Source organism: Streptomyces xanthophaeus, assembly GCF_000725805.1.
In the GTDB taxonomy this organism is placed as follows: Bacteria; Actinomycetota; Actinomycetes; order Streptomycetales; family Streptomycetaceae; genus Streptomyces; species Streptomyces xanthophaeus.
Genome location: NZ_JOFT01000037.1, coordinates 1 through 57,132 on the forward strand (window position 1 = coordinate 1; position 57,132 = coordinate 57,132).

The 57,132-nt window shown below is 73.6% G+C and carries 49 protein-coding genes and 1 pseudogene (1 of these 50 only partly in view); 35 read left to right on the forward strand and 15 right to left on the reverse strand.

The annotated features are described in order from the left end of the window. A partial coding sequence (locus IO30_RS0122900; protein WP_031145625.1) for a glycosyltransferase occupies positions 1-770 on the reverse strand: 770 nt, incomplete at its 3' end. A 307-nt stretch (positions 771-1,077) separates the two neighbouring features. Between IO30_RS0122900 and IO30_RS45540 the strand changes: the two genes are divergently transcribed. The 4 genes from IO30_RS45540 (at position 1,078) to IO30_RS0122920 (ending at position 3,925) form a co-directional block, all read left to right on the forward strand. Continuing rightward, on the forward strand, positions 1,078-1,218 hold the full coding sequence (locus IO30_RS45540; RefSeq protein ID WP_157853360.1) for a hypothetical protein: 141 nt from the start codon (positions 1,078-1,080) through the stop codon (positions 1,216-1,218). A 70-nt stretch (positions 1,219-1,288) separates the two neighbouring features. Further along, complete coding sequence (locus IO30_RS0122910) at positions 1,289-1,957, forward strand: flavoprotein (RefSeq protein ID WP_051859545.1); 669 nt, start codon at positions 1,289-1,291, stop codon at positions 1,955-1,957. Further along, positions 1,938-3,146 (forward strand): macrolide family glycosyltransferase, encoded by a 1,209-nt coding sequence (locus tag IO30_RS0122915; protein ID WP_051902525.1) that lies wholly within the window; start codon positions 1,938-1,940, stop codon positions 3,144-3,146. The genes IO30_RS0122910 and IO30_RS0122915 overlap by 20 nt, the downstream gene beginning before the upstream one ends. Beyond that, on the forward strand, positions 3,143-3,925 hold the full coding sequence (locus IO30_RS0122920; protein WP_037894895.1) for an NAD-dependent epimerase/dehydratase family protein: 783 nt from the start codon (positions 3,143-3,145) through the stop codon (positions 3,923-3,925). The genes IO30_RS0122915 and IO30_RS0122920 overlap by 4 nt, the downstream gene beginning before the upstream one ends. Before the next feature lie 99 nt (positions 3,926-4,024). Here IO30_RS0122920 and IO30_RS42120 read toward each other — a convergent pair whose 3' ends face one another. After that, positions 4,025-5,152 (reverse strand): hypothetical protein, encoded by a 1,128-nt coding sequence (locus IO30_RS42120; protein WP_051902527.1) that lies wholly within the window; start codon positions 5,150-5,152, stop codon positions 4,025-4,027. Positions 5,153-5,445: 293 nt separating this feature from the next. Here IO30_RS42120 and IO30_RS45545 point away from each other — a divergent pair, with 293 nt between their 5' ends. Beyond that, positions 5,446-5,601 (forward strand): hypothetical protein, encoded by a 156-nt coding sequence (locus IO30_RS45545; protein WP_157853361.1) that lies wholly within the window; start codon positions 5,446-5,448, stop codon positions 5,599-5,601. 50 nt (positions 5,602-5,651) lie between these two features. On the opposite strand, the gene IO30_RS0122935 is transcribed toward IO30_RS45545, so the two are convergent. Then, a complete protein-coding gene (locus IO30_RS0122935) occupies positions 5,652-6,107 on the reverse strand; it encodes an Lrp/AsnC family transcriptional regulator (protein ID WP_031145634.1) in 456 nt (151 codons plus the stop codon). A gap of 139 nt (positions 6,108-6,246) precedes the next feature. On the opposite strand from IO30_RS0122935, the gene IO30_RS0122940 reads away from it, so the two are divergent. Next, positions 6,247-7,248, forward strand: a complete 1,002-nt coding sequence (locus IO30_RS0122940; protein ID WP_031145636.1) for an asparaginase — start codon at positions 6,247-6,249, stop codon at positions 7,246-7,248. Positions 7,249-7,318: 70 nt separating this feature from the next. Continuing rightward, positions 7,319-10,573, forward strand: coding sequence for an NACHT domain-containing protein (locus IO30_RS0122945; protein WP_031145637.1), 3,255 nt, complete (start codon positions 7,319-7,321; stop codon positions 10,571-10,573). Between the two features lie 96 nt (positions 10,574-10,669). Here IO30_RS0122945 and meaB read toward each other — a convergent pair whose 3' ends face one another. The 4 genes from meaB to IO30_RS0122965 all read right to left on the reverse strand — a co-directional run bounded on the left by meaB (position 10,670) and on the right by IO30_RS0122965 (position 16,969). Next, complete coding sequence (gene meaB / locus IO30_RS0122950) at positions 10,670-11,656, reverse strand: methylmalonyl Co-A mutase-associated GTPase MeaB (protein WP_031145639.1); 987 nt, start codon at positions 11,654-11,656, stop codon at positions 10,670-10,672. A gap of 12 nt (positions 11,657-11,668) precedes the next feature. Next, positions 11,669-13,861 (reverse strand): methylmalonyl-CoA mutase, encoded by a 2,193-nt coding sequence (scpA, locus tag IO30_RS0122955; protein WP_031145640.1) that lies wholly within the window; start codon positions 13,859-13,861, stop codon positions 11,669-11,671. Positions 13,862-13,868: 7 nt separating this feature from the next. Beyond that, entirely contained in the window at positions 13,869-15,734 is a 1,866-nt protein-coding gene (locus IO30_RS0122960) for a methylmalonyl-CoA mutase family protein (protein WP_031145642.1), read from the reverse strand. Positions 15,735-15,796: 62 nt separating this feature from the next. After that, positions 15,797-16,969, reverse strand: coding sequence for an ROK family transcriptional regulator (locus tag IO30_RS0122965; RefSeq protein WP_031145644.1), 1,173 nt, complete (start codon positions 16,967-16,969; stop codon positions 15,797-15,799). 1,294 nt (positions 16,970-18,263) lie between these two features. Between IO30_RS0122965 and IO30_RS0122970 the strand changes: the two genes are divergently transcribed. The 8 genes from IO30_RS0122970 to IO30_RS0123005 all read left to right on the forward strand — a co-directional run bounded on the left by IO30_RS0122970 (position 18,264) and on the right by IO30_RS0123005 (position 26,226). Then, a complete protein-coding gene (locus IO30_RS0122970) occupies positions 18,264-19,238 on the forward strand; it encodes a TauD/TfdA dioxygenase family protein (protein WP_051902530.1) in 975 nt (324 codons plus the stop codon). Between the two features lie 141 nt (positions 19,239-19,379). After that, on the forward strand, positions 19,380-19,940 hold the full coding sequence (gene ssuE / locus IO30_RS0122975) for an NADPH-dependent FMN reductase (RefSeq protein WP_031145648.1): 561 nt from the start codon (positions 19,380-19,382) through the stop codon (positions 19,938-19,940). Positions 19,941-19,981: 41 nt separating this feature from the next. Beyond that, positions 19,982-21,016: an ABC transporter substrate-binding protein gene (locus tag IO30_RS0122980; RefSeq protein ID WP_031145650.1), complete on the forward strand. Its 1,035-nt coding sequence runs from the start codon at positions 19,982-19,984 to the stop codon at positions 21,014-21,016. 8 nt (positions 21,017-21,024) lie between these two features. Next, positions 21,025-21,846, forward strand: coding sequence for an ABC transporter ATP-binding protein (locus IO30_RS0122985; protein ID WP_031145652.1), 822 nt, complete (start codon positions 21,025-21,027; stop codon positions 21,844-21,846). After that, positions 21,843-22,898 (forward strand): ABC transporter permease, encoded by a 1,056-nt coding sequence (locus IO30_RS0122990; RefSeq protein WP_308443092.1) that lies wholly within the window; start codon positions 21,843-21,845, stop codon positions 22,896-22,898. Before IO30_RS0122985 ends, IO30_RS0122990 begins: the two co-directional genes overlap by 4 nt. 69 nt (positions 22,899-22,967) lie before the next feature. Further along, positions 22,968-24,308, forward strand: coding sequence for an LLM class flavin-dependent oxidoreductase (locus IO30_RS0122995; RefSeq protein ID WP_031145656.1), 1,341 nt, complete (start codon positions 22,968-22,970; stop codon positions 24,306-24,308). Further along, entirely contained in the window at positions 24,305-25,876 is a 1,572-nt protein-coding gene (locus tag IO30_RS47670) for an FAD-dependent oxidoreductase (protein WP_031145658.1), read from the forward strand. Before IO30_RS0122995 ends, IO30_RS47670 begins: the two co-directional genes overlap by 4 nt. Next, positions 25,873-26,226: a 4Fe-4S dicluster domain-containing protein gene (locus tag IO30_RS0123005; protein WP_031145659.1), complete on the forward strand. Its 354-nt coding sequence runs from the start codon at positions 25,873-25,875 to the stop codon at positions 26,224-26,226. The genes IO30_RS47670 and IO30_RS0123005 overlap by 4 nt, the downstream gene beginning before the upstream one ends. 59 nt (positions 26,227-26,285) lie before the next feature. On the opposite strand, the gene IO30_RS0123010 is transcribed toward IO30_RS0123005, so the two are convergent. Together IO30_RS0123010 and IO30_RS0123015 are read right to left on the reverse strand one after the other, a co-directional pair. Then, complete coding sequence (locus IO30_RS0123010) at positions 26,286-27,206, reverse strand: NADP-dependent oxidoreductase (RefSeq protein WP_031145661.1); 921 nt, start codon at positions 27,204-27,206, stop codon at positions 26,286-26,288. 53 nt (positions 27,207-27,259) lie between these two features. After that, complete coding sequence (locus tag IO30_RS0123015; protein WP_031145663.1) at positions 27,260-28,000, reverse strand: DUF2470 domain-containing protein; 741 nt, start codon at positions 27,998-28,000, stop codon at positions 27,260-27,262. Between the two features lie 159 nt (positions 28,001-28,159). Between IO30_RS0123015 and IO30_RS0123020 the strand changes: the two genes are divergently transcribed. The 4 genes and pseudogenes from IO30_RS0123020 (at position 28,160) to IO30_RS0123035 (ending at position 30,897) form a co-directional block, all read left to right on the forward strand. After that, on the forward strand, positions 28,160-28,555 hold the full coding sequence (locus tag IO30_RS0123020; protein WP_031145665.1) for a cell division protein SepF: 396 nt from the start codon (positions 28,160-28,162) through the stop codon (positions 28,553-28,555). Between the two features lie 256 nt (positions 28,556-28,811). Beyond that, positions 28,812-29,996 carry an AAA family ATPase gene (locus tag IO30_RS0123025; protein WP_373316461.1) on the forward strand — a complete coding sequence of 395 codons (1,185 nt, stop codon included), beginning with the start codon at positions 28,812-28,814 and terminating at the stop codon, positions 29,994-29,996. 79 nt (positions 29,997-30,075) lie between these two features. Next, a pseudogene (locus tag IO30_RS0123030) lies at positions 30,076-30,288 on the forward strand (nucleoside triphosphate pyrophosphohydrolase family protein); the annotation flags it as partial. 123 nt (positions 30,289-30,411) lie between these two features. Beyond that, complete coding sequence (locus tag IO30_RS0123035; protein ID WP_031145671.1) at positions 30,412-30,897, forward strand: DUF6099 family protein; 486 nt, start codon at positions 30,412-30,414, stop codon at positions 30,895-30,897. 139 nt (positions 30,898-31,036) lie between these two features. Here the strand turns inward: IO30_RS0123035 and IO30_RS0123040 are convergent, their stop codons facing one another. Beyond that, complete coding sequence (locus IO30_RS0123040; protein ID WP_107065173.1) at positions 31,037-31,315, reverse strand: hypothetical protein; 279 nt, start codon at positions 31,313-31,315, stop codon at positions 31,037-31,039. 204 nt (positions 31,316-31,519) lie between these two features. On the opposite strand from IO30_RS0123040, the gene IO30_RS0123045 reads away from it, so the two are divergent. The 7 genes from IO30_RS0123045 to argF all read left to right on the forward strand — a co-directional run bounded on the left by IO30_RS0123045 (position 31,520) and on the right by argF (position 40,581). Further along, on the forward strand, positions 31,520-32,443 hold the full coding sequence (locus tag IO30_RS0123045) for an LLM class F420-dependent oxidoreductase (protein WP_031145674.1): 924 nt from the start codon (positions 31,520-31,522) through the stop codon (positions 32,441-32,443). Positions 32,444-32,456: 13 nt separating this feature from the next. After that, positions 32,457-33,380 carry a homocysteine S-methyltransferase gene (gene mmuM, locus IO30_RS0123050; RefSeq protein WP_031145676.1) on the forward strand — a complete coding sequence of 308 codons (924 nt, stop codon included), beginning with the start codon at positions 32,457-32,459 and terminating at the stop codon, positions 33,378-33,380. 38 nt (positions 33,381-33,418) lie between these two features. Continuing rightward, complete coding sequence (locus IO30_RS0123055; protein WP_031145678.1) at positions 33,419-34,894, forward strand: 3' terminal RNA ribose 2'-O-methyltransferase Hen1; 1,476 nt, start codon at positions 33,419-33,421, stop codon at positions 34,892-34,894. Then, the gene (locus tag IO30_RS0123060; RefSeq protein WP_078904797.1) at positions 34,891-37,509 is read left to right on the forward strand and encodes a polynucleotide kinase-phosphatase; all 2,619 of its coding nucleotides are present in this window, start codon (positions 34,891-34,893) and stop codon (positions 37,507-37,509) included. Before IO30_RS0123055 ends, IO30_RS0123060 begins: the two co-directional genes overlap by 4 nt. Positions 37,510-37,661: 152 nt before the next feature. Further along, positions 37,662-38,168 (forward strand): hypothetical protein, encoded by a 507-nt coding sequence (locus tag IO30_RS0123065; RefSeq protein ID WP_234321795.1) that lies wholly within the window; start codon positions 37,662-37,664, stop codon positions 38,166-38,168. Positions 38,169-38,214: 46 nt separating this feature from the next. Then, complete coding sequence (locus tag IO30_RS0123070) at positions 38,215-39,441, forward strand: arginine deiminase (RefSeq protein ID WP_031145684.1); 1,227 nt, start codon at positions 38,215-38,217, stop codon at positions 39,439-39,441. A 129-nt stretch (positions 39,442-39,570) separates the two neighbouring features. Beyond that, complete coding sequence (gene argF / locus IO30_RS0123075; protein ID WP_031145686.1) at positions 39,571-40,581, forward strand: ornithine carbamoyltransferase; 1,011 nt, start codon at positions 39,571-39,573, stop codon at positions 40,579-40,581. Between the two features lie 29 nt (positions 40,582-40,610). Here argF and IO30_RS0123080 read toward each other — a convergent pair whose 3' ends face one another. After that, positions 40,611-41,099: an ATP-binding protein gene (locus IO30_RS0123080; protein ID WP_051859550.1), complete on the reverse strand. Its 489-nt coding sequence runs from the start codon at positions 41,097-41,099 to the stop codon at positions 40,611-40,613. 155 nt (positions 41,100-41,254) lie between these two features. On the opposite strand from IO30_RS0123080, the gene IO30_RS0123085 reads away from it, so the two are divergent. Both IO30_RS0123085 and IO30_RS0123090 read left to right on the forward strand, forming a co-directional pair. After that, entirely contained in the window at positions 41,255-42,082 is an 828-nt protein-coding gene (locus IO30_RS0123085) for an enoyl-CoA hydratase family protein (protein ID WP_031145690.1), read from the forward strand. After that, positions 42,067-44,346: a bifunctional salicylyl-CoA 5-hydroxylase/oxidoreductase gene (locus tag IO30_RS0123090; protein WP_373316460.1), complete on the forward strand. Its 2,280-nt coding sequence runs from the start codon at positions 42,067-42,069 to the stop codon at positions 44,344-44,346. The genes IO30_RS0123085 and IO30_RS0123090 overlap by 16 nt, the downstream gene beginning before the upstream one ends. A gap of 10 nt (positions 44,347-44,356) precedes the next feature. Here IO30_RS0123090 and IO30_RS0123095 read toward each other — a convergent pair whose 3' ends face one another. From IO30_RS0123095 to IO30_RS0123105, 3 genes are read right to left on the reverse strand one after another with little or no spacing between them, the layout of a single operon-like run. Beyond that, positions 44,357-45,196 (reverse strand): GNAT family N-acetyltransferase, encoded by an 840-nt coding sequence (locus IO30_RS0123095; RefSeq protein ID WP_031145693.1) that lies wholly within the window; start codon positions 45,194-45,196, stop codon positions 44,357-44,359. 45 nt (positions 45,197-45,241) lie between these two features. Next, positions 45,242-46,042 carry a PaaX family transcriptional regulator gene (locus tag IO30_RS0123100; RefSeq protein WP_031145694.1) on the reverse strand — a complete coding sequence of 267 codons (801 nt, stop codon included), beginning with the start codon at positions 46,040-46,042 and terminating at the stop codon, positions 45,242-45,244. Between the two features lie 9 nt (positions 46,043-46,051). After that, positions 46,052-47,680, reverse strand: a complete 1,629-nt coding sequence (locus IO30_RS0123105; protein WP_031145696.1) for an AMP-binding protein — start codon at positions 47,678-47,680, stop codon at positions 46,052-46,054. Between the two features lie 120 nt (positions 47,681-47,800). Here IO30_RS0123105 and IO30_RS0123110 point away from each other — a divergent pair, with 120 nt between their 5' ends. Together IO30_RS0123110 and IO30_RS0123115 are read left to right on the forward strand one after the other, a co-directional pair. Then, positions 47,801-48,928: an acyl-CoA dehydrogenase family protein gene (locus tag IO30_RS0123110; RefSeq protein WP_031145698.1), complete on the forward strand. Its 1,128-nt coding sequence runs from the start codon at positions 47,801-47,803 to the stop codon at positions 48,926-48,928. Beyond that, positions 48,925-49,323, forward strand: coding sequence for a RidA family protein (locus IO30_RS0123115; RefSeq protein ID WP_031145700.1), 399 nt, complete (start codon positions 48,925-48,927; stop codon positions 49,321-49,323). The genes IO30_RS0123110 and IO30_RS0123115 overlap by 4 nt, the downstream gene beginning before the upstream one ends. 151 nt (positions 49,324-49,474) lie before the next feature. Here IO30_RS0123115 and IO30_RS0123120 read toward each other — a convergent pair whose 3' ends face one another. Then, positions 49,475-50,848: an aminopeptidase P family protein gene (locus tag IO30_RS0123120; protein ID WP_031145702.1), complete on the reverse strand. Its 1,374-nt coding sequence runs from the start codon at positions 50,846-50,848 to the stop codon at positions 49,475-49,477. 216 nt (positions 50,849-51,064) lie between these two features. On the opposite strand from IO30_RS0123120, the gene IO30_RS0123125 reads away from it, so the two are divergent. The 5 genes from IO30_RS0123125 to IO30_RS0123145 form a co-directional block, all read left to right on the forward strand. After that, positions 51,065-53,464: a collagenase gene (locus IO30_RS0123125; protein ID WP_031145704.1), complete on the forward strand. Its 2,400-nt coding sequence runs from the start codon at positions 51,065-51,067 to the stop codon at positions 53,462-53,464. Positions 53,465-53,543: 79 nt separating this feature from the next. Further along, positions 53,544-54,704, forward strand: a complete 1,161-nt coding sequence (locus IO30_RS0123130; RefSeq protein ID WP_031145706.1) for an NAD(P)/FAD-dependent oxidoreductase — start codon at positions 53,544-53,546, stop codon at positions 54,702-54,704. Next, positions 54,701-55,030 (forward strand): (2Fe-2S)-binding protein, encoded by a 330-nt coding sequence (locus IO30_RS0123135; protein ID WP_031145708.1) that lies wholly within the window; start codon positions 54,701-54,703, stop codon positions 55,028-55,030. The genes IO30_RS0123130 and IO30_RS0123135 overlap by 4 nt, the downstream gene beginning before the upstream one ends. Next, the gene (locus IO30_RS0123140; RefSeq protein WP_031145709.1) at positions 55,011-56,429 is read left to right on the forward strand and encodes an FAD/NAD(P)-dependent oxidoreductase; all 1,419 of its coding nucleotides are present in this window, start codon (positions 55,011-55,013) and stop codon (positions 56,427-56,429) included. The genes IO30_RS0123135 and IO30_RS0123140 overlap by 20 nt, the downstream gene beginning before the upstream one ends. Positions 56,430-56,504: 75 nt before the next feature. Next, on the forward strand, positions 56,505-57,132 hold the 5' portion of the coding sequence (locus tag IO30_RS0123145; protein WP_031145711.1) for a dihydrodipicolinate synthase family protein. Its footprint extends 290 nt past the window's final position; 628 of the gene's 918 nt are visible here — the first part of the coding sequence; the start codon lies at positions 56,505-56,507; its stop codon lies beyond the right edge, outside the window.

Genomic DNA, 57,132 nt, shown 5'->3' on the forward strand with positions numbered 1-57,132 from the left:
TGGAAGAAGGCCGTGTTGTCGTTGTGGATGGTGCCGAGGGAGACCAGGACCAGGGGGCGCCCGTCCGTGGCGTCCTCGGGCCGGTCCCACTCACCGTCGAACCGGCGTTCCGACCAGCAGGGACCGACGAAATGGAAGTCCTCGCCGAACGTCTCGCCCTTGAACTGGAACTCGCGCGGGATGTAGACGAGCGCCGGGCCCGACTCGCTGCCGCCGAAGAACTCCTGGGCGGAGCCGTCCACCCCGAGGCGGACGAGCATCGAGCCGATCTCCCCGAACACGGAGGCCAGCCCGGTGTGTTCCGGTTCGAACTCCGCGTACTCCCCGTCGGTGCCCAGTGACCAGTGCTCATTGGCCGCCAGTGTGGGAATGCTGCGTACGGCGGGTATGCCCCAGCTCTCCGCGAGGAGCCGGCCCGTCCAGCCGGAGAGACCGTCGTAGACGAGAACGTCGGGGCGGTCGCCGGAGAAGGCCCGCTGCAGCTGCGGGTAGACCGCTTCGGTCTCCTGGACGAGGCCGCGCAGCACCTGGACGAAGTCGCCCGTCGTGAAACGGTCATTGTCCTCCAGGTCCGTCATCGTGGACCGGAACTTCCCCATCACGGTCTCGTACGGCACGAGCGTGGCACCCGCCCGCTCGACCTCGGCACCGTGGCTCGCCGTCACCGCATAGCTCACGCGATGACCGCGGGCCACGAGTTCCGCGACGATCCCCGCCGTCGGATTGACATGGCCGGTGCCAGGAATGTTGAAGAAGGCAATGTGGGACATTGAGCCACCTGTTTCCGGACGGGCAGAACTGTATTCGAAAGGCACCGTAGCAAAGGGTCGCGTGCGTCCGGTACGCAACGGCGGGTGAAATCATCGGAAGGGTATGGCAGTTGAGACCCCGCCTCGCACCCGAGTCTGAGGTGAAGGGCGAGGGTCATACCGGCAGGGGGCCTGAGAAACCAGTTGGCGGGCTGAAGAATTCAAGGGACCGCCTCGGACACGATGGCGTCGGCTCTTCGGCCCCGCCGGGAGTCCTGCTGATTCATTTCGCATCCGCAGAATCCATTTCATTATTCAAGGAGGCTCCATGCCCATCGCCGAGCTGCTCGCCGACGACCTTCTCGAGCTGGACGCACTGACCGAGGACGACCTCCTCAAGGTCGAGGCCGACGACAAGGAAGCCCAGGCCATCCTCTGCGCCTGCTGCTGCTCCTGGTGCGGTTGCTGAGTAACGGTCTGATGGACGTCTCCCGGGAGGCCTCGGCCTCCCGGGAGGTGCAACGAGGTCGGAGTGCGACATGGCAAATGAAGAGAACTGGGGAATGCCTTCGATGAAGGTTCCCCCCATCGGGGTGAAGCGACTTCTCCTGATCGGCACCGGATCGTCCAATGTTGCGTTCCTGCCTCTCTGGGTCAACTGGTTTCAGGTCAGTTACCCGGACGTGGAAATGCGAATTGTGCTCACCCGGTCCGCGCAGCGTTTCGTGACGCGCGAAGGGCTTTCGGTGCTCACCAATCGTCTCGTGTTCGAGGACGCCTGGTCCGAGGAGCCGCAGGCCCGAAAACTCCATGTGGAGCTGGCAAGCTGGCCGGACGCGATCGCCGTTTATCCGGCGGGAATGCATTTCATCGCGCGACTGGCGCAGGGCCTTGCGGACACCCCCGCGACCATGGCGCTGCAGTGCACGCAGGCCCCCATCGCGCTCGCGGCCGCCCTGCCGCCCGGCGGCTGGGAGAGCGCCGCCATGCGGGACCACCGGGCACGCCTCGCGGCCCGTGAGAACGTCGTGCTCCAGCCCCCGGTCACCGGGCTCAGCATGACGACGGGCCGCAACGACGGGAACCAGCCGGAGACGCTCCCCACCCTGCTGCGGAGCCTGGAGGCGCTTCGCGCCCGGCGGGCCGCACGGCAGGACCTGCCGCACGGGGACCCCGGGGCGGTGAGCGGTGCCGGCCTCGCCTCCTGACCGCGCCGTCGGCAGCCGCGGTCCCGGCCGGCACGTCGCGGTCGTCACCGCCGCCGCCCACAGCCACATCGGCCCGCTGCTCGGTCCGGTCTCGGAACTGGTGCGCCGCGGTGTCCGGGTCAGCTACGCGACGACGGAAGAGTTCGCCCCCCTGGTCGAGGCGGCCGGGGCCACCGCGGTGGTCTTCCGCTCCTCCCTGCCCGCGGACCCTGCCCACTGGCCCACGGACGTCCGGCGGCTGCCCCTGCTGTACCTCGCCGACGCCCGGGCCCTGCTGCCCGTCCTGGAGGCGCACTTCGACGCGGACCGCCCCGACCTCGTCCTCACCGAGGACCCGGCGGGTGCCGGCAGCGTGCTCGCCGCGAAGTGGGGCATCCCGTCGATGCAGGTGTGGACGTACTTCGCCACGCCCCGGCACTGGTCCCTCGCCGCTCCGGGCGCGCCCGGAGCGAACCCGGTCGCGGACGAGTTCCTCTCCGGCCTCTCCGGCTTCCTGGCCGACGAGGGCATCGGCACCCCGGTGCGGGAGCACCTGGACGGGGCGCTCTCCGGAGGGCTCGTCATGGTTCCGCGCTCCTTCCACCCGGACGGGGACACCTTCGGCGACGCCTACACCTTCGCCGGGCCGGCCCTGCCGCCCCCGCCGGAGTCCCCGCGGTGGACGCCGCCCGCAGATGGCACCCCGGTCGCCCTGGTCACCCTGGGCTCCCTCGACCACGGTCATCCGGAGTTCTTCCGCACCGCGGCCGAGGCGTTCGCCGGTCTGGACTGGCACGTGGTGATGGCGGTCGGCGACCGTACCGACCCCGTGGCCCTCTCACCCCTGCCCCCCAACGTGGAACTGCACCGGTGGGTCCCCCAGCGGGACGTCATGGAACACGCATCGCTGGTCGTCCACCACGGGGGGATGGCCACGACCGTGGAATGCCTCCACCACGGGGTGCCGTCGGTCGTCGTCCCCCGGCTCCCCGAGCAGGCCGGCACCGCAGCACGGGTACGGGCACTCGGGCTCGGTACGGCCTTGCCCCTGCGGTCGGTCACCGCCGACGTCCTGCGCCGTGCGGTGCTCGCCGTCCACGCACACGACGGGGTGCGCCGCCGGGCGCGTGCGATGCGCGACGAGATCCGCAGCCTGAACGGAGCGGCGGTCGCGGCCGACGCCGTGGAGCGACGGCTCCCCCCGGTATGACCGGGGAGATCATCGGTGGGGGTTTCCTTGCCGGGTATCTCCGCCACCACCTCGCCCCGGAGATGCCGGCCACCGTTCTGGCCGCAGGCGTCTCGAACACCTCGGAGACCTCGCCCGAGCGGTTCCGCCGCGAGGCCGTCCTGGTGTCCGAGACGGCGCGCAGGTGCCGGGAGCACGGCCGTCTCATGGTGTTCCTGTCCTCCGCGGCCACCGGGCTCTACGGCAGGGAGGGAGAGGGCCGCGAGGACCAGCAGGTCGAGCCGGTGTCCCCGTACGGGAAGCACAAGCTGGCCATGGAGCGGCTCGTGGCCGACTCCGGAGCACAGTGGCTGACGCTCAGGCTCAGCCATGTCGTGGGTCCTCGCCAGAATCCGGCCCAGCTGCTTCCCTCGCTGGTCCGCCAGGTCCGCTCGGGCACGGTCACGGTGTACCGCGGTGCCCGGCGGGACCTGATGGACGTACGCCATTTCGCCACCGTGCTGGACCGGCTGCTCGCGCTCGGCGTGTGCGGTCGTACGGTCAACGTGGCCTCCGGGGTCGCCTTCCCCGTCGACCAGATCGTCGCTGCTCTGGAGGCGGCGGTGGGCCGCTCCGCCGAACGGGCCTTCCTCGACGTGCCCGTGGAAACGCTCTCCATCTCGAACCAGCGCATGCGCACGCTCGTCCCCGAGGCGACCGGGTTCGGCTTCGGCCCCGGATACCTGGACGGCCTGGTGAGCCGCTACGTGGGACGGCTGGACGGCGAACGCGCCGTGCCGGCCTTTGCCGGGGGTGTCTGAGGCTCCGATGCCGGGCCTGCTGCCGGTGTGAAGGTGCCGCACCCGCCGCGTGCCCGTCCCGGGCGCCGACGGGCGACCGGGACGGGGTGGGTGGAGGGGTCAGTTCTGCGGGAGCCGGGCCTGTTGGCCCGCGCAGGTCCAGATCGTCGGCGTGCCCGCGATCGTGCCCGCCACCCGGTCGTCGTCCGAGACCGCCGTCGCGGCGGCGTCGGACGTGGGGTCGGGGACGGGGAGGACCTTCACCGGGCCGCGGCCGGTCTGGTACGTGGCCTGGGAGGGTTTGGCGTAGCCGCCGTCCAGGTAGGTCACCGCCGTGCCGACCAGGCGGCTCGTGGTCGGGCTGAGGTCCGCGTGCCGGAGCTCGTCCTGGCCCGGGAGGCCGGGCAGGGCGGTGGCCGCCGCGGTGTACGGGGCCTGCCAGACGTAGCCGACGGCGTCCAGGCTGCCGTGCCAGGACGAGACCTCCGCCGAGGCCACGAGGCCCCGGTCGTCGATCCCGACCGGGTGGCTCTCGCGGGCCGGGTTGTTCTCGTCGACGCCCGGGAGCGCGTACGCCGGTCCGCCGTCGGCCGGCCACACGACGGGGTGCGACTGGTAGAGGATGTTCGGCCAGCCGTCCTGCTCCTGCCAGCGGTACGCCGAACCGACGATGTCCCCCCGCTCGTTGATGCCCGAGACCTTGTCGATCCGGGTCCCCGGCTGCGCGCCCGCGGGCAGCGGGAGTTCGCGCACCAGCCTTCCGTCCTGCCACTGCTTCGCCACCGCGCCGTCCACCCCGGCCACCCGGCCCGCGTCGTTGACGGCGATCCCCCCGGTCCCCCCGGCCGGGTCGGCGGGGGCGGTGAGGACCTGCACCGCGCGCGCCCCCTTCTGGTACGTGAACAGGACGGACTTGCGGTCGGCCCGGGTGAGCTTCCCCGCCATCAGGCCCTTGGCGTTGACGTCGTGCACGCTGCCCTGGGTCCAGCCGGCCGGCAGCGGAACCCGGTACAGGCGGGTGCCCTGCCAGTACACGGGCAGGTCGCCCGACTCACCGACGGCCAGGTCCCCGGCCCCCAGTGCCCGGACCGTGCTCCCCGCGCCCGGGGCCGTGGTCTGCAGGTGCTTGAGGTCGGGTTTGCAGACGGACGCGGGCCCGGCTGCGGAGGCCGGTCCCGCGGCCGTCAGCAGTGCGGCCACGACGACGGCGGCGGCCGCGGCGGCGGCCGCGGGCGTGCTTCTGCTCATGTGGTGTTCCCCCCTGGTCAGGTGCAGTACCCCGCTAGGTCATGACATGTGCGGGCTTCATGCTGCCGGGGGAGAGGGATGTTTGCTCCCGGAAGGGTGCATATCACTTCGGGATCGTCCGAATCCCGCCGAGGACCGGCTCATTCCCCCAGGCGCAACCGGACGACCGGCCGCCACCTCCGCGGAGTGCTCGCGTCCGCCGATGGGGCCGTCCTACTGTCGAAAGCGCCGCCCCCCGGGCGGTGCCGTCCCGTCCGTGGACGCCGTACCCGCCGCACCCCAGGAGTGGACCCATGCGCAACCGCCGTATATCCCTCGTCCTGCTCGCGCTCGCCGCCACCGGCATCCTCATCGGCGCCGCCGCCCAGCTCGCCTCCTCCTCCGGCGCGCCGGAGTCCTCGCAGCACGCCGTGGTCGCGATGAACAAGGCCGACCTGGTCGGAGCCTGACCGCCGGCCTGCCCGGAGCCTGACCGGGGCCGGCCCGTACCGGCGTCCGGTCAGCGGCCGACGGGCAGGCCGGTCGGTTCCTTGATGCGCTTCATGATGATCTGCGAGTTGACCTCGGTGACCCCCGAGAGGGCCGTGAGCTGCTCGATCCAGAGGCGCTCGTACGCCCGCAGGTCCGCGACCGCGATCCGGAGCAGGCAGCCGGGGCTGCCGAAGAGCCGGTAGGCCTCGATGACGTCGGGGATGTCCTGCAGGGCCGCCTCGAAGGCCTCGACCGCCTCGCGGTCCCGGCGCACCTCCACGGAGACCAGCACCTCGAACCCCCGGCCCACCGCCTCCGGGGAGATCACCGCCCGGTAGCCCTGGATCACCCCGTCCTGCTCCAGCTGGCGCACCCGGCGCATGCAGGGGGACGGGGTCAGGCCCACGCGCTGGGCCAGCTCCTGGTTGCTGAGCCGGCCGTCTGCCTGGAGCTCGCGCAAGATATCTCGATCAATCGCATCCATGCCGCAATCATTCCCTACCCGGTGTTACAGGAGGGGCCAAAGAAGCAATCGCATTGCGCGTAGACCGCCCTATCATTGCTGCCTCCGGCACATATGTACGAGACATCACTCGCGCACGACAAGAGGGGCGGCCACGGCCATGGGACGGATCGTCGTCATCAGCACCGGCGGGACGATAGCCAGCCGCTGGCAGGGCTCCGGTTTCGCCGCGGACGCCGACGGCCAAGAGGTCGTCGCCACCGCACCGCTGCCCGAGGGCGTCACCGTCGAACTGGTCGACCTGTTCAGCGTGAACAGCCCCCGGCTCACCACCGCCCACCAGCTGACCCTGCTGCGCACCGTGCACGAGGTGTTCGCCGACCCGGGCGTGGACGGCATCGTCGTCACGCACGGAACCGACACCCTCGAAGAGAGCGCCTTCCTCGTCGACCTGCACCACCACGACGCGCGCTCCGTGGTGTTCACCGGTTCGCAGCGGCCCATGGGCACCGCGGACGGCGACGGTCCGGGCAACCTCTACGACGCCCTCCTCACCGCCGCGACCACGCGCGGGCTCGGCGTCCTGATCGCCTTCGCGGGCCGGGTGCACGCCGCCCGCGGCACCGTGAAGACCCAGGCCGTGGGGCTGGACGCGTTCGCCGACCCCTCGAAGGAACTCCTCGGGAAGATCGGCTACGGCAAGGTCACCATGCTGCGCACGCCGCAGCGCCCCGAGGCGCTCCCGCTGCCGGCGATGCCGGAGGTCCCGCCCCGCGTGGACATGGTCATGCACCACGCCGACGGCGACCCGCTGCTGCTGAACGCGGCCGTCGAGGCCGGTGCGCGCGGCATCGTCCTGGTCGGCACCGGCGCGGGCAACGCCACGCCGGAGATCGTCGAGGCGGTCGAGGCCGCCGTCGCGCGCGGGGTGCTGGTCGCCCTGACCACCCGGGTGATGGCCGGACCGGTCACCGAGATCTACACGCACGGCGGGGCCGTCGACCTGGTCGCCGCCGGGGCCGTGCCCACGGGCACGCTGCGGGCCGGACAGGCCCGGATCGCGGTGCTCTCCGCGCTGCTGGCCTCGGACGACGCGGCCGAGCGGACCAAGGTCCTGCGCGAGGTGCTGGCCGCCGCGGGCCCCGTACTCGTCGACGCGTAGCGTTCCCGGGCGCACCCGTACCCGGCTCCCTTAAGATCATGGTCTCGGTCATGGTGCTACAGGGGGACGCATGGAACCCGGGATTGCAGTCCGGCTCGCCTCGCTGGCCATCGGCCCGCTGGTCAAGAAGCTCTTCGTCACCGAAGGTCCGGGTGCCGGTCTCGTCGACCGGCCGGTCCGGATCTCCGGCTACGTGTCCTTCCGCGGCGAGAAGCGCTCCCTGAGGGAGCCCGATCTCCGCGATCTGGCGGCCAAGCTGGTCCGGCAGGCGCTCCGTACGGGGGAACGTCCGGTCGCCGAGGACGAGCAGCAGGCGGTGGCCGACGCACTCGCCACCACCCTGTACGCCCTCGGGGAGATCACCCTGACCGATCTGGACGCGGTCCGGCTCGGCTCCGAGGCCTTCGCCCGGGAACTACGGCGCGCCGGCGGCCACCCGGAGCGCGAACTGAGCGCCGACGCCACCTACTTCTACGAGCGGCTGCTCGACGCCGCCTGCCTGCACATCCTGCACTTCTTCACGCAGCGTTCGACCTTCGTGGCCCACGCGCTGGTGGAACAGACGCGCAGGACCGCCGAACTCACCGCCAGGGTCGACGAGCTGATCCGCCGTGACCCGCTGCCGGGAGCGCAGGACGCCGCGTTCGAGCAGGACTACCTGCCGTACGTGAGCAAGAAGCACGGCAAGCTGACGATCTACGGCATCGACCTCGGCAACTCGCCGACGCGCTGGCCGCTGGACGCGGCGTACCTCAGTCTGGAGGCGACGTCGCGGCTGCCCGGGCTCCACGACCGGCAGGACCTGCACGACCTGCACGACGAGCCCGTCACCGGCCTCGGTCTCCCGCACGCCAAGAGGCTGGCGCTCCAGGCGCTGGACGACATCCTCGCCTCGCGGCGGGCCGACCAGGCCCTGGGCGCCAGCCACCGGGTGCTGCTCCGGGGCGAAGCGGGCTCCGGCAAGAGCACGCTCGTGCAGTGGCTGGCCGTCACGGCCGCAAGCCAGGACCTCGCGCCGCAGATGGAGTACCTCTACGACCGGATCCCCTTCGTCCTGCCCCTGCGCACGCTGACCCGCCACGGCGAGCGGCTCCCCGCACCCAAGGACTTCCTGTCCGCCGCGGGCTGTCCGCTCGGGGCGGTCCAGCCGGACGGCTGGGCGCACCGGGTGCTCGCCGCCGGGCGGGGCCTGGTCCTCGTCGACGGCATCGACGAGATCCCCGACCGCGAGCGCGGACGGGCCCGCAGCTGGCTGCGGGACCTGATGGACACCTACGGCGGCGACAACCGCTGGCTGGTCACCTCGCGGCCCTCCGCCGTGGCGGCGGACTGGCTCGCCGACGAGGACTTCACCGAGCTGACGCTGTCGGCCATGGGACCCGCCGACATCGCCACCTTCATCAAGCGGTGGCACCGCGCGGCCCGGGTCGGGACGGACGCCGACGCCGTCCTCCCGGAGTACGAGGCCCAGCTGCTGGCGGCCGTGCGCACCCAGCCCGATCTCGGCCGGCTCGCGACCAACCCCCTGATGTGCGGGCTGATCTGCGCCCTCCACCGGGACCGGCGGGGCTATCTCCCGCACGGCCGCAAGGACCTCTACGAGGCCGCCCTCTCGATGCTGCTGAGCCGCCGCGACCGCGAACGCGACATGGAGGGCCCGCACCTGCGGGAGGAGCCGCAGCTCGACCTGCTCCAGCGGCTCGCGTACTGGCTCATCAAGAACGGCCGTACGGAGATGGACCGTTCCCGGGCCGAGGACCTCATCGCCCGGGCCCTGCCCTCGGTCCCGCAGGCGGCCGCCCTGGGCGGGCCCGAGGTGGTCTTCGCGCACTTCCTCCAGCGCAGCGGGCTCCTGCGGGAACCGGCGCCCGGCACCGTGGACTTCATCCACCGCACCTTCCAGGACTTCCTCGGGGCGCGGGCCGCCGTGGAGGAGGGCGACTTCGGGCTGCTCGCCGCCCACGCGGACGACGACCAGTGGGAGGACGTCATCCGGATGGCGGTCGCCCAGGCCCGGCCCGCCGAACGGGTCACGATCATCCGTGACCTGATCGCCCAGGGGGACCGTTCCCCCGACCAGCGCACCCGCTCCCGCGTCTACCTGCTCGCGGCCGCCTGTCTGGAACACGCCACGAGCCTCGCCCCCGAGGTGCGCGAGGCCGTGGAGAGCCGGGCCGCCACGCTGATCCCGCCGGCGGACGAGGAACAGGCGCGGGCACTGGCCGAGGTCGGCCCGCTGATCCTCGGCCTGCTCCCCACCGAGGGCCTCGACGACTGGGACGCCTACCACGTGGTGATCGCGGCCTCCCACCTCACGTCGGACGCCGCCGTCTCCTTCCTCGGCCGGTTCGCCGGGCACCCCTTCCTCATGGTCCGGTCCCAGCTCATGTGGGCGTGGTCGCGGTTCGACGGCGCGGACTACGCCGACGAGGTCATCGCGCGCCTGGCCCCGACCAACCTCGCCTACACCGTGCAGTCCGACGAGCACCTGCACCACCTGGAGCGCCTCGGGTTGCGGCCGGCCCGCCTGGACATCAGGAGCGGGGTGTCCGCGGAAGCCCTGGCGGTGCACATCGCCGGGTCCCGGCTCGCCGAGATCAGGCTGGCCGGGGCCACCCTGCCCGACCTGGGACTCCTGGCGGGGCGGTCCGACCTGCACACGCTCTTCGTCCGACGCTGCCCGGAGCTGACGGACCTCTCCGGAATCGAGGACCTGCCCCTGCAGCAGCTGGACCTCGTGACCGACCGGTCGGACCTCGCCCTCGGGGCGCTGTCCCGGCTCACCGGGCTGGCCTCCCTGTCCCTGACCGGCCCGGCAGGCCTGACCTGGTCCGTCGAGGACCTGCCGGCCCAGGCACCCCTCCAACTGCTGCGCCTGTCCGGCGACTTCAGGCCGACGAACGGGCTCAAGGGGCTCGGAGCGTTCTCCGACCTCGCGTACCTCGTGCTCTCCGCGGCCGCCGGTCCCGCCTCCCGCGCCGACTGGGAGGAGACGGGCGAGCTGGGCATCCTGGTCCACCTGTCCGTCTCCGCCGCCTCGTTCGAGTTCCTTCCGGCCGGGGCGGTGTTCCCGGGCGTCGTCACGCTGATCCTCACCGGCGGCGGCGGGGAACGGGTGCTGCAGGCGGCCGTCCACCGGCTGCCCGAGGCCTTTCCCGGGCTGGAGGAGTTCCGGTTCGTCGGGGACGTCCCGGCGGGCGGGGAGATCGACCTCGCACCGCTGGCCGGGCTGTCCTGCCTGCGCGTCGTCGTCGTGGAGACGGGCGAGGACCGGATCCGCGGCGCCGAACTGCTGCCGCCCTCCGTGGAGCTGATCATCGAGTGACCGAGTGACCGAGTGACCGAGTGACCGAGTGACTGCGTGACCGCGTGACCAGGCAGGCCGCCGTCCGGCGGTCCCGGGCGCGGCCCGCCCGCCCCGTCAGGGGCGGGTGAAGGCCGCCAGGATCTGGTCCGCCGCCGAGGTGGCCGTCGTGGTGCCCGCGCGGACCGCAGCTTCCAGGGCGGGGGACAGGTCGCGGACCGCGGGGTCGGCGCGCAGGCGCTCCAGCAGCTCGTCGCGGACCATCGACCAGGTCCACTCCACCTGCTGGGCCGCCCGCTTCGCCGCCAGCCGGCCGCCCGCGTCCAGCAGGGTCCGGTGCTGTTCGAGGCGGTTCCACACCTCGTCCAGCCCGGCCGACTCGCGTGCGCTGCACGTCAGGACCGGCGGGGTCCAGGCCGCGTCGGCCGGGTGCATCAGGCGCAGTGCGCCCGCGAGTTCGCGCGCCGCGGCCTTCGCGTCCCGCTCGTGCGGCCCGTCGGCCTTGTTGACGGCGAGTACGTCCGCCAGCTCCAGCACGCCCTTCTTGATGCCCTGCAGCTGATCGCCCGTACGGGCCAGGGAGAGCAGCAGGAAGGAGTCGACCATTCCGGCGACCGTGGTCTCCGACTGGCCCACGCCGACCGTCTCGACGAGGACCACGTCGTAGCCCGCCGCCTCCATGACGATCATCGACTCCCGGGTGGCCTTCGCGACCCCGCCCAGGGTGCCCGCCGACGGGGAGGGGCGGACGAACGCCGCCGGGTCCACGGCCAGCCGCTCCATCCGCGTCTTGTCGCCGAGGATGGAGCCGCCCGTCCGTTTCGACGAGGGGTCGACCGCCAGCACCGCGACCCGGTGGCCCAGGCCGGTCAGCATCGTCCCGAACGCGTCGATGAAGGTGGACTTCCCGACCCCCGGCACCCCGCTGATGCCGATCCGGCGGGCCTGCCCCGCATGCGGCAGCAGCTCCGTCAGCAACTGCTGGGCCAGGGCCCGGTGGTCGGCCCGGGTGGACTCGACGAGGGTGATGGCGCGCGCGATGTGCGCGCGCTTCCCGTCGAGCACGCCCTTCACGTACACGTCGATGTCGATCTTCGGGGGCATGCGGCCTGCCGCCTACAGCTCGTGGCCCAGTTCCGCGGCCAGCCGCGTCACCAGGTCGTGGGCCGCGTCCGGGATGACCGTTCCGGGCGGGAACACCGCCGTCGCGCCCATCTCCAACAGCGTCGGGACGTCCGCCGGCGGGATGACCCCGCCCACGACGATCATGATGTCCTCGCGTCCCTCCTCCGCCAGCTGCTCGCGCAGCGCCGGTACGAGGGTCAGGTGGCCGGCCGCCAGCGACGAGACGCCCACCACGTGGACGTCCGCCTCGACGGCCTGGCGGGCCACCTCCGCGGGGGTCTGGAACAGCGGGCCGACGTCCACGTCGAAGCCCAGGTCGGCGAAGGCCGTCGCGATCACCTTCTGGCCGCGGTCGTGCCCGTCCTGGCCCATCTTGGCGACCAGGATGCGCGGACGGCGGCCCTCCGCCTCCTCGAACCGGTCGACCAGCGCACGGGTGCGCTCCACGGACGGGGACTCGCCTGCTTCGGTGCGGTACACACCCGAGATCGTACGGATCTGGCTCGCGTGCCGCCCGTACACCTTCTCCAGCGCGTCCGAGATCTCGCCCACGGTCGCCTTCGCCCGCGCCGCGTCCACGGCCAGGGCGAGCAGGTTGCCGTCGCCGCGCCCGGCCGCGTTCGTCAGCGCCCGCAGGGTGTCCTGCGTGACCGCCTCTTCGCGCTCCTCGCGCAGCCTGCGCAGCTTGGCGATCTGCTGGCTGCGCACCGAGGAGTTGTCGACCTTGAGCACGTCGATCTGCTCGTCGTTCTCCACGCGGTACTTGTTCACGCCGATCACCGGCTGCCGGCCCGAGTCGATCCGGGCCTGGGTGCGGGCCGCGGCCTCCTCCACGCGCAGCTTCGGGATGCCCGCGTCGATGGCCTGCGCCATGCCGCCGGCCGCCTCGACCTCCTCGATGTGCTGCCAGGCGCGCCGGGCGAGGTCGTAGGTGAGGCGCTCCACGTACGCGCTGCCGCCCCACGGGTCGATGGAGCGGCAGGTCCCCGACTCCTGCTGGAGCAGCAGCTGGGTGTTGCGGGCGATGCGCGCCGAGAAGTCCGTCGGCAGGGCGAGGGCCTCGTCGAGGGCGTTGGTGTGCAGGGACTGGGTGTGGCCCTGGGTGGCGGCCATCGCCTCGATGCAGGTGCGCGTCACGTTGTTGAAGACGTCCTGCGCGGTCAGCGACCAGCCCGAGGTCTGCGAATGCGTGCGCAGGGAGAGGGACTTGGCGTTCTTCGGGTCGAACTGCTTGACCAGGCGCGCCCACAGCAGGCGGGCCGCGCGCAGCTTCGCGACCTCCATGAAGAAGTTCATGCCGATCGCCCAGAAGAACGACAGCCGCGGCGCGAAGGCGTCCACGTCCAGGCCGACGGCCTGCCCGGCGCGCAGGTACTCCACGCCGTCCGCGAGGGTGTACGCCAGCTCCAGGTCGGCCGTCGCACCGGCCTCCTGGATGTGGTAGCCGGAGATCGAGATCGAGTTGTAGCGGGGCATCTTCTGCGAGGTGAACGCGAAGATGTCCGAGATGATCCGCATGGAGGGCTTCGGCGGATAGATGTAGGTGTTGCGGACCATGAACTCTTTGAGGATGTCGTTCTGGATGGTCCCGGCGAGCTTGTCGGGGGAGACGCCCTGCTCCTCCGCCGCCACGATGTACAGCGCGAGGACCGGCAGCACCGCGCCGTTCATCGTCATCGACACCGTCATCTTGTCCAGCGGGATCCCGTCGAACAGCTGCCGCATGTCGTAGATCGAGTCGATCGCCACACCCGCCATGCCGACGTCGCCCGTCACGCGCGGGTGGTCGCTGTCGTAGCCGCGGTGCGTCGGCAGGTCGAAGGCGATCGACAGGCCCTTCTGGCCGGACGCCAGATTGCGCCGGTAGAAGGCGTTCGACTCCTCGGCCGTGGAGAACCCCGCGTACTGCCGGATCGTCCAGGGCTGGTTGACGTACATCGTCGGGTACGGGCCGCGCAGGTACGGGGCCACGCCCGGGTACGTCGCCAGGAAGTCCAGGCCCTCCAGGTCCCGCCCGGTGTACAGCGGCTTCACGCCGATGCCCTCGGGGGTCTCCCACAGCAGGTCGCCGGTGGCGGTGCCGGTGGACTCCTTCACCGCCGACCGCCACTGGTCCTCGGAACCGGCGGCGCCGGGTCCGCCGAGCGGGAGCTCGGAGAAGTCGGGGACTGCGGTGCCGCTCACGCTGCTCCTACTGCTCACGGGGGACTCCCATCCGGTCGAGGACGGAGGACAGCACGGCGACGGCGTCGCAGCCGGCGAAGACGTACTCGTCCGCGGCCGGTGCGGCGGTGCCGGGACGGCCCGCGAGGAACACGGTCGTGGCGCCCGCGGCGCGCAGGGCCTCGGACACCGCCGCGGCCTGCTCCTCGTACAGCGCGTCACTGGAGCAGAGCACGGCCATGCCGTCGGCTCCGCTCGCCGCGTAGGCCGCGGCGGCCGTCGACGGGTCCACGGACACCGGGTCGTGCACGGCCTCGATGCCGCCCGCCTGGAACAGGTTCGAGGCGAAGGTGGCCCGCGCGGTGTGCGCGGCGGCCGGGCCCAGGGCGGCGAGGAAGATCCTCGGCCGGGCGCCGGTCGCAGCCAGGTGCGCGTCGCTGCGGGCGCGCAGGGTCTCGTAGGCCTCGTCGCGCCGGACGCGGGGCAGGCCGCCGACGGGTCCCGCGGGCGCGGGCTCCCGTACGACGGGCTTCTCCGCGAGCAGCGGGAACTCGCTGACGCCGGTGATGGGTTCGCGGCGCTTGGCGAGCTTCTTCGAGCGCTCCGCCCAGGTGGCGGCGAGGCGCTCGGCGACCAGGCCGGAGCGCAGGGCGGCGGCCAGGCCGCCCGCCTTCTCCACGGTCTGGAAGAACTCCCAGGCAGCGTGGGCGAGTTCGTCGGTGAGGCGCTCGACGTAGTACGAGCCGCCCGCCGGGTCGATCACGCGGGCCAGGTGCGACTCCTCCAGCAGGATGGTGGAGGTGTTGCGGGCGATGCGGCGCGCGAAGGCGTCGGGCAGGCCCAGCTCGTGGTCGAAGGTCAGGACGGTGACGGAATCCGCGCCGCCCACGCCCGCGGCCATGCAGGCCACGGTGGTGCGCAGCATGTTCACCCACGGGTCCCGGCGGGTCATCATCACCGGCGAGGTCACCGCATGCTGGCGCTGGGCGCCCGCCTCCGGGGCCCCGCAGGCCTCGGCGACGCGGGCCCACAGGCGCCGCGCGGCGCGCAGCTTGGCGATGGTGAGGAACTGGTCGGCGGTGGCGGCGTAGCGGAACTCCAGCTGTCCCAGCGCCGCTTCGGTGCCGAGTCCGGCCCCGGTGAGGGCGCGCAGGTAGGCGACGCCGGTGGCCAGGGACAGGCCCAGCTCCTCGGCCGCCGATCCGCCGGCCTCGTGGTAGGGCAGCGCGTCCACGGCCAGGGCCCGGATCCCGGGGTAGCCGGCGGCGGCCGTCCGGGCCAGCTCGACGGCGTCGTCGAGGCCGAGCGCCTCGCCCGTACGGGCCTCGTGGCCCAGCGGGTCGGCGCCCAGGCAGCCACGGGCGGCCTCGGGGGCCACCTCGCGCTCGGCGTACAGGGCGAGCAAGGCGCGGGCGGCGTCGGCGTATTCGGCTCCGGCGTCCAGGGAGACGGGCGCCAGGTCGAGGTAGACGCCCTCCAGGGCGCGGGCGAGCCCGTCGAAGGGGATGCCGTCGCGGCCCAGCGTGAGCCAGAGCGAGGTGACCCCGTTCTCCAGGTCGGTGAGGACGGCCTCGTTCACCCGTACGGGATCGCTGCCCAGGTGACGCTGGCGTACGTCCCAGCCCTCGGCGGCGTTGCCCTCGGCGCGGCCTCCGCGGACGAAGGGAGCGAAGCCGGGGAAGCCGGTGTCGGCCGCCGTTTCGGGTGCGGTGTACAGCGGGCGGGTGGTGAGCCCGTCCTCGAGCGTCGTGGACAGGGCGTCTTCTGCGGCCTCGCCGGATACTTCCTTGCCCGACTTGCGCAGCACGCCTTCAACCAGGCGCTGCCACTGCTCATGCGTCGCGTCAGGGAACTCGGCGGCCAAGGAGAGCCCGTCGTCAGGCAGGACCGTCATGGCTCGAATGCTAGGGGGGTGCTGTGGGAACGACCATAACCACCGGATGTGATCTCGCCCTCTCACCTGAGCCGGGAGGGGTCACGGAAGAGCGGATGGAGCAGTACGGTCGCCGCCGCGCCGGGCAGCACGGCGGGTCCGGCGTACGGGCTCACGATCCGGCCCGGGTCCCGGTGGACGCGGGAGAGGGCGGCGGCCGCCTCGCGGATCTCGTCCAGGTAGCCGTCGTGGAGCAGGCTCGACAGTTCGGTCACCACCATGACGGCCGGGTTGAGGACGTCGAGGAGCAGCGCGGCGGCCCGGCCGACGGCGCGGGCCCGTTCCCGCAGCAGCCGGTCGGCGCGGGGGTCGCCGGTGGCGGCCGCGTCCACGAGCAGCGGGACGGACGGGTCGGGGACGATGCCGCGGCGCACGGCCTCGGCGCCGAGAGCGGTGTCGGAGGCGGTCGCCTGGAGGCAGCCCGTACGGCCGCACGTGCAAGGGGCCTCCGAGCCGGGCACCGGGAGGTGCGCGACGTCACCGGCGGCCGCGCCGGGGCCCTGGTGCACGGTGCCCTCGATGGCGAAGGCGGCGTCGACGACGTTGCCGATGAAGAGGTGGACGAGGCTGCGGCGGGCCTCGGGGCGGCCGAAGAGCATCTCGGCGTGGGCGACGGCCCGGGCGTGGTTGTCCACGGACACGGGCAGGTCCAGGGCGTCGGTGAGCTCGGCGGCGAGCGGCAGGTCCCGCCAGCCGAGGGCTTCGTGGCGGACCACGGTCCCGTCGCCGGGGCGGACCCAGCCGCCGAGGGCCGCGCCGATGCCGAGCAGCGGGCGGCCGGTGTCGAACTCGCGCAGGAAGGCGCCGAGTTGCGCGGCGATGTCGCGGGAGAGGCCGGGGGAGCGGGGGTCCCGGTGCGGGAAGGCCCGGCGGGCGAGCAGGTGGCCGCGCAGGTCGACGAGGCTGAAGGTGGAGAGCGGCACCCCGATGTGGAGCCCGACGGCTACGGGCCCGCCGACGGGGCCGGTGTGCAGGTCGAGCGGGATCCGGGGCCGTCCGGCGCCGGCGCCCTCGGAGGCGGGGCCGGGCAGCTCGCGCAGGAGCCCGGCGCGGAGCAGCCCGGTGGTCTGCCGGGACACGGCGGCAGGGCTCAGCCCGCACAGCCCGGCGATCCCGCTCCGCGCGACGGGCCCGTGCTCGAGCACCGTGCGCAGCACGGCGGCGGCATTGGCGGCGGCCCGGCTGTCACCGGCCATGGACGTCACGGGGTCTCCTCGGGGGTACGGCGGCACCCCCGATCATGCCGGACCCCTGCGGGGGGCTGTGCGGGTGGCGTGGCTGGCCGGGGCGGGGCCCTGAGCACAGCCCGCCCGCGTCCGTGCCCGGGCTGGCACGGCCGGGCCGGACCCCGGGTGCGCGGCGGGGCTGCGCCCCGGTCGCCCTGCGCGTGGAGGCTGCGGCGGAGCCGGGGGTAGGGGGCTGCGCCCCCGTCGTGCCGGTGGTGGGGCGGCGCGGGAGGCCGTACGGGGTCGGGGCGTACGCGTGGCTGGATGCCGCGGAGCCCGGGGGTCTGGCGGGGGCTGCGCCCCCGGTCGTCCCCGCGCGTGGCGGCTGTGGCGGAGCCCTGCGCGTTGTCCGCGCCCCGGGTCCACCCCCGCGGCCGGCGGTGCGCGGTCTCGCCCGGTCCGTGGTCGGCCGTGGCGGCTGCGCCCCGGTCGTGCCGGTGGTGGGGCGGCGCGGGAGACCGTACGGGGTCGGGGCGTACGCGCGGCTGGATGCCGCGGAGCCCGGGGGTCTGGCGGGGGCTGTGCCCCCGGTCGTCCCCGAGCGCGGCGGCTGTGGCGGAGGCCGCGGTGCGGCACGCGCTCCTGCCGGGGCTGCCGCGCGGACACGGCCCCGGGATCCGCCCCGCCACTGCCATCGCCACCCGGAGGCTCCGCAACCGGGCACTGCCCAGGCTCAGCCCGGCCCGGCCCGGCCCGTGGAGGGGTGGGGCGTGGCGGTCGCGTTGCGGGACCGTGAAATCAGGCCACGCGTTTCGGCCGCCCGGAGGGTGGTGGCCGGATCGCGTGCGAGGCGGGAAAGGCCAGGTCGTGGCCGGTGCGGGGGGTGTGCCGGGGGCTCCGGGGAGGGGGTCCGGCACGGCCGGCGGCGGGGGTTGACCGGCGGCGGGCTCGCTGACAGGCTCCGAGCCATGTCCGCGATCGAGCACCTCGCCCCGCGGCTCCTCACCCCCGGCCCCTGTACCGCGCCGGACCGGTGTCCGGGCCGCTGTCCGGCCCCGCGCCGGGCCTGAGCTCCGCCCCCAGCCGCGCCGCGGGCCCGTGACCTTCCGGGCCGGGCCGGTAGGCCCTGCGGCGCAGGCAGCCGGACCGGGGAACTCCGCGTTCCCGGTCCGCCGCCCGGCCCGCGACCGCCCGCGCAGCACCCCACGCACCGCACCGCATCGCGCCGCACCCACCTCTCCGTCCTCACTGCAGTCCGCCTCCGCGTAGCCCTATTTCTTCCGCTGCGGAAATAAATACCGCAGCCCTGCCCAGGGGAGTCCCCATGGCCACCGCCACCCAGACCGCCACCGAGACCACCGTCACCAGGATCGGCGGGCGCATCGGCGCCGAGATCGGCGGCGTCCGCCTCGGCGGCGACCTGCCCGCCGCCACCGTCGCCGAGATCCGCGCCGCCCTCCTCGCCCACAAGGTCGTCTTCTTCCGCGGCCAGGACCACCTCGACGAGGCCGGCCACGAAGCCTTCGCCCAGCTCCTCGGCGCACCTGTCGCGCACCCCACCGTCCCCTCCGCCGACGGCCGCTACGCCCTCGGCATCGACTCCCACCACGGCGCCCGCGCCAACCAGTGGCACACCGACGTCACCTTCGTCCCGGCCTACCCGGCCTTCTCCATCCTGCGCGCCGTCACCATCCCCCCGTACGGCGGCAACACCCTGTGGGCCAACACCGCCACCGCCTACTCCCACCTCCCCGAGCCGCTCCGCGCCCTCGCCGACGGCCTGCGCGCCGTCCACTCCAACGCCTACGACTACGCGGCCCTCAAGCCCGACGCGCTCCCCGAGGCCCTGGCCCAGTACCGCCAGGTGTTCACCTCCACCGAGTTCCTCACCGAGCACCCGGTGGTCCGCGTCCACCCCGAGACCGGCGAACGCACCCTGCTCCTCGGCAACTTCGTGCAGCGCATCCAGGGCCTCACCGGCCGCGACTCCCGCGTCCTCCTGGACCTCTTCCAGTCCCACGTCGAGAGCCCCGAGAACACCGTCCGCTGGCAGTGGCTGTCCGGCGACGTCGCGATCTGGGACAACCGCGCCACCCAGCACTACGGCGTGGACGACTCCGACGACCACGAGCGCACCCTGCGCCGGGTCACCGTCGACGGCGACGTCCCGGTCGGCCCCGACGGAGTCCCGTCCCGCCTGATCAGCCCCGAAGCCGTCCCGGACCCCGCCTTCGGCATCGCCTCGGGCGCCTCCACCGCCTCCGGCACCGATCCGGGCACCGCGCCCGAAGCCGCCTGACCGCACCGCACCGCCTGACCGCACCGCACCGCACCGCCTGACCGCACCGCACCCCCTGACCGCACCGCACCCCACCGCCCGGCCCCGACCGGAGCGCACCGCCCGCCGCCCAGCTCCCCGTACGACACCCAAGGAGCCCCCGTGCCCCACCTGCTCGCCATCACCGGCAGCCCCTCCGCCCACTCCCGTACCGCCGTCGTCGCCGATCACGTGCTGCGCCGCCTCTCCCACGCCGGGTTCGAGACCTCGCACCTGTCCGTACGCGACCTCCCCGCCGCCGACCTCCTCTCCGCCCGCCGAGGCGAGCCCGAGATACGCCGGGCGCTCGAAGCCGTCGCCGCCGCCGACGGGGTGGTCATCGCGACGCCGGTCTACAAGGCCTCCTACACCGGGCTGCTCAAGGCCTTCCTCGACCTCCTGCCGCAGGACGGCCTCGCCGGGAAGACGGTCCTGCCCCTGGTCACCGGCGGCAGCCTCGCCCACGTCCTGACCATCGACTACGCCCTGCGCCCCGTGCTCGCCGCCCTCGGCGCCCGGCACGTCACCGCGGGCCGGTTCGTCCTGGACTCCTCCGTCGAACGCGGCACCGGCCCCGACCGCCTGCGCCCCGAGGCCGAACTGGACCTCTTCCAGGCCGTCGACGAGTTCGCCGAGGCCCTGCGGGCCACCCGGCTCCCCGCGCTCAGCTCCACCACTCCGTAGCCCGTCACCCTTCACCGCGTACGTACCGACAAGGATCCGCCATGCCCGCTGCCTTCACCTCGACCACCACCTCCCGACGCCAGTTCCTCGCCCTCCTCGGCATCTCGGCGGCCGCGGTGAGCTGCGGCACGGCCACCGCCGGCGGCCCCGGATCCGGCAAGCAGGTCACCACCCTCAAGTACCAGGGCGCCGTGGGCGCGGTGACCCTTCCCGAACTCGCCGCCGACCTCGGATTCCTGGGCGGCGTCGGCCTGGAATGGGTCGGCAACACCATCAGCGGCCCGCAGGACATCCAGTCCGCCGCCACCGGCCAGACCCACTTCGGCAGCGCCTTCAACGGCGCCGTCATCAAACTCGCCTCCACCAAGGCGCCCATCAAGGCCGTCATCTCCTCCTACGGCTCCGACCAGCACTCCTACGGCGGCTACTACGTCCTGGAGGACAGCCCGATCCGCTCGGCCCGCGACCTGATCGGCAAGAAGGTCGGCATGAACACCCTCGGCGCCCACTACCAGGCGCTGCTCGACATCTACCTGAGCCGGGGCGGCCTCTCGAAGGCCGACGCCGGCAAGGTCGAGCCCCTCGTGGTGCCGCCCGTCAACACCGAGCAGTCCCTGAGGCAGAAGCAGATCGAGGTCGGCGTGCTCACCGGGGTGCTGCGCGACAAGGCCCTCGCGGTGGGCGGCATCCGCCCGCTGTTCACCGACGTGGAGCTGCTGGGCCCGTTCAGCGCCGGCACCTACATCATGACCGAGCGCTTCATCAAGCAGAACCCGGACACCGTACGGGCCTTCGTGACCGGCGTGGGCAAGGCCATCGACTGGTCCCGCTCCACTCCCCGCGAGGAGGTCATCGCGCGGATGACGGAGATCGTCAAGAAGCGCGGCCGCAACGAGGACACCGCCACCTTGCAGTACTGGCACTCGTACGGGGTCGCCGAGGCGGGCGGCCGGATATCCGACAAGGAGTTCCAGCTCTGGCTGGACTGGCTCGGCGAGCGCGGCGAGATCAAGCCGGGGCAGCTGAAGGCCGCCGACCTCTACACCAACGAGTTCAACGGCAACGGAAAGGGCTGAGGACCGCCATGGCGAAGATCGTGTTCGAGTCCGTCACCAAGACCTTCCCGACGAAGGACAAGAAGGAGAAGGCGGAGTTCACCGCCCTCGACGGCATCGACCTGGAGATCGAGGCGGGCGAGTTCCTGGTCGTCGTGGGTCCCAGCGGCTGCGGCAAGTCCACCCTCCTGGACCTCCTCGGGGGCCTCACCCGGCCGACCTCGGGACAGATCCTGCTCGACGGCAGGCCCGTCACCGGACCGGGCCTGGACCGGGGCATCGTCTTCCAGCAGTACGCGCTGCTGCCGTGGCGCACGGCCCTGGGCAACGTCGAGTTCGGCCTGGAGGCCACCGGGGTGCCGCGCCGCCAACGAGCCGCCAAGGCGCGGGAGTTCCTGGATCTCGTCGGACTGGCCGGCTTCGAGGACCGGCACCCGCACGAGCTCTCCGGCGGCATGCGCCAGCGCGTGGCCATCGCCCGCTCACTGGCCTACGACCCCGACGTCCTGCTGATGGACGAGCCCTTCGCGGCGCTCGACGCGCAGACCCGCGAGTCCCTCCAGGACGAGCTGCGCCGCATCTGGCAGCGCACCGGCAAGACGGTCGTCTTCATCACGCACGGCATCGAGGAGGCCGTCTACCTCGGGCAGCGGGTCGCCGTCATCACCTCGCGTCCCGGCAGGGTCAAGGAGGTCGTCCCGGTCTCCTTCGGGGACCGCGCCATCGGGGCCTCGGGCGAGGACCTGCGCTCCAGCCCCGAGTTCGCCCGCTACCGCCACGAGATCTGGACCCTGCTCCACGACGAGGTGGCCCGCGCCCAGCAACTGGAGAAGGAAGAGGCCTCGGTATGAGCACCGGAACCGAAACCCCCGCGCCCGCCGCCACCGTGGCCGGGACCGGAGCGGGCACAGCCACCTCCACCGGTGCGCCCCCGGCACCCCCGGCGAGGCGGCCGGAACCCGCCGCAGCACCCGCGGCACAAGCGGCAGCCGTGTCGGACGCAGCCCCCGCAGCCCCCGCACCCTCCGTACCGGATGCACCGGCGGCGCCCGCCGCACCCGCCGCCGCGCCCGCCGGGCAGCGGGGCCGGAGCGCCGGGAAGGGCGCCGCGCCCGCCCGGACGTCCTCCGTGGCCGCGACCCTGCTCCGGTGGCTGCGCGCCGCCCTGCTCCGGTCGGCGGCGGTCCTCGGCCTCCTCGCCGTGTGGGAGACCGCGCCCCGCCTGGGCCTGGTCGACGCCACCTTCCTGCCGCCGGTCAGCGAGGTCGCCGTCGCCTGGTGGGAGCTGCTGGGCGACGGACAGCTCGGCGAGCACGTCGGCGCCAGCCTCACCCGTTCCTTCGGGGGCTTCGCGATCGCGGTGGCCGTGGCGGTGCCCCTGGGCCTGCTGATCGGCTGGTACCGGCCGGTCGCGGCGTTCCTCGGCCCGTTGCTGGAGCTGTTCCGCAACACCGCGGCCCTGGCCCTGCTGCCGGTCTTCGTGCTCCTGCTCGGCATCGGCGAGACCTCGAAGGTCTCGATCGTCGTCTACGCCTGCGTCTGGCCGATCCTGCTGAACACCATCAGCGCCGTCGGCAACGCCGACCCCACCCTCGTCCGGCTGGCCCGCTCGATGGACCTGTCCACCCCGAGGCTGTTCCAGAAGGTGATCCTGCCGTCCTCGGTGCCGACGATCTTCACGGGCATCCGGCTGGCCGGCGCCGTGTCCATCCTCGTCCTGGTGGCCGCCGAGATGATCGGCGCCAAGGCGGGCCTCGGCTACCTGATCAACGCCTCGCAGTTCAACTTCGCCATCCCGCAGATGTACGCGGGCATCGTCACCATCTCCGCGATCGGCGTGGCCTTCAACCAGCTCCTGGTCACCGTCGAACGCCGCCTCAGCCTCTGGCGCGTACCGGCCTGACGCCCCGGCCGCCGTCACCCCCGGACGCGGCCCCCGCACCACCCCGGTACCTCACTCCAAGGAACAGACATGACCGCACCCCGGACCCTCCACCTCAACGCCTTCCTGATGAACGCCGGGCACCACGACGCCGCCTGGCGCCACCCGGACAGCAGCCCCGAACGCGTCACCGACCTGCGGTACTTCCAGGAACTGGCCCGCACCGCCGAACGCGGGAAGCTCGACTCGATCTTCTTCGCCGACGGGCTCGCCCTCTGGGGCAAGGCCCGCTACAACGCCCTCGGCGGCTTCGAACCGCTCACGCTGCTCTCCGCGATCGCCGCCGTCACCGAGCACATCGGACTCATCGCGACCGTCTCCACCACCTTCAACGAGCCCTTCCACACGGCCCGGAAGTTCGCCTCCCTCGACCACATCAGCGGCGGCCGGGCCGGCTGGAACATCGTCACCTCCGGCACCGTCGACGAGGCCCGCAACTTCAACCGGGACGAGCACCTCGAACACCGGGTGCGCTACGAGCGGGCCCGCGAGTTCCTGGAGGTCGCCACCAAGCTCTGGGACAGCTGGGAGGACGACGCGATCGTCCTCGACAAGGAGCGCGGCGTCTACGCCGACACCGACAGGCTCCACCCCGCCGCCCACCGCGGGGAGCACTTCCAGGTCGCGGGCCCGCTCAACGTGCCGCGTTCCCCGCAGGGGCACCCGCTGCTCGTCCAGGCCGGTTCCTCCGAGGACGGCAAGGAGTTCGCCGCCCAGTACGCCGAGGCCGTCTTCACCGCCCAGCAGACCCTCGCCGACGGACAGACCTTCTACAAGGACCTCAAGTCCCGCCTCGCCAAGTACGGCCGCACCGACGGGGACCTGCTGGTCCTGCCCGGCATCGCCCCCGTCATCGGCTCCACCGAGGCCGAGGCCAAGGCCCTGGAGCAGCAGCTCACCGACCTCCAGGTCCCCGAGTACGGTCTCGCCCAGCTCTCCGGCATGCTCGGCACCGACCTCACCGGACTCCCGCTCGACGGCCCGCTGCCCGAACTCCCCGAGGAACGGGACATCAACGGCAACAAGAGCCGCTTCACCCTCGTCGCCGAGCTCGCCCGCCGCGACGGCCTCACCCTGCGCCAGCTGATCGCCCGCCTCGGCGCGGGCCGCGGCCACCGGGTCTTCGCCGGCACCCCCGAGCAGATCGCCGACCAGCTGGAGCAGTGGTTCACCCAGGGCGCCGCCGACGGCTTCAACATCATGGCGCCCGTCCTGCCCACCGGCCTGACCGACTTCGTCGACCACGTCGTACCGATCCTCCAGCGGCGCGGGCTCTTCCGCACCGAGTACACCGGCCGCACCCTCCGGGAGAACTACGGCCTGCCGCGGCCCGCCAACCGCTACGCCGCCGCCGCGCTGGAGGGCGCATGACCGGTCAGGTGACCGACGTCCTGGTCGTGGGCGGCGGACCGGCCGCCACCTGGGCCGCGCTGAAGGCCGCCGAGGCCGGGGCCCGGGTGGTCCTCGCCGACAAGGGCTACTGCGGGACGAGCGGAGCCACGGCCGCGGGCGGCACCGGCGTCTGGTACGTCCCGCCCGAACCCGCTGCCCGGGAGGCCGCCATGGCCAGCCGGGAGGGCCTCGGCGGGTACCTCGCCGACCGGCGCTGGATGGCCCGGGTCCTCGACGAGACCTACCACCGGATGAACGAGCTGGCGGCCGCCGGCCGCTACCCCTTCCCCACCGGCCCCGACGGGCAGCCGCTGCGCGGCGGCCTGCAGGGACCGGAGTACATGCGGCGGATGCGCATCAGGATCCGCCGCGCGGGGGTCCGCGTCCTGGACCACAGCCCGGTCACCGAGCTGCTCACCGACGCGGACGGCGCCGTCGCGGGCGCGGCGGGCTACCGCCGCCAGGCCCGCGAGCCGTACCGGGTGCGTGCCGGGGCCGTGGTCCTCGCCACCGGCGGCTGCGCCTTCCTCAGCGGGGCCCTCGGCACCAACACCAACACCGGCGACGGGGCGCTCTTCGCCGCCGAGGCCGGGGCCGAGCTGTCCGGGATGGAGTTCTCCAACGCCTACGGGATCGCCCCCGAGGGGACCTCCGTCACCAAGACCGCCTTCTACACCTTCGCCACCTTCTACCAGGAGGACGGCAGCGTGCTGGAGGGCGCGGCCAGCCAGGGCGGCCGCTCGGCGATCGCCCGCGAACTGCTCACAGGGGCCAAGGTGTACGCGACGCTCGACCGGGCCGGGGAGCAGGAGCGGGCCGCGATGCGCCTGGCGCAGCCCAACTTCTTCCTCACCTTCGACCGGCTCGGCATCGACCCCTTCACCGAACGCTTCTCCGTCACCCTGCTGGCCGAAGGCACGGTCCGCGGCACGGGCGGCATCCGGATCACCGCGGACGACTGCTCCACCGGCGTCCCCGGCCTGTACGCCGCCGGGGACGCGGCCACCCGCGAGGAGATATGCGGGGGCTTCACAGGGGGCGGCAGCCACAACGCGGCCTGGGCCATCTCCTCAGGCAGCTGGGCGGGCGCGGGCGCGGCCGGGTACGCCCGCGCCCTCGGTTCGGACCGGGCGGCGCACCGTACGGTCACCGGCGCGGGTGGCGCCGGACTGCGGCCCACGGGGGCCGCGGGCGGTGCGGGGGGCCACCGGGACGCGGTGGCCCTCGTACAGGCGCAGGTGCTCCCGTACGACAAGAACTACCTGCGGCACGGGCGGGTGCTGGCCGATTCCCTGCGCGTCCTCGACGGGGCCTGGGCGGCGCTGCGGACGTCTCTGCACGGGGAGGGGGCCGACCTCGTCAAGGCCCGGCAGGCGGCGGCGATGACGGCCCACGCGCGGTGGATGTACACCGCCGCGCTCGCCCGCACCGAGAGCCGGGGGATGGCCAGGCGGCTGGACCACCCGGGGCAGGACCCGAAGCTGCACCACCGGATCACGGTGGGCGGCCTGGACCGGCCGTGGAGCCGGGCGGAGGTGGCGGCATGATCGAACTGGTATCGGCGCAACGCTGCATAGCCTGCGACAAGTGCGTGGAGGTGTGCCCGACGGACGTGTTCGAGCGCGGCCCCGACGGGATACCGCTGCTGGTCCGGCAGGAGGACTGCCAGACCTGCTTCCTGTGCGAGGCCAACTGCCCGGTGGACGCGCTGTTCGTGTCCCCGCTGACCCGCCCGCTGCCGCAGGACCCGGCCGTACGCGACGAGGCGGGGCTGGTGCGCCGGGGGCTGCTCGGCAGCTACCGGCGCGACATCGGCTGGGGGGAGGGTCGGACCCCCGGTGCGCTGCGGGCGGTCGGTCCCGCACTGGGCCCCGCGGCGCCGCCGATCATCTCCTGAGCGGGCGGGCGGCCCGCCGGAGCCAGGTGCTCCGGCGGGCCGCTGCGCTGCGCGAGCCGTCAGACGGTCAGGACGATCTTGCCGCGGGTGCGGCCCGCGGCGCTCAGCTCCCATGCCTTCGCGGCCTGTTCGAGCGGCAGGGCGTGCTCCACGTTCACCGTGAGCCGGCCCGAGTCCGCGAGTTCGGCCAGGAAGGTGAGGTCGGCGGTGTCGGGGCGCACCCACAGCTGGTGCGCGCCCTTGGCCGCGGCCTCGTAGTCGGCGATGGAGACGACCCGGTCGCGCTCCTTGACCAGGGACTGGAGCACCTCCACGACGCCGTCCCCGTAGAAGTCGAGGCCCGCGTCGATGCCTTCGGGTGCGAGCTCCCGGATGCGGTCGGCCAGCCCCTCCCCGTACAGGACGGGCTCGGCGCCGAGCGAGCGCAGGTAGTCGTGGTTGTGCGCGCCCGCGGTGCCGATCACGCGCAGGCCGAGGGCGACCGCGATCTGCACGCCGAGGGAACCGGTGCCGCCGGCCGCGGAGTGGATGACGACGGTCTCGCCGGCCCGGACCTTCACCCGGGTGAGTGACTGGTAGGCGGTGAGGCCGGCCAGCGGGATGCCCGCGGCCTGCTCGAACGTCAGCTCGCGGGGCTTGCGGGCGAGGGTGCGTACGGGGGCGGTCACCAGCTCGGCGTACGTGCCGAGCTCGACCCATTCCTTGCGGACGTAGCCGTAGACCTCGTCGCCGACGGCGTAGTCGAAGGTGTCCGGGCCGACGGCCTCGACGACACCGGCCACGTCCCAGCCCGGTATGACCGGGTAGCGGACCTCCAGGATCGGGTCGAGGTATCCGGCGGCGAGCTTCCAGTCCACCGGATTGACCCCGGCGGCCTTGACGCGGACCAGGACCTCGCCCGGCCCGACCTTGGGCTCCGGTACGTCAACGAGGTTGAGTTCGGGGGAAGTTCCGTAAGCGTGGTACGTGATGGCCTTCATGATCTTCCCCAACAGGGGTCCGCGGGCCGCTATTCCGGCTTCCGCGGATTCCTTCAGGCGGGCAGCGTGTTGCGGTGCGAGCGCCGCCGGGCCGCGCTGAAGAGGGCCTGGATCTGCGCCCCGGACTGCTCGATGTCGTCCAGCGGGGAGGGGAAGGGCAGCCGCACGTCGCGGTGGCCGCGCCGCTCCTCCAGGCGCAGGGTGATCCCGTACCGGTCGAGGGCGACCGGCAGCGCGCGCACGACGGCGGCCGTGGGCAGCGGGTGGACCAGACGCAGCAGCAGGGTGACGAGGTCGGGGTGGTCGTCGAGGAGGTGGGTGAGCATCCCGGCCTCGTACGGGGCGAGCGGGTCGGGAGCGGCTTCGTCCAGTTCCTCCAGGCCGATGTGCGCGATGCCCTCGTCGGTCTCCAGGACGGCCCGGCCGAACTCGATGCAGGTGCTCCCGTCGGGGTCGGGGGCGGCGCTGCCGTGCGGGTAGGGGGTGAGCATGCGGCCCAGGACGGTGACGCGGGCGCGCACCCGGTCCCGTACGGGGGTGGGGGCGATGTCGGTGAACTCCAGGCGGATCGCGGGGCGCTCCTCGCCGTCCCCGCCCGGTTCGGCGGGGTGCAGGTGCAGCCGGCCCATGGGGTCGCCGCCGTCGAGGTGGCGGACCTCGGTGTGCAGCCCGTCGGCCACCACGGTCATGGAGTGGGCGGCGGCCAGGACCGACCGGACCCGCTCGGCGTCGGTGGGCCGGTCGGCGGGCGCGGGGCGGGCGGCCGGGGTGGCAGGGTCACCGGACATGCGCATGCGGATCTCTCCGTAATCCCGAGAAGGTTAGGTATGCCTAACCTAACTCATCCGGGCTCTGGGAGGTACCCCGTCCTGCCTCGTGTCGTTGTTGGGCTGAACGGGTGAAACGCGAGAGGATGGGCGGATGCACATGAAGCGCACGGCCGGGGCGGCCCGGTGAGCAGGTACGACGTCACCGACGAACAGTGGGAGGGACTCGCGCAGGTGGTACCCCTGCGCAGTCGCAACGAATGGCCCTCCCGGGTCGACCACCGCACGATTCCCAAGGCGCCCGGAGCGTCCGCGGCGGAACAGCGGCGCTTCGTGGTGATCCGGGTCCAGGTCTTCGCGGACGCCCGGGAGGTGGCCGAGTACCTGATCGCGCAGATCCCGGTGCTGCTCGACCTCACGGGCGCGGACGGCGAAGTGGCCAAGCGGATCCTGGACTTCAGCAGCGGTGTGGTCTTCGGGCTGGGCAGCGGGATGCACCGGGTCGACCGGAACGTCTTCCTGCTGGCGCCCGTCGGGACCGAGGTCGAGGGGATCGCCGCCGCGGCCGTCCCCCGATCGTAGGAAGGTGGCGCGGGCGGAACGGTTCGGCGGGCTCCCGGGGGGTCCGGCGGCCCGTACCGTCCCGCGCATGGAAGCCCCTCTGGACGCGGCGGCGGACCGCCGCGCCGCAACCGCCCCCGCCGCTCGCTCCGTTCCGGCCGGTCCCGCCGTCGTCACCGCCGTGCCCGCGCTCGCGCTCACGCCCGCGCCCCCTGTCGGCCCTGTCGGCCTTGGCGGTACCGCCGGCTTAGGTCCGGGCCGCGGCCCGGACGGTCCCGTGCGGCCGGAGCCCCTCCCGGAGCCCGTTCCGCAGCCCCTCGTGCCCGCGCAGCGGCAGGTGCAGCAGCGGCCGGTCGTCACCGAGCTGCGGCTCTCCGCCTTCGGCCCGCACCGCGCCGCCGCCTTCCCGCTCGGGCCCGTCACCCTCTTCGCCGGACCCAGCGGCAGCGGCAAGTCCCAGCTGCTGGCCGCCTACGAGGCCCTGGCCGGGCTGGGTTCCGGGGCCACCTTGGAGGAGGCCTTCCCGGACGCCCGCGCCCGCATCCCGGACCGGGCGGTCCCCGACGCCGACCGGAGGCGCGGTTTCCGCATCGGCTGCACGGTCGACGGCCCCGCCGGCCCCGTCCGGCTGGACCTAGCCGTGCAGGCCGAGCCCGCGCTGCGGATCGTCGGCGAACGCCTCACGCAGGACGGCCGGATCCTGCTCAGCACCGCCCTGCGCGATCCCGGCCGGCGCTCGGTACAGGCCGCCTGGCTGACCGGGGGCGCCATCGGCGTCACCCGGGCCCCGCTCCCCGACGACCGGCTCGGCACGGCCCTGCTCCCGCTCCGCGTCGCCGGGGCCACGGCCGGGCAGCGGCAGGTGCTGGCCGCCGCCGAACAGGTCGTGGTGGCCCTGCGCTCGGTGTTCCCCTGCGACCCGCGCCCCGACCGGATGCGCGCCCCCGTTCCGCAGGGCGAGGGCCGGCTGCTCGGCGACTGCGCGAACCTGGCCGACGTACTGCGCCGGACCCGCCACGAATGCGGCACCCGGCACGCACTGCTCACGGAGGCGGCCCGCACCGGCTGCGCGGGCCCCGTCGCGGGCCTGGACGTACGGGGCCCCGCCGACGGCCCCGTCACGGCGCTGCTGGACCGCGGCCCCGGCCGGCCCGCCACGGAACTCGGCGGCCTCGGCGGGGGCGAGCTCCGCTTCCTCGCCCTCGCACTGGTCCTGCTGACCGGGCCGGGGGTGCTGGCCATGGACCCCGCCGCCGAACTGCTCTCCGCGCAGCAGGCGCTGACGGTGCTCGCCGACGGCTTCGACCACGGCCTGGACCGGCGCCAGAGCGCCGAACTGCTGCGCCTGGCCCTGCTCTCCTGCGGCCGGGGCCACGTCCGGCTGGCGGCGGCGGTGGGGGAGGACTGCGCGGACCTCGCCCGTGGGATCCCGGGCGTGACGGTGGTAGACCTGACCCCATGAACGACGAACGGCCGGACGAGCGGCTGGACCGATTGCAGAGCAGGCTCCCGGGGGTCGCGGCGGGCCCCGGCCGGGGGGCGTGACGCCGGAACAGTCGGCGCGGGTGATGGACGAGCCGGAGACCGCGCACCGGGTGGCCGACGAGGTGGCCGACGTGCTCGCGTATCTCCTGCAGTTCTGTGAGGTTCTGGGGGTGGATGTGCTGGATGCGCTCGCCGCGAAGATCGAGAGGAACGAGCTCCGCTTCCCGGTGCCGGGTACTTCGACCCCTAATCGTCACTCTTCGGAGTGACGGCCCCGTCCACAATCACGTTTGTGTCCACATTTTCCGAATACCCCTGGCTTTACTGGCTCATTGCCCTCACGCTGGGTAGTGGTGAGAACGGTGGGATGTCGTGCGGACGGGGGACGGCATATGGATGCGGTACGGCTCATCGCGGCCGGCCGGCACGCGCTGGCACAGAGCGGAGCTGCGTGGGACATCGTGAGCGAGGCCTGGCAGGCCCAGGCGCTCGCGCAGGGACTGGGGGGATGGCTTGCGGTCACCGGGCCGCCGGAGCTCAGACCGGAGGCGAGAGGCCTCGGTGAAGCGGGCGGCAGAGGCTGCGGGGTGCTCGACCGCGCGGCCCTGCGCGGCGAGGGCATCACGCCCGACCACTCGCCGCGGGCGGCGCAGCTGACCGAGGTGGCGGATGTGCGCCAGGCGCTCCTCGGGCTCCAGGCACTGCTGGGCGAAGTGGGGATAGCGCTGGTCGGGGTCGCCTGCGGGACGGACGACGAGGGTCTGTACTGGCAGTGCATAGAGTCGATAGACGCGGCCGACGAATCGAGCGACCGGGTGCGCGCGCTCCTGCGCAGGCTCGCCGTCCGGGAGCGGGGATCGGCCTCGGGCGTGGCCTGAGCGGACACGCGCGCGGCGCGGAGCGTACTTGGCGCGGGAGCGCCCCTCGGTGGGTGCCGGGGTGCCGGGTGCCGGCCTGCACCGGTGTGCGGTTTCCGCATCGGGTGGGGTCCCGTCGCGCGCGACGGGACCCGCACGGTCAGAACGACCCGTAGGAGGAGCTCCCGGCGGCGCGGCTGCCCGGGGTTAGCGAGGTGTCGGCGCCTGCGGGCGTGCGGTCCGTGGAGGACTGGAGATCGGCGTCGAGCTGGGACAGGTCGGCGTTCAGCGCCGCCATCAGCTCTTCCATCTGCTGCAGCAGGCCCTTCGGCGCACCGCTCGGCGCGGGGGCCGCGGACTCCTGCCGTGCATGATCGTGTGCTGCCTGCCCGGTCTGTCCGGTGTGGCGGGGGGTCTCCGGCACGGCCTCGTGGGACATGGCGGCCTCCTCGGCCCTGGCCCTTCCCTGCGGAAGGGGGCGGTGGACGCACCGGCGAAGGGCCGCCGGCGCGCGGGCCGGGCGGTCCGGCTCCGTCCGAGCCAACGATCCCCCTCCGGGCTGGTCACTGGCGTGGCCGGGGCCGCCCTTCCCGGTTGACGCAGATTCACCCTGCAGAGGTCGCAGGAGGGCAGGATGGAAGGCATGGACCTCCGCATCTTCACCGAGCCCCAGCAGGGCGCCGACTACGACACCCTCCTGACCGTGGCCAAGGCCACCGAGGACCTGGGCTTCGACGCGTTCTTCCGCTCCGACCACTACCTGAAGATGGGTTCCGCCGACGGCCTGCCCGGTCCCACCGACGCCTGGATCACCCTCGCGGGCCTGGCCCGCGAGACCAGCCGGATCCGGCTGGGCACGCTGATGACGGCCGGCACCTTCCGGCTGCCCGGCGTCCTCGCCATCCAGGTGGCCCAGGTCGACCAGATGTCCGGCGGCCGGGTCGAACTGGGCCTGGGGGCGGGCTGGTTCGAGGAGGAGCACAAGGCCTACGGGATCCCCTTCCCGGCGGAGCGGATGGCCCGGCTGGAGGAGCAGCTGGCGATCGTCACCGGGCTGTGGGCCACCGAGAGCGGCCGGCGCTTCGACTACGCGGGCCGCCACTACCAGGTGGAGAACTCGCCCGCGCTGCCCAAGCCCGCCCAGGCCAAGGTCCCTGTCCTCATCGGCGGCCACGGCGCCCGGCGCACCCCGCGCCTCGCCGCGCGCTACGCCGACGAGTTCAACATGCCGTTCGCGTCCGTCGCGGACAGCGCCCGGCAGTTCGCCCGGGTCCGGGAGGCCGCCGCGGAGGCCGGCCGCCGGGCCGGCGACCTGATCTACTCCAACGCCCTGGTGGTCTGCGTGGGCAAGGACGACGCCGAGGTGGCCCGCCGGGCCGCCGCCATCGGCCGCGAGGTGGACGAGCTCAAGGCCAACGGCCTGGCCGGCTCCCCGGACGAGGTCGTGGAAAAGCTCGGCACCTACTCCGCCATCGGCTCCTCCCGCACCTACCTCCAACTGCTCGACCTCGACGACCTGGACCACCTGGAGCTGATCTCCTCCCGCGTCCTGTCCCAGCTCCGCTAGGTCAGGGACAACCGTGCCCCGCGCATCCGTTCCGCTCGCCGAGGCTCTCGGCCGCAGCCCCCTCGTCCTGGACGGCGGGCTGAGCAACCAGCTCGCCGCCCAGGGCTGCGACCTGTCCGGCGCCCTCTGGACGGGACGGGTGCTCGCCGAGCGGCCGGACCAGGTGGAGGCCGCCCACACGGCGTACGTGCGGGCCGGGGCCGAGGTGCTGGTCACCTCCGCCTACCAGGTCGGCTATGCCTCCTTCGCCGCCCACGGCCACGACCGCGCCGCGACCACCGCCCTGCTGCGGCGCAGCGTGGCCCTCGCGGACCGGGCCGCACAGGCCGCCGGCCACGAGGTGTGGGTGGCCGCCTCCGTGGGCCCGTACGGGGCGGTGCTCGCGGACGGCTCCGAGTACCGCGGCCGGTACGGCCTGTCCGTGCGCGCACTCGCAGCCTTCCACCGGCCCCGCATCGAGGCCCTGCTCTCCGCCGGGCCCGACGTCCTGGCCCTGGAGACGATCCCCGACCCTGACGAGGCCGAGGCCCTGCTCGGCATCCTCGCCGACACCGGCGCCGAGGCCTGGCTCAGCTACACCGTCGAAGGGGGACGCACCCGCTCGGGCCTGCCCCTCCCGGAGGCCTTCGCCCTCGCCGCCGCGGCCCCGCAGGTCATCGCGGTCGGCGTGAACTGCTGCGATCCGGCCGAGGTGCTGCCCGCCCTCGAAGCGGCGGCGTCCGTCACCGCCAAACCCCTGCTGGCCTACCCCAACGACGGTTCCGTCTGGGACGCGGCCACCGGCACCTGGCACGCCCCGGCGGATCCGCGCCCCTGGCCCACCGCCGCCTGGCTCCGCGCCGGAGCCCGCCTCACCGGCGGCTGCTGCCGCATCGGCCCCGACCGGATCGCGGCCCTGTCCACGGCCCTGCGGGCCGGTCCCGACCTCGGAAAATAAGGGGCGGCGGGGCGGGGCCACCGGCAACAATCGGCCGTGTGTTCCTGACGATCTCCACCACCGGCTCCCCCGAACGCCCCGCCACCGACCTGGGCTACCTGCTGCACAAGCATCCCGGCAGGACGCAGGCGTTCTCCACCTCCCACGGCACCGCCCACGTGTTCTACCCCGAGGCCACGGCCCAGCGGTGCACGGCGGCCCTGCTGCTGGAGGTGGACCCCGTCGCGCTCGTGCGGCGCGGGCGGGGCAAGGGCCGCGGCGGGGCTCCCGACGTCGCGCTCGCGCAGTACGTCAACGACCGCCCGTACGCCGCCTCCTCGCTGCTGGCCGTCGCGCTCAGCGCGGTGTTCCGCAGTGCGCTGGCGGGCCAGTGCACCGCCCGCCCGGACCTGCCGGAGCAGGTGCTCCCGCTGCGCATCGAGGTCCCGGCGCTGCCCGCGCGCGGCGGCCCGGAACTGGTGCACCGGCTGTTCGGACCGCTCGGCTGGGACCTCGTGGAGGCCGGCCCCGTACCGCTCGACGAGCAGTTCCCCGAGTGGGGCGACTCCCGCTACGTACGGCTGGTGCTGGAGGGCGAACTGCGGCTCGCCGACGCCCTGCGGCAGCTGTACGTCCTGCTGCCCGTGCTCGACGACGCCAAGCACTACTGGATCTCCTCCGACGAGGTCGACAAGCTGCTGCGCGCCGGGGACGGCTGGCTCGCCGCCCACCCGGAGAACGGCCTGATCAGCTCGCGCTACCTGGCCCGTCACAAGCGGCTGACCCAGAACGCCCTGGAGCGCCTGGAGCTGGTCCGTCTCGCCGAGGCCGACGGCAGCGAGGTCGAGGAGATCGACAACGCGGTCGACGAGACCCGTGACACGCAGGAGCGTCCGGTACCGCTCGCGGTGCAGCGGCGCGACGCGATCCTGACGGCCCTGCGCACCGCGGGCGCCGCCCGGGTCCTGGACCTCGGCTGCGGCCAGGGCCAGCTGGTGCAGGCGCTCCTGGGGGACGTGTCCTTCACCGAGATCGTGGGTGTCGACGTGTCCGTACGGGCGCTGAACACCGCCGCCAAGCGGCTGCGGCTGGACCGGATGGGAGAGCGCCAGAGCGCGCGCGTCACGCTCCTGCAGGGCTCGCTCGCCTACACCGACAAGCGGCTGACCGGCTACGACGCGGCCGTGCTCAGCGAGGTCATCGAGCACCTGGACCTCCCGCGGCTGCCCGCGCTGGAGTACGCCGTCTTCGGCTCGGCCCGCCCCCGCACGGTCATCCTGACCACCCCGAACGTGGAGTACAACGTCCGCTGGGAGACCCTGCCCGCCGGACACGTCCGCCACCGCGACCACCGCTTCGAGTGGACCCGCGAGGAGTTCGCCGCCTGGGCCCGCGAGGTCGCCGGGCGCTACGGGTACGGAGTCGAGTTCCTGCCCGTGGGCGACGACGACCCCGAGGTGGGACCGCCGACCCAGATGGCCGTGTTCACCGCCGTCACCGACCACGAGACCCCGAAGGAGGGCGAGGCAGCATGACCACCGAGACCAGCACCGAGACCGGCACCGAGACCGGCACCGTGAGCGCCGAGGGGACCGCCGAAGGCGCGGGCGCCCCCCGCGCACGCGTACTTCCCGTGACCGACCTGTCCCTCGTCGTCCTGATCGGCGCCACCGGATCGGGCAAGTCCACCTTCGCCCGCAAGCACTTCAAGCCCACCGAGGTCATCTCCTCCGACTACTGCCGGGGCCTGGTCGCCGACGACGAGAACGACCAGAGCGCCAGCAAGGACGCCTTCGAGGTCCTCCACTACATCGCGGGCAAGCGGCTCGCCGCGGGCCGCCTCACCGTCGTCGACGCCACCAGCGTCCAGGCCGACGCGCGCCGCCAGCTGGTCCAGCTCGCCCGCGCGTACGACGTCCTGCCCATCGCCATCGTCCTCGACCTGCCCGAGGAGGTCTGCGCCCAGCGCAACTCCACCCGCCCCGACCGGGCCGGGATGCCCCGCGCGGTCATCCAGCGCCACCGCCGCGACCTGCGGCGCTCGCTGCGCGGACTGGAGCGCGAGGGCTTCCGCAAGGTGCACGTGCTGCGCACCGTCGAGGAGGCCGAGAACGCCGAGGTCGTCCTGGAGAAGCGCTTCAACGACCTCACCCACCTCACCGGCCCCTTCGACATCGTCGGTGACATCCACGGCTGCTCCTCCGAGCTGGAGACCCTCCTCGGCAAGCTCGGCTACGAGGACGGGGTGCACCCGCAGGGCCGCACCGCCGTGTTCGTCGGCGACCTCGTCGACCGCGGCCCGGACAGCCCCGGCGTACTGCGCCGCGTCATGGGCATGGTGAAGTCCGGCAACGCGCTGTGCGTGCCCGGAAATCACGAGAACAAGCTCGGCCGCCACCTGAAGGGCTCCAAGGTCCAGCGCACGCACGGCCTCGCCGAGACGATCGAGCAGCTGGAGGCGGAGCCCGAGGAGTTCGTCCAGGAGGTACGGGAGTTCATCCGCGGCCTCGTCAGCCACTACGTCCTCGACGGCGGCAGGCTGGTGGTCTGCCACGCCGGGCTGCCCGAGAAGTACCACGGCCGCACCTCCGGCCGGGTCCGCTCGCACGCCCTGTACGGGGAGACCACCGGCGAGACCGACGAGTTCGGTCTGCCCGTGCGCTACCCGTGGGCCGAGGACTACCGGGGCAAGGCCGCGGTGGTCTACGGCCACACGCCGGTCCCGGACACCTCCTGGATCAACAACACCATCTGCCTGGACACCGGCGCCGTCTTCGGCGGACGGATGACCGCCCTGCGCTGGCCGGAGCGCGAACTGGTCGACGTACCGGCCGAGAAGGTCTGGTACGAGCCGGTCAAGCCGCTCGCCGCCGAGGCGCCCGGCGGGCACGAAGGCCGTCCGCTGGACCTGGCCGACGTGCACGGGCGCCGCGTCGTGGAGACCCGGCACCTGGGCAACGTCAACGTGCGCGAGGAGAACGCGGCCGCCGCCCTGGAGGTCATGAGCCGCTTCGCGGTGGACCCGAGGCTGGTGCCGTACCTCCCGCCGACCATGGCGCCGACCGCGACCTCGCGCGAGGAGGGCTACCTGGAGCACCCCGCCGAGGCCTTCGAGCAGTACCGCAAGGACGGCATCGCGCAGGTCGTGTGCGAGGAGAAGCACATGGGCTCCCGGGCCACCGTCCTGGTCTGCAAGGACGCGGACGCGGCCCGCGTGCGGTTCGGGGCGCAGGGGGTGACCGGCTCCGTCTACACCCGTACCGGCCGCCCCTTCTTCGGCGATCCCGAGGTCACCGAGGAGGTGCTCGCCCGGCTCCGCGCGGCGGTCACCGACGCCGGCCTGTGGGAGGAACTGGGCACGGACTGGCTGCTCCTGGACGGGGAGCTGCTGCCCTGGTCGCTGAAGTCCACCGGACTGCTGCGCAACCAGTACGCCGCGGTGGGCGCGGCCTCCGGCGCCGTCTTCCCGGGCGCGATCGCGGCCCTGGAGGCGGCCACCGCCCGGGGCATCGACACCGGGGCCCTGCTGGAGCGCCAGCGCGGCCGGGCCGCCGACGCGGCCGCCTTCACCGAGGCCTACCGCCGCTACTGCTGGAGCACCGACGGCCTGGACGGCGTACGGTTCGCGCCCTTCCAGCTGCTCGCGGCGGCCGGACGCTCGCTGGCCGCCGTCCCGCACGACGAGCAGCTGTTCTGGCTGGACCGGCTCGTCGCCGCCGACGAGGCCTCCGGCACCGGGCTGCTGAAGCGGACCGGCCGGATCCTCGTGCACACCGGGGACCCGGACTCCGTACGGGCCGGCACGCAGTGGTGGCTGGAGCAGACGGCCGCCGGCGGCGAGGGCATGGTCGTCAAGCCGCTCCAGGCCTACGCCCGCGACGGCAAGGGCCGCCTGGTCCAGCCGGGCGTGAAGGTCCGCGGGCGCGAGTACCTGCGGATCATCTACGGCCCGGAGTACACCCGCCCGGACAATCTGGAGCAGCTGCGCAACCGGTTCCTCGGCCACAAGCGCTCGCTGGCCCTGCGGGAGTACGCGCTCGGGCTGGAGGCCCTGGACCGGCTGGCCGCCGAGGAGCCGCTGTGGCGGGTCCACGAGGCCGTCTTCGCGGTGCTCGCCCTGGAGTCGGAGCCGGTCGACCCCCGGCTGTGACCCCGGCGTAAAGCCGGGGCCCCCGTACGGCCTGGAATTAGGTCGTATGGGGGAACTTTCGCGGAGAACTCCGGGAAAACCACCGGCGGGATCGTTCATCCAGGGCAGCGGAACGTCCGCGACCCTGGAAGGACGGAACATCACCTATGAAGATGACCGCGCGCGGAAGCATTGCGGCGCTCCTGACCTGTATGGCCGCGGCCGGCGCGGCCACCCCGGCCGTGGCCGACTCGGTCCCGGTCGGGGTCCCGCTGGACGCCGTGGAGTCCACGCTCGGTGTGGACGCCCCCCGCGTGGCCACCGGCGTGCCGGTCCCGGTCGTCGGCGCGCCCGAGGCGCCGCGCCACCACCGGGGGGACATGCTCCCCACGCCGCTGCTCCCCGCGGTCCCGATCGGCGCCGAGCTCGGCAACACCCTCGTCACCACCGCGGTGCCGAACCTGGCGGGCAAGCCGGAGACGGACGGCGAGGGTTCCCTGGACGCCCCGGCGAGCACCGTGCGCACCCGGACCCCCGGGCTGATCCTCGGCTCCCCGCTGACGATGCCGGACGGGTCCAACTTCGGTCTGCCGAACCTGACGAAGCCCGAACTGGGCCTGCTCACCCCGGAGCTGACGGGCGCTCCCACCGCGCTGCTGGGTCTGTCCACCCCCCGCTGAGCGGACGCCACGTCAAAAAGCCGCCCGGTCTGCGAACGTGTACGGCATGGGATTCCATGTCGACTCCGAGACCGGGCGGCTCCGCCGCGTCATCCTCCACCGGCCCGACCTGGAGCTGAAGCGGCTCACACCGAGCAACAAGGACGCACTGCTCTTCGACGACGTGCTGTGGGTGCGCCGGGCCCGCCAGGAGCACGACGGATTCGCGGACGTGCTGCGCGACCGGGGCGTGGAGGTCCACCTCTTCGGTGACCTGCTGTGCGAGGCCCTGGACATCCCGGAGGCCAGGCACCTGGTCCTGGACCGGGTCTTCGACGAGAAGGAGTACGGCCCGCTCGCCACCGACCACCTGCGGTCCGCCTTCGAGGGGCTGGGCCCGGCCGCGCTGGCCGAGGCGCTGGTCGGCGGGATGACCAAGCGGGAGTTCCTGGAGCGGCACGCCGAGCCGGTGTCGGTGCGGTTCCACGCCATGGAACTGGACGACTTCCTGCTGGGTCCGCTGCCCAACCACCTCTTCACCCGGGACACCTCGGCCTGGATCTACGACGGGGTGTCCATCAACGCGATGCGCTGGCCGGCCCGGCAGCGGGAGACCGTCCACTTCGAGGCGATCTACCGGCACCACCCGCTGTTCACCTCGTCCGGTGCCTTCCACTTCTGGTCGCAGGGGCAGGCGGACTACCCGTCCACGATCGAGGGCGGGGACGTCCTGGTCCTCGGCAACGGCGCGGTGCTGATCGGGATGAGCGAGCGGACCACCCCGCAGGCCGTGGAGATGCTGGCCCGGGGCCTGTTCGCCGCCGGGTCGGCGACCACCATCGTGGCGCTGGACATGCCCAAGAGCCGTGCCTTCATGCACCTGGACACGGTGATGACGATGGTCGACGGAGATACGTTCACTCAGTACGCGGGCCTGGGCATGCTCCGCTCCTACACGATCGAGCCGGGGGCGGGGGCCGGCGATCTGAAGGTGACCGACCACGCGCCGGATCACATGCACCGGGCCATCGCGGCGGCGCTCGGGCTGGACTCGATCAAGGTGCTCACGGCCCGGCAGGACGTGCACTCGGCGGAGCGCGAGCAGTGGGACGACGGCTGCAACGTGCTGGCCGTCGAGCCGGGGGTGGTCGTGGCGTACGAGCGGAACGTGACGACCAACACGCACCTGCGCAAGGAGGGCATCGAGGTGATCGAGATCCCGGGCAGCGAACTGGGCCGCGGCCGGGGCGGGCCGCGCTGCATGAGCTGTCCGGTGGAGCGGGACGCGGTGTAGGCAGATGCCTCGGCGGCTCCGGGCGGTGTCCGGCGGCTCCGTCTCACCAGCAGCAGGGGTCTGTATATCAATGCAGAGGATCGTATAGACTTCCAACATCCCCTGTCACCGTGACGCTGGAGCGACGCCATGGCCACCGATCTCGCCGGCCGCAGTTTCCTGAAGGAGCTCGACTTCACGGCCGCCGAGTTCCGCGGCCTGATCGAGCTCGCCGCCGCCCTCAAGGCGGCCAAGAAGGCCGGTACCGAGCAGCGGCTGCTCCAGGGCGTGAACATCGCGCTGATCTTCGAGAAGACCTCGACGCGCACCCGCTGCGCGTTCGAGGTCGCCGCCGCGGACCAGGGCGCCCACACCACCTACCTCGACCCCGCCGGGTCCCAGATGGGGCACAAGGAGTCGGTCAAGGACACCGCCCGGGTGCTGGGCCGGATGTTCCACGGCATCGAGTACCGGGGTGACAGCCAGGAGGTAGTCGAGGGGCTCGCGGCCCATGCCGGCGTGCCGGTCTTCAACGGCCTCACCGACGACTGGCACCCCACCCAGATGCTGGCCGACCTGCTGACCATGACCGAGCACAGCGCCAAGCCGCTGGAGCGGATCGCCTTCGCCTACCTCGGTGACGCCCGCTTCAACATGGGCAACTCCTACCTGGTGACGGGCGCGCTGCTGGGCATGGACGTCCGCATCGTGGCGCCCCGGGCGTACTGGCCCGCGGAGCCGGTCGTGGCCGCGGCCCGGGAGCTCGCGGCGAGCAGCGGCGCCCGCATCACCCTGACCGAGGAGATCGACGAGGGCGTCGGTCAGGCCGACTTCGTGGTGACCGACATCTGGGTGTCCATGGGGGAGCCCAAGGAGGTCTGGGACGAGCGGATCAAGGCCCTGTCCCCGTACGCGGTGACCATGGACGTGCTGCGGGCCACCGGGAACCCGGACGTGAAGTTCATGCACTGCCTGCCGGCCTTCCACGACCTGGGCACCGCCGTCGCCCGGGAGATCCACGAGCGGCACGGGCTCGACTCCCTGGAGGTGACGGACGAGGTGTTCGAGTCGGCGCACTCCGTCGTCTTCGACGAGGCCGAGAACCGGCTGCACACCATCAAGGCCGTGCTCGTCGCGACGCTCGCCAAGTCCGGCGCATAGTCATACCGGGGCGGACGCGGCGGATCCCGTCACACCGCGGCGGGCCGCCGGTGCAGGGTGAACCACACGGCCTTGCCGCCTTCGGTGCGGCGGTGGCCGCAGCCGGAGCTCAGGCTCCGGATCAGCAGCAGCCCGCGGCCGTGCTCCTGCCAGGGGTCCGGATGGTGTGCGTCGCCGGACGCCGCGGCGAGGCCGCCGGGCAGGCGCGGGTCGCCGTCGTGGACCTCGACCTGGCAGCCGTCGGCGCGCAGCTCCACGGCGAGCTCGATGGGCGCCCCGGCGAGGGTGTGCTCCACGGCGTTGGCCACGAGCTCCGCGGTCAGCAGCTCCGCCGTGTCCGGGTCCGCCGGTGCGCCGGCGTCGTTCAGCGCCGTACGGACCAGGGCGCGGGCCATGGGGACCGCGGCGGCGGTGTGGGGCAGGGCGATCCGCCAGGCGGCGGTTGCAGGCACGGCGGGTCCCTCCCTTCGGGGGGTGCGGCAGGTGGCGCGGTCGGGGGAAGTCCTTGTTTCAACCATACGGAGGGCGCGTGTGGCGTTGTAGGGCACCCCGCCCGGAACGCAAGGGACCAGGGTCCCGCCCGGGCAGGACCTTCGGCCCGTGCGACGCCCGCCGCCCACGCGGTGTTGCGTTTCTGTGACGGCAGTCACGATCTGGTGATACCGTCGTCGGTGTGAGCCCCTTCACCGGTTCCACCTCCGCGACCGAACGGTGGCGCCACCTCCGGGTGACCCGGCAGGACGGCGTGGCCACCGTCACCTTCGACCGCCCCGAGAAGATCAACGCGCTCACCTTCGGCGCCTACGCCGACCTGCGCGACCTGCTCGCCGAACTGTCCCGCGAACGCTCCGTACGGGCCCTCGTCCTCGGCGGCGAGGGACGCGGCTTCTGCTCCGGCGGCGACGTGGACGAGATCATCGGCGCCACCCTCGCCATGGACACCGCCCAGCTCCTCGACTTCAACCGGATGACCGGCCAGGTCGTGCGGGCCGTCCGCGAATGCCCCTTCCCGGTGATCGCCGCCGTGCACGGGGTCGCCGCCGGAGCCGGCGCCGTCCTCGCCCTCGCCGCCGACTTCCGCATCGCCGACCCCACCGCCCGCTTCGCCTTCCTCTTCACCCGGGTCGGCCTCTCCGGCGGGGACATGGGCGCCGCCTACCTGCTGCCCCGCGTCGTCGGCCTCGGCCACGCCACCCGCCTGCTGATGCTCGGAGAGCCCGTACGCGCTCCCGAGGCCGAGCGGATCGGACTCATCAGCGAACTCACCGACGAGGGCAAGGCCCACGCCCGGGCCGCCGAACTCGCCGCCCACCTGGCCGCCGGGCCCGCCCTCGCCTACGCCCAGACCAAGGCCCTGCTCACCGCCGAACTCGACATGCCGCTCGCCGCGTCGGTGGAGCTCGACGCGGCCACCCAGGCCCTGCTGATGAACGGCCAGGACTACGCGGAGTTCCACGCGGCCTTCACCGGGAAGCGCCCGCCCCAGTGGAAGGGCAGGTAGCGCCCGTGTCCGCGCACCCCACGCAACGCCTGCGGGCCGCCGTCGTGGGCGGCGGGCCGGGCGGGCTCTACGCCGCCGCACTCCTGGCCCGCCAGGGCCACGACGTGGACCTGTGGGAACGCAACGCGCCCGACGACACCTTCGGCTTCGGCGTGGTCCTCTCCGACGAGACCCTCGGCGGCATCGAGCGGGCGGACACCGTGGTCCACGCCGCCCTGAGCCGTGAGTTCGTGCGCTGGGACGACGTGGACGTCGTGCACCGAGGACGGCTGCTGACCTCCGGCGGCCACGGCTTCGCCGCCCTCGGACGGCGCCGCCTCCTGGAGATCCTGCACGAGCGCTGTGCCGGACTCGGGGTCCGCCTCCACTTCCGGGCCGAGGCACCCGACGCCTTCGCCCTGGCCGCCTCCCACGACCTGGTGGTCGCCGCCGACGGAGTGCACAGCGCCACCCGGGAGGCCGCGGCCGCACACTTCGGGCCGACGGTGACCAACGGCCGCTGCCGGTACATCTGGCTCGCCGCCGACTTCGCCTTCGAGGCCTTCCGCTTCGAGATCGCGGAGACCGAGTACGGGGTCATGCAACTGCACGCCTACCCGTACTCCGCCGACTCCTCCACCGTCATCGTGGAGATGCGCGACGAGGTGTGGGCGGCGGCCGGCTTCGACCTGTGCGACGAGGAGGAGTCCGCGGCCCGCTGCGCCAAGGTCTTCAGCGAGGCCCTGCGCGGACGGCCGCTGCGCGGGAACCGCTCCGCATGGACGCAGTTCCGCACCGTCGTCAACGCACGCTGGTCCTACGGCAACGTGGCCCTGCTCGGCGACGCCGCACACACCGCGCACTTCTCCATCGGGTCCGGCACCAAACTCGCCGTGGAGGACGCCCTCGCCCTCGCCGAAGCCGTCGCCGCGCACCCGGACGTCCCGGCCGCCCTCGCCGCCTACGAGAGCGCCCGCCGGCCGGCGGTGGCCAGCACCCAGCGGGCGGCGGCCGCCAGCATGCGCTGGTTCGAGGAGATCGCGGGCTGCACCGGCCAGCCCGCCCGGCAGTTCGCCTTCAACCTGCTCACCCGCAGCCGCCGCGTCACCCACGACAACCTGCGGCTGCGCGACGCCCGCTTCACCCGCGCCGTCGAACGCGACTTCGGCTGCCCGGACGAGCGGACACCGCCGATGTTCACCCCCTTCACCCTGCGCGGGCTGACCCTGCGCAACCGGGTCGTGGTCTCCCCGATGGACATGTACTCCGCCCGCGAGGGCGTCCCCGGCGACTTCCACCTGGTGCACCTCGGAGCCCGGGCCCTCGGCGGGCCCGGGCTGGTCATGACGGAAATGGTCTGCGTCAGCGCCGAGGGCCGCATCACCCCCGGCTGCGCGGGCCTGTACACGCAGGAGCAGGCGGACGCCTGGAAGCGGATCGCCGACTTCGTCCACACCTCCGCGCCCGGCACCGCCCTGGGCGTCCAGCTCGGACACTCCGGCCGCAAGGGCTCGACGCGGGTGATGTGGGAGGGCATGGACGACCCCCTCCCCGAGGGCAACTGGCCGCTGGTGGCCGCCTCCGCACTGCCCTACCGGCCGGGGGTCTCGGCCCTGCCGCGCGCCGCGACGGGCGCCGACCTGGAAGCGATCCGCTCCGATTTCGCAGCCGCCGCGGTCCGTGCGGCCGCCTGTGGCTTCGACCTGCTGGAACTGCACTGCGCCCACGGCTACCTGCTCTCCGGCTTCCTGTCGCCGCTGACCAACCACCGCACCGACGCCTACGGCGGCTCCCTGGAGAACCGGCTGCGCTTCCCGCTGGAGGTCTTCGACGCGGTCCGCGCCGTCTGGCCCGAGGACCGGCCGATGACGGTCCGCCTCTCCGCGACCGACTGGGCACCCGGCGGCACCTCGCCGGAGGAAGCCGTACGGATCGCCGCCGCCTTCGCCGCGCACGGCGCCGACGCGGTCGACGTCTCGACCGGCCAGGTGGTGGCGGACGAGACCCCCGAGTACGGGCGCTCCTACCAGACCCCGTACGCCGACCGGATCCGCAACGCCCTCGGCATCCCGGTCGTCGCGGTCGGTGCGATCTCCTCCTGGGACGACGTCAACTCGCTGCTCCTGGCCGGACGCGCGGACCTGTGCGCGCTGGGCCGCCCCCACCTCTACGACCCCCACTGGACCCTGCACGCGGCGGCCGAGCAGTCCTACGAGGGCCCGGCCGCGCCCTGGCCCGCCCCCTACCGCGCCGGCAGCCGCCCCCCGCCGACGGGCCGCGGCTGATGCCCTCGGGTCAGGCGGCGACCACCTCGGCGCGGTCCTCGACGGGGACGTAACCCAGCCGCAGGTACACGCCGTTGCTGGTCGCGTTGGCCAGGTCGGTGAAGAGGAGGACCTCCGAGGCCCCGGCCGCCCGCGCCGCCCGGCTCGCCGCGTGGGTGACCCCGGCCGCGTAGCCGCGGCGGCGGACCCCGGGCGGGGTCCAGACCGGCCCGATGCGGCTGGCGGAGCCGATCGGGCGGGTGAAGGAGGCCAGGGACACGGGAGCCGCGCCGTCCTCCCACAGCAGCAGCCCGCCGTACGAGATCCGGTCGCGCAGGGCGGCCGGGGAGGCGGCGCCGGGCTGCCCCGCCTCCCTGTTGAACTCCGCGATCCACTCCAGCAGCAGCGGCAGGTCCTCCTCTGCGGCCTCCCGGACCCGCCCGGCGGGGGCGGGGTCCGGGGGGAGCAGCTCCGCCAGCCGGTACAGCCGGTTCTCCTCGGTGACCCGGGCCGGCCGCCCCCAGGACCCGGCCAGTACGTCGGCGTCGGCGCGCCGGGCGTTGAAGCCGCTGATGCCCGAGAACAGCGGCTCGCTGCCGAGGGCCGCGGCCAGGGCCCGGACCGCTTCGGGCGGCAGGGCCCCGACCAGCACGGGAAAGGGCGGGGTGCACAGCAGGGCGCCGGTGACGGTCCCGTCGGAGCGGGTCCACCAGCCGAAGAACGGGTCCGCCTGGCCGAACGCGTGCGGACCGCGCCGTTCCAGGGCGTCCGCGGTGGTCAGCAGGATGGTGTTCGACACCGGCCGCGCGGCCACGGACGGGCCCGCCGTGGTCAGATAGGCCGCCAGGTCACGCGTGAAGGTCCAGGTCATGGCCCATCCTCGCGTCCGGCTGCGTCCCGCGCACCCGGTTTTGCCTCATGGCCGGGCGAAGGCCGCGCCCGTGTCCCGCAGCCGTGCGTGCAGTTCCGCGAACACCGCCGCCGCACGGTCGCCCGGCCAGTCCGCCGGGAGCAGTTCGCGCGGCAGCCCCGGGTCGGCGTAGGGCAGGCGGCGCCAGCTGTCCAGGGCGAGCAGATAGCTGCGGTAGGCCTCCTCCGGCGTCGGCACGGGGCCCGACTGGAGGGCGCGCAGGGCGGGTTCGTGCAGATCGAGGTACTCCTCGTGCTGTTTGGCCAGCGAGGCCAGGTCCCACCAGCGGGCCACGGCCTCGGCGGTCGGGGCGAAGCCGAGGTGGGCGCCGCGGAACAGCTCCACGTACGGGGTCAGGTGCAGCCGCTCCAGCGTGTGCACCGTCTCCTCGTCCAGCTGGGCGGGGGCGATCCACACGCCCGGCGCGACCGCGCCGAAGCCGAGCCGGGCCAGCCGCGAGCGCAGCAGGTGCCGCTTGCTGCGCTCCTGCTCCGGCACGGAGAAGACCGCCACCAGCCATTCGGGGGACCGCGGCGGGCTGCCGTAGATCCGCCGGTCGCCGTCGTCCAGGAGCTGGCGCGCCTCCGGGGAGAGCGCGTAGGCCGCCGATCCGTCCGCCGCCCGGTCCGGCAGCAGGAAGCCGCGGCGCTTGAGCCGGGACACCGAGGAGCGCACGGAGGGGGCGTCCACGCCGGCCGCGCCCAGCAGACGGATCAGCGCGGACACCGGGACCGGGCCCTCGAAGGCCCGCCCGTAGGCTCCGTAGAACGTGACGATCAGGGATCGCGGAGTGTGCTGCTCGACCACGGGTTCACTCTATGACGTGTCCCGATCGCGCAGCCGGAAGCGTTGCAGCTTGCCGGTGGCCGTACGGGGGAGCGCGGGCAGGAAGACGAAGGAGCGCGGGCACTTGTGCGGGGCCAGCTCGGCCCGCATGAAGGAGCGCAGCTCCTCCTCGGTGAGCGTCACCCCTTCGCGGGCGACGGTGTACGCCACCACCACCTGTCCGCGCCGCTCGTCCGGGCGGCCGACCACCGCGGCCTCCACCACGTCCGGGTGGCGCAGCAGGGCTTCCTCCACTTCCGGGCCGGCGATGTTGTACCCCGCCGAGATGATCATGTCGTCGGCGCGTGCGACGTAGCGGAAGTAGCCCTCGGGATCGCGTACGTAGGTGTCGCCGGTCAGGTTCCAGCCGTCCCGTACGTACTCGCCCTGCCGGGGATCGGCGAGGTAGCGGCAGCCCACCGGGCCGCGCACGGCCAGCAGCCCCGGTTCGTTGTCCGCGACGGGCTGCCCGGACGGGTCCACCACCCGGGCCTGCCAGCCCGGCACCACCCGGCCGGTCGTACCGGGCCGGATGTCCTCGTCGGCGGCGGAGATGAAGATGTGCAGCAGCTCGGTGGCCCCGATGCCGTTGATGATCCGCAGGCCGGTGCGCTCGTACCAGGCCTGCCAGGTCGCCGCGGGCAGGTTCTCCCCGGCCGAGACGCAGCGGCGCAGTGCGGACAGGTCGTGGGTGCCCACGTCGTAGGGGCCCAGCGCGTCCAGCATCGTCCGGTAGGCGGTCGGCGCGGTGAACAGCACCGTCACCCGGTGCTCGGCCAGGGCGGGCAGCAGCGTGCGCGGACCCGCCTCCTCCAGCAGCAGCGCGGACGCGCCGGCCCGCAGCGGGAAGACGACCAGTCCGCCGAGCCCGAAGGTGAACCCGAGCGGCGGACTGCCCGCGAAGACGTCGTCGGGGCGGGGCCGCAGCACGCCCCGGGAGAAGGTGTCGGCCACCGAGAGCAGGTCCCGGTGGAAGTGCATGCAGCCCTTCGGCCGCCCGGTGGTGCCGGAGGTGAAGGCGATCAGGGCGACGTCGTCGGCCGAGGTGTCGACGGCCGTGAACGGCGCGGCCGTCCGGGCCTCGGCCAGCCGCAGCAGGTCGTCCTCGCCCGGGCCCCCGTACGGGGTGATGCGCAGCCCCGGAACCTCGGCCTTGACCAGGTCGTCGAGCACGTCGGCATGGCACAGGGCGTGCCCCACCCGGGCCATCGCGCAGACCGTGGCCAGCTCCTGCGCGCGCTGCTGGGGCAGTACGGTCACGGCCACCGCGCCCGCCTTCATCACCGCGAGCCAGCACGCGGCGAGCCAGGGGCCGGTGGGTCCGCGCAGCAGCACCCGGTTGCCGGGGACCACGCCCAGATCGACAGTGAGCACGTGGGCCAGGCGGTCGACGCGCTCGCGCAACGCACCGTAGGTCCACACCTCGCCCGCGCCGGTGCGGAAGGCCGGGCGGTCGGGGCCGAACCGGGCGACGGTCACGTCGAGCAGTTCCGCCCCGCAGTTCAGCCGGTCCGGGTAGGTGAGCTCGGGCAGCTCGAACAGGAGGTGCGGCCAGGTGCCGGCGGGCGGCAGATGGTCGCGGGCAAAGGTGTCGGTGTGAGCGGAAGGCTTGAGGTCCAAGGCGGGTTCGCCCCCTTGCGACGGTCCGGATGTGGATGGAGCCGGCCGTGCTGACGCGTCACGAGCGTATCGTGATGGTGACGGTAGTCAACAGGACGCGATAGATGCGGGGACATTCGGATGACCGGATTCGCGCTCGGGGCGGACCAGGAGGAGTGGTGCGGGCACTTGCGCGCACTGTCGGCGGGGAGGCTGAGGCCGCTGGCCGAGAAGGGGGAGCCGGGCCGGGTCAACCGGCCGCTGCTCGCGGCACTGGGGGAGGAGGGGCTGCTGGAGCGGGTCTTCTCGTCGGGCGCACTGGAGCTGTGCCTGCTGCGGGAATCCCTCGCCTACGGATGCACGGAGGCCGAGACGGCGCTCGCCCTCCAGGGCCTGGGCGCCTACCCGGTGCTGCGCTCGGGCAGCGAGGCGCAGCGCGAGCGCTGGCTGCCCGGAGTGCGCGCGGGCCGCACGGTGGCCGCCTTCGCCCTGAGCGAGCCGGGGGCGGGCTCGGACGCGGCCGCGCTCGCCCTGGAGGCCGCCCCGGACCCCGCGGGCGGCTGGCGCCTCAGCGGGGAGAAGCGCTGGATCTCCAACGCCCCGGAAGCCGATTTCTACACCGTGTTCGCCCGTACGGGTGAAGGACCGGGCGCGAAGGGGGTGTCGGCCTTCCTGGTCCCGGCGGACCGCCCCGGACTCTCCGGCGAGGCCTTGGAGATGCTCTCCCCCCACCCCATCGGCGCACTGGCCTTCGACGGGGTCCCGGTGGGCCCCCGGGACCTGCTCGGGGAGCCCGGGCGCGGCTTCCGGGTCGCGATGGACACCCTGAACCTCTTCCGCCCCAGCGTCGGCGCCTTCGCGGTGGGCATGGCCCGGGCCGCGCTCGACGCGACCGTGACGTACACGGCGGGCCGGACGGCCTTCGGCGGGGTGCTGCGCGACCTGCAGGCCGTGGCGCACCGGGTGGCGGAGATGGCCACCCGCACCGAGGCCGCCCGGCTGCTGGTGTACGCGGCCGCCGGGGCCTACGACCGCGGGGCCGGCGACGTACCCCGCCGGGCGGCGATGGCGAAGCTGCTCGCCACGGAGACGGCCCAGTACGTGGTGGACCACGCGGTCCAGTTGCACGGGGCCGTCGCCCTCCAGCGGGGCCACCTGCTGGAGCACCTCTACCGGGAGGTGCGGGCCCCGCGGATCTACGAGGGGGCCAGCGAGGTCCAGCGCACGATCATCGCCAAGGAGCTCTACGCACAGGAGGCGGCGCAATGAGCCTGGAACGGATCAACCCGGCGGAGCTGTCGCCCCCGACGGGCTTCTCGCACGCGGTCGCCGCGACCGGCTCCCGGCTGGTGTTCCTCGCCGGCCAGACCTCGCTCGACAGTGCGGGCGAGGTCGTGGGGGAGAGCCTGCCGGAGCAGTTCGAGCAGGCGCTGCGGAACCTGCTGGCCGCCCTGGCCGCGTCCGGAGGCAATCCGGCGGACCTGGCACGGGTGACGGTGTACGCGGTGGACGTGGCGGCCTACCGGGAGTGCGCCGCCGAACTCGGCCTCATCTGGCGGCGGCTGGCGGGCCGCGACTATCCGGCGATGGCCGTGATCGGCGTGGCCCGTCTCTGGGACGTGCAGGCCCAGGTCGAACTGGACGGGGTCGCGGTCCTCCCCTGAGCCGGGGCCCCTGAGCCCCGGGGCGGGCGGCCCGGGCTTCGGCCCCGGTCCCGGGCTTCGGCCCCGGTCCCGGGCTTCGGCCCCGGTCCCGGGCTTCGGCCCCGGTCCCGGGCTTCGGCCCGGGCTCCGGCCCAGGCCCCGTCCCCCGGTGTCAGCGGGCGTCGAGGAGCTGCCCCATCCACTCCTCGATGCCCGCGACCGTCCGCGGCAGGGCGCCCGACATCAGCCGGGCCCCGTCCGCGGTGATCACCAGGTCGTCCTCGATGCGGACGCCGATGCCGCGCAGTTCCGCCGGGAGGGTCTCGTCGTCCGGCTGGAGGTAGAGGCCGGGCTCGACCGTGAGGACCTGGCCCTCCTCCAGGACGCCGTCCAGGTAGGTCTCGGCCCGTGCCTTCGCGCAGTCGTGGACGTCCAGGCCCAGCATGTGGCCGCTGCTGCACAGGGTGTACCGGCGGTGCAGGTCGCCCTCCGCGTCCTTCAGGACGCCCCACTCCGCGAGGCCTTCGGCGATGACCCGCATGCCGGCCCGGTGGAAGTCGCGGAAGCTCGCGCCCGGCCGCAGTGCGGCCATGCCCGCGTCCTGGGCGGCCAGCACCAGTTCGTAGACCTGCCGCTGGACGGGGGAGAAGCGGCCCGACAGCGGGAGGGTGCGGGTGATGTCGGCCGTGTACAGGGTGTCCGTCTCCACGCCCGCGTCCAGGAGCAGCAGTTCGTCTCCGCTGAGCCGGCCGTCGTTGCGGATCCAGTGCAGGACGCAGGCGTGGGCGCCGGACGCCGCGATGGTCTCGTAGCCGGTGCCGTTGCCCTCCGCCCGGGCGCGCAGGCCGAAGACCCCCTCGATCCACCGCTCGCCGCGCGGGTGGGCCAGGGCGCGGGGCAGGGCGCGTACGACGTCCTCGAAGCCGGCCGCCGTGTGGTCCACCGCGAGCTGGAGCTGTTCCACCTCCCAGGCGTCCTTGACCAGGCGCAGCTCCGAGAGGGCCACGGTGAGGTCCCGGTCGGTGCCGGCCACCCGGCCGGCCGGTGAGCCGAGTGCGTCCAGGTGTGCGCAGCGGATGCCGGTGAGGCGTTCGGCCTCGGCGAGGTCGGGCCTGCGGCCGACCCAGAACTCCCCGTAGCGGCGGTCCCGGTAGAACTCCTCGTTCCCGCCCGCGCGCGGGGAGCGCGGCCGCAGGTACAGCACCGCCTCGTGGCCGTGCGGGCCCGAGGGCTCCATGACCAGGACGTGGCCGACCTGGTCCTCCCCGGTCAGGCCGGTCAGCCAGGCGTACGCGCTGTGCGGGCGGAAGCGGTGGTCGCAGTCGTTGGAGCGGACCCTCAGCTCGCCGGCCGGGACGATCAGCCGCTCGCCCGGGAAGAGCGCCGAGAGCCGTGCCCGGCGGGCCGGGGCGACGGCGTGTGCGGGGACGCGGGTGGCACCGGGCAGCGCGGAAGCGGCCCAGTCGCCCGCCATGAAACGGGACAACTCCGGGGATACCGGGAGGTCGTGGCTGCCCGTGTTGAGGCGGGAGGGGGTGTCGGTCACAGGGGCTCCCTCAAGAAGATGCGAACTGGTGGGCGCACAGGTCTTGTCAGTGCAATTTCACATTACTATGTTACAGCTCACACCGCGGTGCGTTAATCCCCGTCAAACGCCGCGTGACGCAGGGCAGTTCGCGCACGACATCGCCACCTCGCACTTCGTGCACGCCGCACTTCATGCACCACGTCCCCCACCTCCCCTCCCATCCAGGAGTTCTTGGTGTTCCAGCACAGAGCTGTGCGTACGTCCCTCCTCTCCGCCGCCGTCGCGGTCACCCTCCTCGCCACCGCCCAGGGCGTGACCCAGGCCGCCGACGCGGGGACCGCCGCCACCGTGGCGGGCAAGCCGGTGCCCGGCACCTTCTCCTCCGGGGCGCCCGCCGCGAACCCCTTCGACGAGGTCGACCGCCTCGCGAACCCCGCTGACAACACCCCGGCGCCCGCCCCGGCCCCGGGCGCGGGCAAGGCCGCCGCCCCGGCGGCCTCCGGGCAGGTCCCGGGTGCGGCCGAGGCCGTCGCGAGCGCCGCCGACCGGCGCAGCGAGAAGTACGGCACCGCGCAGGCCGCGCCGACCGCGCGCAGCCTCGCGGCCGCCGTCCCCTGCACCCTCGACGGGATCACCGGTCTCGGGCCGGAGCAGTTCGCCGACTTCCTCGCCGACCCGGCCGTCACCGCCGACGGCTGTCTGCGCGACCTCATCTGGACCTGGGACGCCCGGCTGACCCCCGTCATGTCCGACGCGCACGTCCAGGCCGTCTCCCGGCGGATATCCGCCCTGGCCGCCGCCCACGACGGCCGCAACTCCTCCCACCTGGAGGAGATGTTCACCTACCTGCACGCGGTGGCCTACCACGACTACTCGCGCGGTGAGATCGACGTCACCGACGCCCCCACCGTGAACGCGATGCGCCAGGCCGTCGCCGACTTCGGGGGCGCGGCCCGCACCTTCGACGTCACCCCCAGCAACGCCCGCACCCTGCGCGAGGCCCTCTACGCCGCCAGCGCCCCGGGCCTGCGCCAGCACCAGCTCGGCCTCATCAAGAAGGTCCTGGCCACCATGGACCCGGCCCACCCGGCCACGAACCTCGACGCGGGCTGGGCGGGGGCCGCCCTCGCCGCGCTCTCCGTCAACTACCTCGGTGTCTACCCGGGCAACCAGGACGCCGCCTTCCACGCCGCGGTCGCGGCCGACCCCTCGTACCGCGCCGCGTTCAAGGCCTTCGCCTCCTACGGTCACCTCAAGGGCACGGGCAACGCCTGGGTGGCGCGCGACGCCCTCAGCGAGTACGGCCGCTTCGGCCAGGTCGCGGGCCTCAGGGACCAGACCGTCGCCGACCTCGGCGCCCTGCTGGAGCCCGTCCGGGTCACCTTCGGCGACGGCAGCCAGCCGTGGGCCAAGATCGTCACCTGGCTGAACTTCTACGAGGCCTGCAAGCCGTACGGCGTGTGCAAGGAGGACATCGAGAAGCGGATCTTCCCCCACACGTACACCTACGACAACGGGGCCATCAAGGTCCGCACGGGCCTCGACCGGGCCACCGTCGACCAGCTCTACTACGCCAGCAAGCAGGTCAAGGCCCAGTACCACCGGGTGCTCGGCACCGAGCAGCCGCTCGCCGGCGACCCCAATGCCACGCTGAACATCGTGCTGTACGGCTCCCGCGCCGACTACGAGAACTACCACCCGATCCTGACCGGCTACGACACCAACAACGGCGGCATCTACATCGAGAACGGCGCCACCTTCTACACCTACCAGCGCCGCGTCCCGCAGGACTCGTCCCTCACCCTCGAAGAGCTCTTCCGCCACGAGTACACGCACTACCTCAACGGCCGCTACGCCGTCCCCGGCTTCTTCGGCGAAGGCCCCTGGTACGAGGGCGACCGTACGACCGCCATGGACGAGGGCACGGCCGAGTTCTTCGACGGGGCCACCCGCGACAACGGCATCGCCGTGCGCAAGTCCCTGGTCAAGAGCATCATCAGCGACACCGCGGGCGGCGGCCCGCGCATGTCGGTGGAGCAGCTGCTGAACGCCACCTACGAGGGCGACGGCTTCCGCTTCTACAGCTACGCGGGCACCTTCTTCGAGTACCTGTGGGCCGAGCAGCCCTCCAAGCTGCGCGAGATGTACACCCACCTGCGCAACAACGACGTGGCGGCCTACGACGCCTGGCGCCACCGGATGGGCGCGGACACCTACCTCCAGCGCGGCTACGACCGCTTCCTGGACGCCCAGATCGCCAAGGTCGACCAGCTGTACGTGCCCAACACCACCTTCACCCCGGTCGACCAGCTGCGGGACTCGGCGCTCGCCTCGGTGAAGTCCTCCTTCGCCACGGCCACGTACAACACCCCGGACTGCGTCGAGAACGGCGAGCCCGGCAAGCGCCGGTTCACCTGTACCGGCAGGATCACCGCGAATCTGAAGAACTGGCGCAGCGACGACCAGAACTTCAAGGACATGTCCGAGACGGTCGACTACTTCATCCTCGACCGGGCCGGCGCGGCCTCCAACAACCTCGCCGACATGAACTGTTCCTTCGGTCCGCTGGAGATCTGGACCAACAAGGTGGCGGGCAGCTCCAGTTACAGCTGTGAGGGCCCGCTGCGCGGCTGATCCGGACCGGACCGGTCCCGTCGCCCCGCGGCGCGGGACCGGTCTGGGCAGGCACTAAAGAATGTGACATATTACTGCCGTGCTCAAGAGACACTCCCTGGACGCCGTGATCATCGGCGCCGGCGTCGTCGGGGCCGCGTGCGCCTACTACGCGGCCCGCGCCGGACTCTCCGTGGCCGTCGTCGACCGCGGCTCCGTCGCGGGCGGCACCACTGGCGCGGGCGAAGGCAACCTGCTCGTCTCCGACAAGGAGGCGGGGCCCGAACTCGACCTCGCCCTGCTGTCGGCCCGGCTCTGGCGCGACCTCGCGGCCGGCCTTCCCCCGGAGGCCGAGTACGAGGCCAAGGGCGGCCTCGTCGTCGCCCCGGACGAGACCACCGTCAAGGCCCTGCGCACCTTCGCCGAAGGCCAGCGCGCGGCGGGCGTGGAAGCGGTCGAGGTGGCCGCCGACGCCCTGCACGACCTCGAACCCCACCTCGCCCCCGGCCTGGCCGGGGGATTCCACTACCCGCAGGACGCCCAGGTCCAGCCCGCCCAGGCGGCGGCCCGGCTGCTGGCCGCGGCAGCCGCCTCGGGCGCGCAGGTCCACCTCGGCGAGGAGGTCACCGAGATCCTCCTCGACACCGCGGGCGCCGTACGGGGCGTGCGCACCCCGCGGCGCAGCCTGCTCGCCCCCGCGGTGGTGAACGCGGCGGGCACCTGGGGCGGACACGTCGCGCAACTGGCGGGCGTCGCCCTGCCGGTCCTGCCGCGCCGCGGGTTCGTCCTGGTCACCGAACCCCTGCCGAGGGTGGTCCGGCACAAGGTCTACGCCGCCGACTACATCGCCGACGTGGCCAGCGGATCGGCCGCGCTCCAGTCCTCGGCCGTGGTCGAGGGCACCCCCTCGGGCCCGGTCCTCATCGGGGCCACCCGGGAACGCGTCGGCTTCGACCGCACCCTGTCCACCGAGGCCCTGCGCCGCCTCGCCGCCCAGGCACAGGCCCTCTTCCCGGTCCTCGCCGGGGTCAGCGTCCTGCGGACCTACCACGGCTTCCGGCCCTACCTCCCCGACCACCTTCCGGCGATCGGCCCGGACCCGCGCCGCCCCGGACTGCTGCACGCCTGCGGCCACGAGGGCGCGGGCATCGGCCTGGCCCCGGCCACCGGCCTGCTGATCACGGCCGCCCTGACGGGAGCCGAACCCGTCCTGGACCTGCACCCGTTCCGTCCCGACCGCTTCGCGGAGGCGCCCCGATGAAGGCACGCAAACACGAGCGCACCCCCCGCTCGCTGGTCGGCGGCGCCCCGGTGGCCGCGTACGAGATCACCTTCGACGGCCGGGCGCTGCCCGCCGAGGCCGGCCAGAGCGTCGCCGCCGTGCTGTGGGCGGCCGGGATCCTCGCCTGGCGCACCACCCGCGAGGGCGGCGCCCCGCGCGGCGCGTTCTGCGGCATCGGCAGCTGCTACGACTGCCTCGTCACCGTCAACGGCCTCCCGAACCAGCGCGCCTGCCTGGTCCCGGCCCGCGAGGGCGACACCGTCACCACCCAGGAGGGAACCGGCCATGCCGAGCTCGCCGTCTGAGCCCGCCGACCTCGCGATCGTCGGCGCGGGACCGGCCGGCCTGGCCGCCGCGGTCACCGCCGCCGGCCTGGGGCTGCGGGTCACCGTCCTGGACGCGGGGGAGCGCCCCGGGGGCCAGTACTACCGCTGCCCCCCGCCCGGTCTCGGCGCGGCCCGCCCCGAGGCCCTGCACCACGACTGGCAGGCCTTCGCCGACCGCGAAAGCGCCCTGCGCGCCCACGAGTCGGCCGGGCGCATCAGCTGCCTCCAGGGCCACCACGTCTGGACGGTCGTCCCGGACGGCGGTGCGGGCTGGACCCTCCACGCCGTCGCCGGCCACGGAGGCGAGGAGCGCGCGGAGACCGTCCACGCCCGGGCGGTGCTGCTCGCCACCGGCTCCTACGAGCGGCAACTGCCCTTCCCCGGCTGGACCCTGCCCGGGGTCATCGGGGCGGGCGGCGCGCAGGCCATGGTCAAGGGCGGCCTCGTCCTGCCGGGCAAGCGGGTCGTCGTCGCCGGGAGCGGCCCGCTGCTCCTGGCCGTGGCCGCCACCCTCGGCGCCGCCGGAGCCACCGTGCCCGCCTTGGTGGAGGCCGCCTCGTACACGGCGTACGCGGGCCACGTGCCCGCCCTGCTGCGCAACCCCGGCAAGCTCACCGAGGCCGTCACCTTCGGCGGCGCCCTGCTGCGCCACCGCACCCGGCTGCTCACCCGGCAGGCCGTCGTCGAGGCCCACGGCACCGGCCGCGTCGAGGCCGTCACCGTGGCCCGGCTCGGCCGGGACTGGCGCCCGCTGCCCGGCACCGCCCGCCGCATCCCCTGCGACGCCCTCGCCGTGGGCCACGGGCTCGTGCCCCAGCTGGAACTCGCCACCGGCCTGGGCTGCGCCACCGTCCCCAGCCCCGACGGCACGCTCGCCCTCGCCCTGGACGCGGCGCAGCGCACCTCCGTCCCCGGCATCTGGTCCGCCGGGGAGACCGGCGGCATCGGCGGCGCCGGACTCGCCCTCGTCGAGGGGGAGATCGCCGCGCACGCCGTCGCCGGGCGGCCCGTCCCGGCTGCCCTGGCCCGCCGCAGGTCCCGGATGCGCGCCTTCGCCGGGGCGATGGCCGCGGCCCACCGCCCCGGCTCCGGCTGGACCGACTGGCTGCGCGAGGAGGACCTGGTGTGCCGGTGCGAGGAGGTCCCGGCCGGCCGGATCCGCGAGGCCGTGCGCGACCTCGGGGCGCGGGACGCCCGTACGGTCAAACTGCTCACCCGCTCCGGCATGGGCTGGTGCCAGGGCCGGATGTGCGGCCCGGCCGTCTGCGCCCTGGCCGGTGAGGCCCCCGGGGCCCCGGAGGCGACGGCGGACCGGCGGCCGCTGTCCTGTCCGGTGCCGCTGCGCCACCTCGCCGAACTTCCCCCCGCGGACGGCTGATCGAGGGCCCCGGGCCCTTGTGGCCGTCTCGCACCCACTAGTAAAATGTCACACACCACTCTAGGGAGCTCACTCATGACCCACGCGCACACCCCCGCGCCCGTCCGCACCCGCCCCTGGCACGGAATCATGGTCGCCACCGCGCTGCCCCTGCGCGAGGATCTCACCGTCGACTACGACGCGTACGCCGAACACGTGGCCTGGCTGATCGCCAACGGCTGCGACGGCGTCGTCCCCAACGGCTCTCTCGGCGAGTACCAGACCCTCACCGACGAGGAGCGGGCCCGCGTGGTCCGCACCGCCGTCGAGGCCGCCGGAGACGGCAGCCGCGTGATGCCCGGCGTCGCCGCCTACGGCAGCGCCGAAGCCCGCCGCTGGGCCGACCAGGCCGCCGAGGCGGGCGCCGGATCGGTCCTGCTCCTGCCGCCCAACGCCTTCCGTGCCGACGAGGACGCGGTACGCGCCCACTACGCCGAGGTCGCCGGGGCCGGACTGCCCGTCGTCGCCTACAACAACCCCATAGACACCAAGGTCGACCTCACCCCGGACCTGCTGGCCCGGCTGCACACCGACGGCTCGATCGTCGCCGTCAAGGAGTTCAGCGGCGACGTCCGCCGCGCCTACGAGATCGCCGAGCTCGCCCCGGGCCTGGACCTGCTCATCGGCGCCGACGACGTCCTGCTCGAACTCGCCCTCGCGGGCG

Coding starts and splice junctions, on each gene's coding strand:
- IO30_RS45545 (WP_157853361.1), top strand. CDS start 5,446: ATGCGCAACCGCCGTATATCCCTCGTCCTGCTCGCGCTCGCCGCCACC.
- IO30_RS0122990 (WP_308443092.1), top strand. CDS start 21,843: ATGAGCACCGGAACCGAAACCCCCGCGCCCGCCGCCACCGTGGCCGGG.
- IO30_RS0123080 (WP_051859550.1), bottom strand. CDS start 41,099: ATGGTTGAAACAAGGACTTCCCCCGACCGCGCCACCTGCCGCACCCCC.
- IO30_RS0123070 (WP_031145684.1), top strand. CDS start 38,215: ATGGGATTCCATGTCGACTCCGAGACCGGGCGGCTCCGCCGCGTCATC.
- IO30_RS0123015 (WP_031145663.1), bottom strand. CDS start 28,000: ATGCGCATGTCCGGTGACCCTGCCACCCCGGCCGCCCGCCCCGCGCCC.
- IO30_RS0123135 (WP_031145708.1), top strand. CDS start 54,701: ATGAAGGCACGCAAACACGAGCGCACCCCCCGCTCGCTGGTCGGCGGC.
- IO30_RS45540 (WP_157853360.1), top strand. CDS start 1,078: ATGCCCATCGCCGAGCTGCTCGCCGACGACCTTCTCGAGCTGGACGCA.
- IO30_RS0122995 (WP_031145656.1), top strand. CDS start 22,968: ATGACCGCACCCCGGACCCTCCACCTCAACGCCTTCCTGATGAACGCC.
- IO30_RS0122940 (WP_031145636.1), top strand. CDS start 6,247: ATGGGACGGATCGTCGTCATCAGCACCGGCGGGACGATAGCCAGCCGC.
- IO30_RS0123110 (WP_031145698.1), top strand. CDS start 47,801: ATGACCGGATTCGCGCTCGGGGCGGACCAGGAGGAGTGGTGCGGGCAC.
- IO30_RS42120 (WP_051902527.1), bottom strand. CDS start 5,152: ATGAGCAGAAGCACGCCCGCGGCCGCCGCCGCGGCCGCCGCCGTCGTC.
- IO30_RS0122970 (WP_051902530.1), top strand. CDS start 18,264: ATGGCCACCGCCACCCAGACCGCCACCGAGACCACCGTCACCAGGATC.
- IO30_RS0122965 (WP_031145644.1), bottom strand. CDS start 16,969: ATGGCCGGTGACAGCCGGGCCGCCGCCAATGCCGCCGCCGTGCTGCGC.
- IO30_RS0122920 (WP_037894895.1), top strand. CDS start 3,143: ATGACCGGGGAGATCATCGGTGGGGGTTTCCTTGCCGGGTATCTCCGC.
- IO30_RS0122960 (WP_031145642.1), bottom strand. CDS start 15,734: ATGACGGTCCTGCCTGACGACGGGCTCTCCTTGGCCGCCGAGTTCCCT.
- IO30_RS0123095 (WP_031145693.1), bottom strand. CDS start 45,196: ATGACCTGGACCTTCACGCGTGACCTGGCGGCCTATCTGACCACGGCG.
- IO30_RS0123140 (WP_031145709.1), top strand. CDS start 55,011: ATGCCGAGCTCGCCGTCTGAGCCCGCCGACCTCGCGATCGTCGGCGCG.
- IO30_RS47670 (WP_031145658.1), top strand. CDS start 24,305: ATGACCGGTCAGGTGACCGACGTCCTGGTCGTGGGCGGCGGACCGGCC.
- IO30_RS0123035 (WP_031145671.1), top strand. CDS start 30,412: ATGGATGCGGTACGGCTCATCGCGGCCGGCCGGCACGCGCTGGCACAG.
- argF (WP_031145686.1), top strand. CDS start 39,571: ATGGCCACCGATCTCGCCGGCCGCAGTTTCCTGAAGGAGCTCGACTTC.
- meaB (WP_031145639.1), bottom strand. CDS start 11,656: ATGCCCCCGAAGATCGACATCGACGTGTACGTGAAGGGCGTGCTCGAC.
- IO30_RS0123005 (WP_031145659.1), top strand. CDS start 25,873: ATGATCGAACTGGTATCGGCGCAACGCTGCATAGCCTGCGACAAGTGC.
- IO30_RS0122910 (WP_051859545.1), top strand. CDS start 1,289: ATGGCAAATGAAGAGAACTGGGGAATGCCTTCGATGAAGGTTCCCCCC.
- IO30_RS0123115 (WP_031145700.1), top strand. CDS start 48,925: ATGAGCCTGGAACGGATCAACCCGGCGGAGCTGTCGCCCCCGACGGGC.
- IO30_RS0122985 (WP_031145652.1), top strand. CDS start 21,025: ATGGCGAAGATCGTGTTCGAGTCCGTCACCAAGACCTTCCCGACGAAG.
- IO30_RS0123045 (WP_031145674.1), top strand. CDS start 31,520: ATGGACCTCCGCATCTTCACCGAGCCCCAGCAGGGCGCCGACTACGAC.
- IO30_RS0123065 (WP_234321795.1), top strand. CDS start 37,662: ATGACCGCGCGCGGAAGCATTGCGGCGCTCCTGACCTGTATGGCCGCG.
- IO30_RS0122945 (WP_031145637.1), top strand. CDS start 7,319: ATGGAACCCGGGATTGCAGTCCGGCTCGCCTCGCTGGCCATCGGCCCG.
- IO30_RS0123060 (WP_078904797.1), top strand. CDS start 34,891: ATGACCACCGAGACCAGCACCGAGACCGGCACCGAGACCGGCACCGTG.
- IO30_RS0123010 (WP_031145661.1), bottom strand. CDS start 27,206: ATGAAGGCCATCACGTACCACGCTTACGGAACTTCCCCCGAACTCAAC.
- IO30_RS0122935 (WP_031145634.1), bottom strand. CDS start 6,107: ATGGATGCGATTGATCGAGATATCTTGCGCGAGCTCCAGGCAGACGGC.
- IO30_RS0122980 (WP_031145650.1), top strand. CDS start 19,982: ATGCCCGCTGCCTTCACCTCGACCACCACCTCCCGACGCCAGTTCCTC.
- IO30_RS0123040 (WP_107065173.1), bottom strand. CDS start 31,315: ATGTCCCACGAGGCCGTGCCGGAGACCCCCCGCCACACCGGACAGACC.